The organism is Halovenus aranensis (assembly GCF_900100385.1).
In the GTDB taxonomy this organism is placed as follows: Archaea; Halobacteriota; Halobacteria; order Halobacteriales; family Haloarculaceae; genus Halovenus; species Halovenus aranensis.
The window spans coordinates 1-57,119 of sequence record NZ_FNFC01000016.1; the positions used below are offsets into that span (position 1 = coordinate 1).

Below are 57,119 nucleotides of genomic sequence, written 5' to 3' on the forward strand. Positions count from 1 at the left end.
GGCGTCAATCGCTGATAGAACCCGCCAGGAGAGAGTGTCTTGTCCGCTGTGTTGTTGTAGCTACGCCGAAAGCCAGCCAGTGTTCGGCTCTCGCCTGCGGCGAAGCCGAACACGAATGACCATACAAAGGCAGGCATCTGCAGTTTCCCATCCCGCTCGACCACGCCGAGTTCCTCGGCGTGCTCTTCGAGCAGATCAGATGGAAAAAGCGTAGTGAGTCGACGCATTATTCTCGATGAGGAGGTTTTGGTGTGCACAGCCTTTCCTCCTCATTCCTCTCAAAAAGACGCCTCGATAAGCCGCTGCTGTCTCGTTGTTTTTCGCTTAGCTAAAGACAGATGGAGTTTTGTGTTAAGACACCGCGAGACGGGCGCAAGCAGGTTCTACCGGACCACAGCCTTTTAATACATCCACCACGTCAGAACAGTTGCAATGGCAGAAGGTACGGTTGATTTCTTCAACGACACTGGCGGCTACGGTTTCATCGACACAGAAGATGCGGACGAAGACGTGTTCTTCCACATGGAAGACGTCGGCGGCCCTGACCTCGAAGAAGGTCAGGAAGTCGAATTCGAGATTGTCGAGGCCGACAAGGGCCCCCGGGCGAAGAACCTCGAGCGCCTGTAAACGCGACCAGCGGTATCGCTCTGGTTATCCAGAACCACCGCAGGTGTAGTTAGCTGCTGCCTTGCAGTAGCTTATACTCTCCTGCTTTCTCAAATCGTGACCCCTTTCCACAGCGGCGCGTAGATTCAGGTATGGACAAAACACTGGACTCGAATCTCACACGACGAGCGTGGGAACTGTTACAGCCCGGTGACATCGAACTCGACGGGCTGGTCGTTTCGACAGCACTGGCAAACGAAGAGGAGCCAGAGATGCACCAGCAGACAGTCGAAATTGGCGACGTTATCGCCGACCACGCCGGCTACGACCCGGCCGAGACGTTCGTCTACTCGGGAACCGACGACTCGGAGTTCGCATCGAACCAACACCAGGGGTTGACACTCGACGACGAGACGTTCGTCTGGGAGTGTCAGCAACTCTATCGGGACGGCTCGTTCGACATCGTCTTCTATTTCGAGGCGAGTATCGACGCCGAGGGACTGCTCGCGACGCTTCGCGAGCGCTCGTTTGAGGTAACATACGTCCACGGAGAGCCAGACGACCCGGCAGACGCCGTCGGGCTGTGACGGGAGGCGTTTTCACCTGCTGGGAGGACGCGAGATTTTTAAACCGACGCAATCCTGAGACGCGAGTAGTGACTGAGATGGCGTGCACGCGCAGTCTGTTTCGCCGCGTTTGGAAGGCTTTAGATAGCAGGAGATGGAACCACCGAAAAGTAACTGTGGTCGAAGCTCAATCAGGTGACAGGCCGTGACAGGGCGAGGGCTCATCGTCGGGTCGAGCGTGTCACACCGCGAGGCATCACTGGAGCAACTCGAGGCGGCGACCATCGAGAGTGACGCTGCCACGGTCGAGGCGCTGCTGGCCGAGCCGGGTGTCGACGAGGCGCTCGTCCTCCAGACCTGCAACCGGGTGGAGGCTTACGTCGTCGCCGCGGACGAGCAGGTCGGTCAAGAGGCACTCGACTCGTTTCGCACCACGACAAAAGCCCGTGAGATGGGACACGAGGAGAGTATCCGTCACCTGTTCCGTGTCGCCGCCGGCTTGGAGTCGCTCGTGGTCGGCGAAGACCAGATTCTCGGACAGGTCCGGGAGGCGTACGAGACTGCGCGGGCCGAGAACGCCATCGGTCCGGTACTCGACGACGCCGTCAGCAAAGCGCTCCGGGTCGGCGAGCGTGCACGCACAGAGACGGCAATCAACGACGGCGTCGTCTCGGTTGCCAGTGCCGCGGTCAAACTCGCCGAGGAGACACACGGACTGGCAGATACGACAGCGGCGGTCGTCGGCGCCGGCGAGATGGGGTCACTCGCTGCAGAACATCTCGATGGAGCGGTCGACCGACTGGTGCTCGCCAACCGCACCGTCGAACGCGCCGAGCACCTGGCCGACTCGCTGGAAGCGGCCGAAACGACCGTCGACGTGGCCGGTCTCGACGACCTCCCGACGACGCTTGCGCCCTGTGATATCGTCATCTCGGCGACCGGCAGCACGGACTGGGTGCTAGAGCCAGCGGCCTGTCGCGGCCTCGAAGAGACGTTCGTGGTCGATATTACGCGACCACGGGATATCCCGCCGGCCGCCGACGAGATGGAGCACCTCCGGGTGTACGACCTCGACAAGCTGGAGACGGTCACCGAAAAGACCAGACAGATGCGCCACGAGGCTGCCACTCGTGTCGAAGACATCATCGACGAGGAGTTCGACCGTCTGCTGACCCAGTACAAGCGCAAACGAGCCGATACAGTCATCTCCACAATGTACGAGAGTGCAGAACGCATCAAGGCAAACGAGCTCGAAACCGCGTTCAGGGAAGCCGACTTCGACGCCGAGCAACAGGCCGTCGTCGAAGCGATGGCCGACGCCATCGTCAATCAACTGCTCGCTGCGCCGACCAACAGCCTCCGAGACGCTGCAGAAGACGACGACTGGTCGACGATACACACAGCCCTGCAACTGTTCGACCCGAACCTCGAAGACGGACCTCCCGCGTTCGTCGAGGAGATGGATTTCGAGGAGATTCCCGAGGGAGTCAAACAGCAACTGCTGACCGGCCTCGAAGCCGACGATTAAACGGAGCCGAACTGTTTTGAGGGTGGCTGCCCTTGGTAGTTGGTGGAATGGCAGACCTGCTTTCAGACGATGAAATCGACGTACAGCTCCCCGAGGAGTGGGACCGCGAGGGCGAGGAAATCGTCAGAACCTACCAGTTCGATTCGTATCTCGACGGGGTCGGCTTTGCGGCTGGTGCGGGCGGCGTCGCCGAAGACGCCTGGCACCACCCGGAGATAACACTCACCTACGGTGAAGTTGAGGTCCGTTTGACGACCCACGACGCCGGCGGTATCACGGCCAACGACATCGAACTGGCCGAGCGATTCGACGACATCTACGAGTGAGTCGGTCGTGTCACGGTGACACACGACCGGGTGTGGTTTAATCGTCGTGACAGTCAATAGCAACGTATGCGAACGAAGTCTCGACGGGCTTTTCTGGCGGTAGCAGGCGCCGCCGCACTTGCAGGATGTACCGACGGACTCTCCGGCGGGAGTGAGTCGGCCGGCGAGGACGGCGCGTCCGGAAGCGAGGCGTCGACTCCCACCCACGGAGAGGAGCCACCCACCTCGGCCGGGAACAACGCACAAGACGGCGGCGGCGAGCAGTCGTCGACTGGGCCAGGAGACGTGGCGATGCCGCTGAGCGAGTCTGCAGTGTCACTCTCGTATGAGTTGCCGGCGCTGTCAGCGGACGCAGTCAGCGGCGGGCCGCCCAAAGACGGGATTCCGTCGATCGACGAGCCGAGCTTCGACGACGCGGCATGGGGTGACGAGAATATAGACCCGGCTGACCCGGTGTTCGGTGTCACATACAACGGCGTGACGAAGGCATATCCACAGTACATTCTCGTCTTCCACGAGATCGTCAACGACACGTTCGACGGAGAGAACCTCGCCGTGACCTACTGTCCGCTGACCGGTAGCGCGCTGGGTTTCGAGCGCGGCGACGTCGAGTTCGGCGTGTCGGGCCGACTGGTCAACAGCAACCTCATCATGTACGACAGGGCGACTGACTCGTGGTGGCCACAGATTCACCCCGTCAACCCGGACGGCGAACTTCAGGGCCAGAAGCTATCGGAAGTGCGGGTGACCTGGACCACCTGGGAGCGCTGGCGAGACACACATCCAGAGACGAACGTACTGACCGAGGATACGGGTTCGGTCCGGCGCTACGGCTCAGACCCGTACGGTGCGTACAACCCCCGTGGCGGCTACTACGAGCAGGATGGAACGCTGTTTGGACCGCGCCACGAGAGCGACGAGTTCCACGCCAAGGAGGTGTTTCTCGGCGCACGAACAATCGACGGAAAGGTCGCGTTCAATAAGGATACGCTCCGGCAAGAACGTCTGCTCGAAACGACGGTCGGGGAAACCCCGTATCTCGCGGCCCATCACGAGGCGCTCGATTCGGCGTGGGTCTATCGCAACACCGAGGAGGCGTCAGTAACAGCGGTCACGGACGGCTACGAGGGGCCAGACGGTGCTGTACACGCCGCCGACGAGTTACCACTGGAATCGGTCAACGCCTTCGACGTGTTCTGGTTCTCGTGGTACGGATTCTACCCGGAGACGGAGGTCGTCGCTTGATGTCGGGAAACACGCCCACACGAGCGCGCCTCAGGGCGATTCCGGCAGCGGCCAGACGCCAACTTCGAAACGTGGGGCGTGTCTCGTTCGGTCTGTTCAGGCGACGAGACTCTCGGGTGGTCTTTGCAGTCGTCACAGTCGTGTATCTCGGTACGTACCTGTACGCAATCACCGACATCGCTATCGACACCTCGGCCGGATTCAGCTACAGCATGCCGGTTGCGGACCCGCTGGCGCGGATGTTCGAGCCCGGCCCGGGACAGTTCAGTTACGAGGCTATCGCCTTCATCGAACTCGGCGTCATAACGTGGGTTTTCTCCCCGCTCAACACGGCACTGGGGCTCGGGATTGCTACCCTCGTCGGCGTGAACCTCGCCGTGACCTATCTGGCGGTCACCCAGCCCGCGGCCTGCGGTATCGGTGCCGGAAGCGGCGTCCTCGCCTCATTGCCCGCGCTGCTCGCCGGCGGTGCCTGCTGTGGGCCTGTCGTCGCTATCGCGCTCGGCATCCAGATGGGTGGTGTCCTTCTCACGGTGTACAGCTGGCTACTCCCAGCAAGCGTCGTGTTACTGCTGTCGAGTCTGGTCTACGTTAGCCAAAAAGTCGACCCGACGGCGGTTTGAGACGCGTCAGTGGGCGGAATAGTGGACCGAGCAGACACAAGGTACTTATTTTCTCCGTCACCTACAGACGAAGCCCGATGACCCGTGCCGGCTACGACTTCTGGCTGCTCGACCTGGACGGAACGCTCGTCGACATCGAGCAGCCGTACATTTACGAGGTATTCGACACGATTGGAACGCGGCTCGACGTTACCTTCACCGACCGCGAGTCGGAGCTGGTCTGGTACGGTATCGGCGAGGCGCGAAACGACCTGCTCGCCGAGAAGGGCGTCTCGCCGGAGCGGTTCTGGAACGTGTTCCACGAGGTCGAAGACCCGGACCGACGCACGGAGGCGACCTATCTCTACGACGACGCGTCGACGCTGGTTCCGTCTCTCTCCGGGCCGGTCGGAATCGTGACACATTGCCAGTCACACCTCACCGAGCCGGTGCTGTCGGCGCTGGATATCGGCGACTGGTTCGACACCGTCGTCTGCTGTACCGACGAAACGGGCTGGAAGCCCGACCCACAGCCGGTCAGAAAGGCAATGGACGACCTCGGGGTCGGGGCCGGGCAGGACGGTGTCTTGGTCGGCGACGACCCGCAGGACATCGGCGCTGCACGGAATGCTGGCCTGGAGGCAGTGCACGTCCGTCGGCGCGCCTATGACCGGCTCGCGCCGAGCCTTCGAGACGGCGGCGAATTCTCGTCGATGGGGGCCGACCGGCGCGTCGCCTCACTCGCCGAGCTCGCGAGCGCGTAATCGACACCGGGGGGTTTTTCGCTCCCGGGTCCTAACTGTCAAATATGTCAGCGCTCCGCGAGGCGTTACGGGAGCTCCCGGACGCCGTTTTCGGCGACGTACTGGAGAGCGACGACGCGTACTTGCTGGTGCTCGATTTGCCCGGCACGACGCCGGACTCAGTCGAGTTGTCCGTCGAGCGCGGGCTCCTCGAAGTCACAGCCAGCCGTGACCGGATGGCCCCCGAAGGGTTCGAGCGCGTCGTCGATGGGCGTGAGGACGAACTCTCCTTCGAACTACCCGTCCCGATGGACGCGACCGGGCGCGACGCCGAGGCGTCGATCGGCGGTGGCGTGCTCGAACTCAAACTGCCCAAACAGGCAGCGTCAACCAAGACGACCATTCCCGTGACCGAATAGCGAGGTGTGGTGTCGGTGAACCTCCGAGCCTACCGGCGGTTCGTGGTCGTTGCGTGGCAGTTCCTGCCGCTACTCGTCGCGTACGCCCGAGACCGCCGGCGGTTCCTGCTGTTTGGCAAGTCACGGAGTGTGAGCGCAGAGCAGCGACGCAAGCGCGCGACGAAGCTGCTCGACTCGCTAATCACCCTGGGGCCGACGTTTATCAAGCTCGGCCAGTTGCTCTCGACCCGGCCTGATATCCTGCCCCCGGAGTATCTGTCCGAGTTCTCCCGCCTGCAAGACGACGTTCCGCCGGCCGACTGGGCGGAGGCAGAACGCGTCATCGAGGCGGAACTCGGGCCAGTCGACGAACAGTTCGACGAGTTCGACACCGAGTCAATAAGCGGGGCGAGTCTCGGACAGGTGTACGTCGCTCGACTCGACGACGAGCCGGTCGCAGTGAAGGTCCGCCGCCCCGATGTCGAGGAGCTAGTCGAGGCAGACCTCAGGGTCATCCGCTGGTCGTTGCCGCTGTTGATGCGTTTTGTTGACGAGGCGCGGTCGTTCTCCTTAGAGACGCTCGCCGACGAGTTCGCCAAAACGATTCGCGAGGAGATGGACTACGAGCGCGAGGCCGAGATGCTGACCGAGATTCGGGAAAACTTCAGCGACGACGAGAACGTCCGCATCCCAGATACTATCGAGAGCCACTCGACTGGTCGCGTGCTCACGATGGAGTACGTCAACGGGACGAAAATCTCTGACCTCGACCAGCTCGACGACAAAGGTCTGGACCGCTCGGAGCTGGCAGAGCGGCTCCAGCGGACCTATCTGCAGATGATAATCGACGACGGCGTCTTCCACGCCGACCCCCATCCGGGGAATCTCGCCGTCGCAGACGACGGGACCCTCGTGTTCTATGACTTCGGCATGAGCGGCTACGTCGACCCATTCGTCCAGGACCGCATCGTCGACTTCTACGGCGCGGTCGCCCGCCGAGACATCGACGCTATCCTCGATTCGCTTATCGAAATCGGGACGCTCTCGCCGGAGGCCGACCGTCAGCTGATGGCCGAGGTAGCTGAAATCGCCATCCAGGACGCAAGCGGCGAAGAGGTCGAGCAGTATCGCGTCCAGCAAATCGTCCAGCAACTCGAAGACACGATTTACGAGTTCCCGCTTCGCCTACCGCCGAACCTGGCGCTCGTCTTACGGGTGGCGACCGTCGTCGAGGGAGTCTGTGTGACACTCGACCCCGAGTTCGATTTCATCTCTGTCGCGACGACGTACCTCGGCGAGCAGGGCTACATCGAGGAGGGTGTGCGCGAGTACATCAGTGACCAGGGCGAACAGCTCCGCGAGTCGACAACCGCCGCCGTCCGCATCCCGCCAAAACTGGAGTCGGCGCTCGACCGTATCGAACGCGATAGCGTCCGGGTCACGGCCGAACTCGACGACGACCGGAACTACTTCGATCTGCTCGCAAAGCGAATCGTCCTCGGGCTGTTGATGACAGCGACGGTCGTCTCGGGCACCTTGCTGTATGTCGCCGAGGCGTTCCTGTTGAGTGGCGGGTTCGGCGCAGTCACGCTCGCTGTCGGGGTGGTGCTGTACCGGTCGTTCACGAAATCGCGGACCCTGCGTGGCAAGCCGCAGTTCACGCGCCAGCGGATGCGCCAGCGCGAAGAGGAACGCGACGAGGACGCCATGGGGCCGGCGAGCCTGGGCGTGCCTTCGACAGAGTCCGAGAGCGTCGACTCGCCGATTCTGGACGGGACAGAGGAGTAACCCCCGACTCCATTCCAAACCGTTTATAGTTGCAGGTAGATAATCCCGCCACATGGCAAAACAGCAGACAGAAGTGCGAGAACTGGACGAGGGAAGTTACGTCATGATCGAGGACGTGCCGTGTAAGATAACGGGCTACAGTACCGCAAAACCCGGAAAGCACGGCAGTGCAAAGGCGCGTATCGAGGCAACTGGAGTCTACGACGGGCAGAAGCGGTCGCTCTCCCAGCCGGTCGACGCGAAAATCTGGGTGCCAATCATCAACCGCAAGCAGGGTCAGGTCCTCGACGTGCGCGACGGAGAGATTCAGGTGATGGACCTCGAAACGTACGATAACTTCGTGATGCGGGCCGAAGACACCGAGGACCTCGCACCCGACGACGAAATCGAGTTCCTCGAACACGAGGACCAGCGAAAAATCGTCTGATGTTTCCCGGTGCGGTCACGGACAGGACAGACGCAGAGTACGCTGTCGTCGGTGCACCCCTCGACGTATCGACGACGTTCCAGCCGGGGACGCGATTTGGTCCTCGGCTGCTCGAACACGTTGCAGAGGCATTTTCCGATTACGACCAACACACCGGCCAGCAGTTTACCGACTTGAACGTCTACGACCACGGCCCGATTCGGCCGGGCGACGATGCCGCCGAATTTCTCGACTTTCTCCGGGGAACGGTCTGGGATTACCGCCAAGACGGCACAGTCCCGCTGCTGGTCGGCGGCGAGCATACCGTCACTGTCGGGGCACTGCGGGGTATCGAACCGGACGTGTACGTCTGTCTCGACGCCCATCTCGACCTCCGGGAGTCCTACAACGGGAATCCACTCAGCCACGCGACAGTCACCCACCACGCCCTCGATATCGTCGACAGGGTCGTCCTGCTCGGCGCGCGCGCCGGGGGCAAAGCCGGCTGGGAGCGGGCCGAGCGCGACGAGCGGGTGACGGTCGTCCCGCCCGAAGACGTACCCTCGTGGGAGCCATCGTTCGACAGCGAAGACGCCTACCTGAGCGTCGATATCGACGCAGCAGACCCCGGGTTCGCGCCCGGAACTGGAACTCCCGAACCGTTCGGGCTCGACCCGCAGACGATGCACCGGGTCGTCAGGACAGTTGCACCCCACTGTGTTGGGTTCGACACGGTGGAGGTGAACGACCGCGACGACGGCCAGGCGGCGACGCTGGCTGCGAAACTCCTCCGCGCGTTCGTGTTCGCACACGCTGACGGCTGAGACCTGCGATTGCTTTCGTGTTCTAGTGACAGATGCACAGTGACGCGGCTCGTAACGCCGGTTTGAGGGTGACCTTTCGGTAACGGCTCGCGGTACCCACTGTGACCTGGCGCTGGGTTTTTACTGTGACGACGCGCTCTTTAGGGTATGACACATCTATCGTCGTGTTACTTCTGTGGAGACGGGCTGGAGACGCCGGTACAGACGTACGAACTCGCGGACGGCACGACAACCGTGTCGCTCTGTCGCACTTGCAGAGAGAAACTCGAAACCGTCATAGCGGCGGCCGGGGCCGTGCCACCGACGCCAGCGACCGCCCCTGAAACGGGTTCGGCAGCCGAGGACGACGTATCTGGCAGCGACAATCCAACAGAACAAGCCAACGGCAAAGAGACTGAGACCGACGAGACACCGTTCGAAGACGACCTCTCCTCGCTTGACGAGGAGACACCGGGGGGCAACGAGACCCCGAGCGGGGCGGAGACGACTATCGAAGAGGAGACGGTCGTGGCAGAGACGACTGTCGAGGAGACGGTCGACGAAACCGAAGACACAGCGGAGGCTGTCAGCGCCCAAGCGACCGAGCCTGTCGGTACAGACGATGCAGTCGACGGTGTCGAGGAGCAGTCGGCCGGGTCCGAGCCAGGGACTGCCGACGGTGACGAGATGTTCGATTTTGAAGACTCGAGCGACGACGCGCTGGCCGAGGAGACGCTCGAACCAGAGCTGGATAACGGTGCTGACCTCGACGACCCACTAGAAGGCGAGGAACTGTTCGCAGAGGAAGAGTCGCTCAAAGAAGAAGCAGACGACTCACTCGGGACAGAGATGGGCGATGACTCTCCCGAGGATAACCCGACTGCAGCCGAAACGGGCGAGGTGACCGACGACGACCCGCTGGCCGGAGACTCAGTCGAGACGGACAACGAACCAGCAAGCGACGACACGGCAGACGGACCGACCGACAGTCCTGCGCCCCGGGAGTCGGCCGAGACGCCGCCCGAGGAGTCGACCGATAGTCAGCCGGGGACCGGGGAGCCAGCGTCCGAGACCGGCAAAAACGGTGGAAATCGTGCCGGCAAAGAACACGACACTCCCGCAGAGACGACGATATCCGCACTGGAGTACAACAGGGTGATGCGAATGTTACAGAATCGTAACTTCCCGGTCGACAGAACCGAAATCGAGGTCGTAGCGGCCAACGCCTACGACCTCGCCGAATCGGAGTGTGCACAGGTCATCGACCTGGCGGTCGACCGCGGGCTGTTAGAGGAACGAGACGGGGAACTGTACCGGCCAGACGACTGAGACTGATGTTGCGGTTATGCTGACAGTACAGGGAGATAGCGACGTGTCACGCATTGGACCACGCCGAGATAGGAACACAAAAGATTCGGTAGCGCGCTACTCGCCCCAGACATCGGACAGCGGGTGGTCCTGTGTTCTGTCACTCGTCGACCGGGAGTGGTGGTGCGGGAACGACTGCCGGCTTTCGGTGTCGCCGACCGCCCGGTCGGGAGAGAATGCAGGGAGGTCGGGGCGCTCCATCCGGTCGACTTGCTCGGCAAACCAGTCGGGCATGTCGGTTCGGGCGCGCTCGAAGAGATCGAGCAGCGACGAATCACCGAGATACGTCGCGCCGAAGTCGTCGGGCGAGCGGACGACTCGGCCACAGGCCTGGATGACGGTCCGGAGTGCAGTCCGGTAGTACCAGCCCCACTGCCCGTCTTCGAGCCGACGAGCAACACGAGAGTCTCGCGTGTTCGGATACGGCGCTTTACACAGGAGTTGCCAGCGACAGAGCTCGCCCTCCAGGTCGAGGGCTTCCTCCATCTTCACCGAGAGAAAGACCGCGGGGTCGTCGCTGCGCTTCCAGGCCGCCAGCTGGCCGTCACGGTCGTCTTTATCGTGACTTCGAATCCGGGAGCCGACGCCGAACTCAGAGAGAAGTCCCTCCAGGCGCTCCTGTATCGCATACGAGTGACAGTGGACAAGCCCCTTCTCGTCGGCGTGGCGCTGCATAACTCGAAGGAGTATGCGAGCCATCGCCGGGAGCGTCTCGTCTCGTTTCTCGTAGGTCATCTTCCCCTGTGTCACGTCGTACAGCGGTCGGTTCTCGACCGGGAACGTGTGTGGAACGTCGACCAGCGCGACGTTTGCGGGGTCGAGACCGACACCCGCACAGAAGGCTTCCTTGCTGAGTATCGTCGCCGACAGCAAGACGAACGTCCGCCCCCGGTCCCAGACAGTGTGTTTGAGATAACGCTCGGGGTTCATCGGCTTGACCGTTACCCGCGTGCCGTCGCCGTCGGGCTGGTCGACGACCCACGTCGTCGAACTCTCGGGGTCTTCGTACTCCTCGATGAACCACGACAGCTCCGAGCGAAGCTCTGTCAGGCGGTCGCGCTTTGCGACTTGCTCGGGCGTTAGCTCGGCGTTGCCACGGAGCGACTCGAGGCCACGGGTACAGATAGTCGTCAGATACTGCGCGTAATCGACAGCATCGTCGAGGTCGTCGATCGTGCCGGGTTTCACGTCGCTCCAGGGCGGCACCGTCTCGGGACCCAGGTCGATAGCCGCGTACATCTCGGCCCAGTCGCCGAGTCCGTGCGCCTCGTCGATGACGACGACATCGCGCATCCCGAACACGTCCGAGCCAGCGGTCTGCATGAAATACGCGAGTGTCATCGCGGCAATAGAGCGGTTCGCGGCGATAGCGCGGTCCGAGAAGTACGGACAACGGTGTTTGACCTGGCAGTCGAACTCGCGTTCGCGGACACAGGGGGCGCGATTGACCGGTGTGTCCGTCTCCCCGGGGAGGATACAGCTGTAGTTGTTCTTGCCTCGAATCACGTTCAAGTCCTCGAGCAACGAGTCGCTCGCCACGTCATCAAGCTGTGAAACCTGTGGCGTCGTGTAGTAGGCACCAATCGGCTCCTCTGGGCCGACCTCGGCGGGCGTCGCCGCACAGCCAGCGACGGCACGGGCGAGTAGGGACTTGCCGCTGCCGGTCGGTGCCCTGACGAGGACCACATCGTTGTCGGCCGCCAGCGCATCCTGAATGTCTGCAAGCGCCTGTTGCTGCGCGCCGCGGTAGCTCGGCGCCGGAAACTCCTCGAAGATACGCGACGGGTCCACGGTGATACTGGTGGCTGGCTCGGACTTAAACCCCGGGATGACAGCCCCACAGAGCGCGAATACGGCCGATGGAACGGGACCGAAACCCCGTCGTCCGATTCCCATCCGGAGCGCTTACGGTCAGGCCCGCCGAGATATCAGCTATGACCGACTCAGCGACCCTCGCCGACCGACTCCGGTCGGGTGAGCTACGGCTCCACGAACTGGACGACCACGCAGACGCCGAGACGGCTGCCGAGGCGCGACGGCGTTTTCTCGCCACGGAGACTGATGCCGACCTCGACGCTCTCGGAGCGTTTACCTTCGACGCCGGGCAGGCCACAGACGCAAACGTCGAGAACCTCGTCGGCGGCGCACAGGTACCCATGGGCGTCGCCGGTCCCGTCACCATCGACGGCGGCTCAGCAGACGGCGAGTACTTCCTCCCGATGGCGACGACGGAGGGTGCGCTGGTCGCAAGCGTCAACCGCGGACTCTCGGCCATCGACGACGCCGGCGGAGCGACCGCACGGGTGACCGATTCAGGGATGACGCGCGCACCAGTATTCCGCGTCTCGGGCGTCGCAGAGGCCGAAACCGTCGTCGAGTGGGTCGACGACAACACCGAGCGGTTGCGTGAGGCCGCCGAATCGACGACGAGCCACGGCGAACTGCTCGCTGTCGAGCCCTACGTCGTCGGCGATAACGTCTATCTCCGCTTTGCCTACGACACCAAAGACGCGATGGGGATGAACATGGCCACTATCGCAACCGGCGAGGCAGCCGATGTCGTAGAAGCCGAGACGCCGGCGGAACTCGTCGCCATCTCGGGCAACCTCTGTAACGACAAGAAGCCGGCCGCCATCAACGCCGTCGAGGGGCGTGGACGGACCGTGACCGCAGACGTCGTCCTCGACCGCGAACTGGTCGAGGAGACGCTCAACACGACCCCCGAGGCGATAGTCGAGGGCAACACCAGAAAGAACCTGGTCGGGAGCGCGAAAGCCGGCAGTCTGGGCTTTAACGCCCACGCCGCAAACACCGTGGCAGCGATGTTTCTCGCTACGGGTCAGGACGCGGCACAGGTCGTCGAGGGTGCGAACGCAATCACGACGATGGACGCACGCGAGGACGGGCTGTACGCCAGCATCTCGCTCGCCTCGCTGGAAGTCGGCACCGTCGGCGGCGGGACCAAGCTGGCCACACAGTCGGCCGGACTGGAGATGCTTGGACTCGCCGGCAGCGGCGACCCACCCGGGTCGAACGCCGACGCGCTCGCAGAAGTGATTGCCGTCGGCGCGCTCGCCGGCGAACTCTCGCTGATTGCCGCCTTCTGCTCGCGCCACCTCGCCAGCGCACACGAGGACCTCGGGCGGTAGTTACTCGCCCGGTCGCTGGCGCTCGCGCTGGCGGTCGAGCAGGCGTTTGATTGCCCTCCCCGGGCCGCCCTCAAGTGGCCAGTCGCGCTGTCGCCAGGCCGGTGGCTCGGGCTCGAACTCGGGACAGGAGCCCGCACACTCTCGCTGTGTCTGGTGACAGTCTTTGGCCTCACAGGCCGGCCGTGCGACCGCCGGTGTGGTGTCGAAGACGAAATGCCGACAGTCAGGACGCATCGAGTCGGCGTACGACCGCCAGCCCCGCTCGTAGGCGCGCTCGGCAATTTCGAGCCGCTTGCTCGCCTTCCAGTCCGGGGCTGCGACCTCGAATTGACAGGCCGAGGCGTCGAACGTGCCTCCTTCGGGTCGGTCGACAATCCGCGTCCCGGGTTCGGTCGGGTCGAGCGCCCGCGGCTGCCAGGTCGCCTCGACGGCGCTAGCCCCCCGACTGTCACGCTCGACAGTGAGAACACCGGACTCGACGGGAATGTCTTCTAACAGGACCGGTTCGACAGCCCCTCCAGTCGCGCCCGTCGCCACCCAGACCGCATCAGCCAGTCCGAGGGCCACGTCTCGTTCGAGTTGTGGGGCGAGGTTGCGAGCGGCGCTGGCATCGAGATCGGGCTTGTTTTCGACCGCGACGATTCGCTCGACCCAGTCGGGATAGGGCCACTTCCGGCGGAGTTCGATGCGCCCGCCGTCGCCGCGGCGACGCTCGATTAGTCCCCGGTCGGCCGCCTGGTGGACGGCCTGGCGGACGTATCGCCACGGATAGCCGGGGTCTGGCAGCGCTTCCCGATACCACGCCCACGCCGCCGGCGCGTTCCTGACCACGTGTAACAGGTCCGAGTCCAGCCGCTGGGAGCCGAAGTTGGCGCGAGCCGCCAGTCCTTCGGGGTCACACTCGATGACGACCGTGTCCCACCGACGTCGTTTCGTTCCGAGCTGGCGGGCGACGACGACCGGGCTGTCTCGGGATTTCCCCGGCGGCCAGTGGTCTTCGGCCCACTGGCAGACCTGCAACTCGAAACCAAATTCCGTGCTCACGTCGGCTGTGACGAGGACTGCGCTGGCTTTGTATGTTGCGGCCGGTCAGCTCATCGCCTCAGACCGAACGTCCGGATGTTCGCGCAGAAAGTCGACGAGAGCGTCGACGTACGACGCTGCGGGCGGACACTCGATACCGGTATCGGCGAGTGCTCGTCTGGTGTTCGGGCACGCATAGCGGGTCGGGTGGTCGAGATAGTCGACTGTCGCTGGCTCGGCGGGCCAGCCGCGGTCGGCCAGTGTTGCCATTAGTCGCTTTGTCACAGATTTCGGGACGGGCAGCGAGATGACGCGGTGGCCGGTCGCCGCCTCGACTGCATCGAGGAGCGCCGGAACTGACAGCGGAGCCGGGTCACAGAGCTGGTACACCTCGTCGACGGTGTCGTCACGCCGACTGAGGGCCGCAATCGCGTCGACGACGAAATCACGGGGGACGACGTTCAGTTCACAGTCTGTCGACCCTGGCAGCGTCGTCAGGACCGAGCAGGCAGCCGGCTGGGCGAGCACGAGCCGGAGGATGTAGTACGGGCCGTCGTACTTACCGGTCTCGCCGGTTTCGCTGTCGCCGACGACGATTGCCGGCCGGTAAATCGTCGTCGGGAGGCCCTCGTCCATGCGCTGTTGGACCAGCCGTTCTGCCTCGAATTTCGTCCGCTCGTAGTGGTTGTTGAACGCCTGTCCCTCCGCTAGGTGCTGTTCGGTGAAGACGCCGTCGTAGCGGCCACTGACGTAGCAGGTACTCACGTACTGGAAGCGGTCGACGCCACAGGACTCCGCGAAATCGAGGACGTGCTCGGTCCCGCGGACGTTGACCGACTCGGCGAACTCGGCCTCGACAGCCAGGTCGTACACCGCGGCGAGATGGTACACCTCCGTTACCGACCCGAAGTCGTCGACAGCATCACCGAGGCCGAGGTCTGGCTCGGTGATGTCTCCCTCGTAGAGGCGAATCGAAGCGTCGTCGGCAATCTCGGCCGCGCGCTGCTCGGCGCGCCCGTAATAGCGCGGCTGGACGAGGCAGGCCACCGGTCCGTCGCCTCGGTCGAGCAGGCGTTCGAGGAGTGCCGACCCCAGAAAGCCGGGAAAGCCGGTCAGAAACACCCGAGGCTCGCTCACGAGAACCACCGCCCGAGCACGGGCACAGTCGAGAGGCGACGCTGGAGTCGGGCCAATCCGAGCAGTCCGCGGGCGTACCACGACGACGAGACTCCACGCGGTTCGGTCAGCGGGCCGACACGCGAACTCGCGACGGTCCGAGACTCCAGGAATCGCTCGATACCGGCGCGCCCGTGTCGCCGTCCCAGCCCGGAGTCACCGAACCCACCCATCGGCGCGTCGATGGCGGCCCACCCGGAGACGTAGCCGTCGTTGACACAGACGGTCCCGCAGTCGATTTGTCTGGGGAGCGCACGGCCGCGGTCGCGGTCTCCCGTCCAGACGCTCGCGTTCAGCCCGTACTCCGAATCGTTTGCCTTCTCGACCGCCGTTTCTGTGTCCGGGACCGATTCGACGGTCACGACGGGACCGAACGTCTCCTCACAGGCGACGGTGGTGTCTGGTGTCACGTCGGTGAGAATCGTCGGCTCGTAACAGAACGGGCCGATATCGGGGCGGTGGCGTCCCCCCGTCAGAACCGTCGCGCCGTCCTCGACGGCAGCCGAGACGTGGTCGTCGACGCGGGCGAGCTGGTCGGCGTCGATGAGCGACCCCATATCGGGGCCATACGTGAACGCCGTTCCGAGCGAGAGCCGGCGAGTCGCCCCGACAAACGCATCGAGAAAGTCATCGTACAGCGACTCGTGGACGTAGACCCGTTCGGCAGCCAGACAGAGCTGGCCGGCGTTGGTAAAGCAGGCCTGCACTGCGCCGCGGGCGGCTGTCTCGACGTCTGCGTCGTCGAGGACGAGAAGCGGGTTGTTCCCGCCCAGTTCCAGCGAGCAGCCGATGAGGTTTCGGCCGGCCTGTTCGGCGATGATTCGGCCGGTCTCGGTGCTGCCGGTGAAGGCGATGTAATCGACGCCGTCGACAAGCGGCGGTCCGACCTCGGCCCCTCGGCCGGTGACGACCTGGACGACATCCTCGGGCACGCCTGCGCGCTCCAGAAGCGCTGTGAGCGCGAGAGCGATGAATGGCGTCTTCTCGTCGGGCTTGAGAACGACGGTATTGCCGGCAATGAGTGCCGGAATAATGTCGACCATCGAGAGTGTGAGCGGGTAGTTCCACGGTGAGATAGCGCCGACGACCCCGACCGGTTCGTAGCTCACCTCGGCAGTCGTCGCCGGCGGGACTGCTGCCTGACGTGGGTCCCTGTCGAGCATCTCCGGCCCGCGGCGTGCGTAGTACGAACAGTTAAGCGGCACGTCCGCGACTTCCTCGACGGCGTGCTTGCGTGATTTACCGGTCTCAAGCTGGACGATATCGAGCAGCTCCTCTTGGTTGTCGAGAACCAGCCCGGCGAACCGGTCGAGCAGTTCTCCGCGTCGCCCGACGGAGAGGTCTGCCCAGGATGGCTGTACCGCCCGGGCGCGGTCGACAGCACGCTCGACATCAGCCTCGTCGCACGCTGGCACGCTGCCGATGGCGTCGTCAGTGGCTGGCGCTCGAACCGTGAGTTCGTCGTCGCCTGCAGCGTCGACACGCGCCACCAGTGACGCGATCCGCTCGGACGAGATGTTCGTCTCGGAAAACAGGTTTCTGCCCGTCGTCTCCTGAGTCATGTGGTCCCCTCGGTGTTGGGGTGCCAGCGTTATTACCTCACGGGACCCACAGCCCCCTCGGAGACGGTACCGGGCGAGCATTCAAATACCGGAGCGAGCCCACCCCCAGTATGGACGACTCACTCGCGGAACGCGTCGACGCTCTCGAACGGGCGGTAACCGACGGCGACCACGACCTCTCGGCACTGGCGACCGAGGCACAGGCACGCGACCGGCTCGACAGCCTCGAAACGCAGTACGAGGAACTCGAAGCGCGCGTTGCCGAACTCGAAGCGGCGACACAGGCACTTCGGGGATACGTCGGCAACGTCCGTGCAGTCAACGAGGAGGTCGAAACACAGGCCCAGCGAGCGCTCTCGAAGACAGAATCACTCGAAGCACGGCTGTCGAACCGAAACGGCAGCCAACCACCAGACGGTGGACTGGACGAGTCGGCCATCACACGGGACAGGACGGCAAGCGATGGCAGTATCGGGCAGCCATCGCCCGAACAGCCCGCAGGCCAACAACGCCGACGGGACCACGACGGGTCACACTCGGCCGACGGAGACAAGTGCTGTCAGGCGTGTGGTCGGCCCCACAGCCAGCAAAACCCCGAAGCCGACACCAGAGAGGAGTGGTCGACCGGCGAAATCGCAGACAACGACCCGCTCGTCTCTGAGGCGAGCGAGACGACAGGCGCGCTCGAACGCTTTAGACAACTCCTCTGAGCAGGTACTGCGAGTCTGGCCTCCCGGACGTTTATATGCAATTCCGAGACCAGATACCCCATGTCCGACAGCGCCACCGGAGTCATCGAGCGGGTCCAAACACTCCTCAACAGAGAGGAGGACGGCGGCTGTGGCTGTCGCTCTACGTTCGACGGAGAGACACTCGTTCTCGACGCAGCGGACTGTCCCCACGACGGCGTCCTCGAAGCCGCGCCGGCGTGTCGGGCGACGGCAATCGATGCACTGACCGAGCGCGACGCTGATGCCGTGTTGACAGAGACAAACGGCGTCGAGCGAGCGTACGAAGACGAAGCCGCCGGGCTGTTGGTCGCCGCCGGGCGGTTCGTCGAAGCGGTCGCGTTCCACGACGAGCGCCTCGCGGCACAGGCGCGCCAGGACCCACTGGGTGCCTGCCGAGAAGCGACCGGCCGGGCCGGAGCAGTGTCCGACATCGCCGCCGAGACTGGGCTGGCAGTACTCGCGTCAGCCGTCGACGGCTACGCAGAGGCCCTTGGGCCGGCCGTCGGGCCGACGCTCAGTCACTGGCGAGTCGAGCCGACACCGCCGGACTCCAGGCTCAGTGAGGTCACCGACCTCGATACCGGTGCGACGGTCAGACACTACGACCGGCCGAGAGGGCCACCTCATTATCATCTCGTCCCGCTCGAACAACAGCTCCCGCCTGAAGCGCTTGCGACCCTCGCGGAGGCATACCAGCGCCTGGCCGGTGGCAAGCTCGACGGCGGCGAGCGAGCGCCCGCCAGGGCAGTCCGAGCGGTTGCCGAAGGCGAGGCAACCGAGTGGACCGAACAGGTGAGACAGGTACTCCAGAAACACGCCAGAGGGTTCGGCCTGCTCGAAGATATCTTCGCCGACCCAGCCGTCACAGACGCGTTCGTTACCGCACCAGCACCAGAGAATCGCCTCCGTGTGACTGTCGATGGGGAGACGTTCGTCACGAACCTGTGGCTGACAGCAGCGGGAGTGGACGCTCTCGCTTCGCGATTTCGCCGCGAGAGCGGTCGCTCGTTCTCACGGGCAGACCCGACACTGGACGCGACAGCCGAGGTTGCTGACCGACGGCTCCGAGTCGCCGGAGTCACCGACCCACCGAGCGAGGGGACCGCGTTCGCGTTCCGCGCTCAAGGACGTGAGGTCTGGACACTGCCCGGACTCGTACGCAACGGTACCGTTACCGCAGCGGCGGCCGCCCTACTCTCTGTCGCTGTCGAGCGCGGGAGCGCGGTGCTCGTCGCTGGTCCGCGGGGTGCCGGGAAGACAACCACACTTGGAGCGCTTCTCTGGGAGTTGCCGCCGGCGGTCAGAACGGTCGTAATCGAGGATACGCCGGAGTTACCGGTCTCAGCGCTCCAGAACGCAAACAGAGACGTACAGCCGCTGCTAGCCAGCACCGACAGGGGACTTACCCCGACCGATGCACTCAGAACCGCACTCAGGCTCGGTGATGGAGCCCTTGCTATCGGCGAAGTCAGAGGAGAGGAAGCAGAGGTGCTGTACGAGGCGATGCGCGTGGGTGCAAATAGCGAGGCAGTGCTCGGGACGATACACGGAGACGGCGCAGAGGCAGTCTACGAGCGAGTCGTGACCGACCTCGGCGTGTCGTCGAGTTCGTTCGGCGTTACCGACCTCGTCGTTAGCCTGGAGCGGACCGCAAGCGGTGAGCGACGGGTTCGTGCCATCGAAGAGGTCGTACCGGGCAACGCAGGGACTTTCAGGACGCTCTATGAACAGACAGAAGACGGCTTACGGCCGACTGGCTGTCTCGACCGCGGAAACAGCCACGCCGTCGAGAACCTCACAAAGCCAGACGAATCGTACGCTGCTGTCCGAGAGTTACTCGCCAGCCGAGAGCGCCTCCTCGACGCACTCGCGCGGCGGGGCGCAACGTCGGGGGACGCCTTGACCGAGTCACACACTGAGCGCCAGCGATGAGCGGAGCACTGTTGTGGGTCGTGGCAGGGGTTGCACGGCTGTATCCCTGGCCTGTCGAGGCGAGTGAGCAGCTACGCGATGCGCTTGCCTTTCTCGACGGCGAGTACGATGCCAGCACCGTTGTCCAGGCGGGCTACGGGGCAGGACTGGTCGCTGTCTGCGGGACCAGTGTCGCAGTGATACTGGTCCCCGGACGGTTGCGGGCTACCACCTTCGTACTCGGGAGCATCCTCGCTCTCGCGGTGGTCCACCTCGTACACGCCACACCGAAGGTGGCTGCGACCGCTCGGCGAACCAGCGCACTCGGTGCTGCACCCGACCTCGTCGCGCGCGCTGTCCTGCGTATGCGGCTCACACCGGCACCCGAACGGGCTGGGGCCTTCGCCGCACAGACCAGCGACGGCGTCCTCGCAGACGCGCTCGGAGCACAGGTCAGACGAGGGCGACACACCGGCAAATCCGGGCTAGCGGCATTTGGAGACGCCTGGAGTGACCTGTTTCCGTCGCTCCGACGGGCGTGTTCGCTCATCATGGTCGCAGGCCGGACACCAGAAACGGACCGTCACCAACTGCTGGACCGCGCACTGGCAGTCGTCCTCGATGGAACACGCGAGACACTCCAGTCGTTCGCCGCCAGTATACGTGGTCCTGTGACGGCACTGTACGCGTTCGGGGTTTTGTTGCCGACGGCGCTGGTGGCACTGCTTCCAGCCGCTGGTACAGCGGGCGTCGTTGTCACACCGCTGGTCGTGGTTGTGCTGTACGATATCGCGTTACCGGGGGCACTTGCGACTGCCGCTGTCTGGCTTCTTACTCGCCGCCCGGTCGCGTTCCCGCCCCCAGCGGTGACACGCGCGCACCCCGACGTGGCCGACAGGCGACTCCACGGGGTAGTGGCCGGCGTCGGGATGGCGCTGGGAGCCTGGGTCGTCTGTACCCGGCTCTTGCCAGTCTGGGGGCCGCCGGTGGCGGCGGTTGGCCTCGGGTCCGGTACTGGGCTCGTCGTCGCCACCCGACCGGTCGTCGCCGTCTACAAGCGTGTCCGAGCAGTCGAGGACGGACTCTCAGATGCGCTGGAGCTAGTTGGAAGACGGGTCGCCAACGGACAGGCAGTCGAAGCCGCAATCGACCAAGTCAGCGACGACCTCGGAGGGCCGACCGGCGACCTGCTCGCCGACGGGGCGCGACAACAGCGACAGCTCCACGTCGGGGTTCACGAGGCCTTTCTCGGCCGCCACGGTGTCCTCGACAGCGTGCCGAGCCCGCGGGTGCGGGGGAGTCTCGCCCTCCTCTCGGTGGCCGCAGACGAGGGACCGCCCGCAGGGTCGGCGCTGCTCGCACTGGCAGAGCACGTCGACGACCTGCAGCGAATCGAACAGGAGGCGAGACAGCAACTCACCCCGGTTTGTCGGACTCTGACCAACACGGCGATGGTATTCGGCCCACTCGTCGCGGGAGCGACCGTCGCACTCGCCGGCGGCATCAGCGGCGGCACGGAACTTGCGGGAGGCGAGCAGACTCTGCAGTGGCTCGGTGGCCCCGTCGGAGTGTACGTGCTCGTACTGGCGGCGATTCTGACCACGCTCTCTGTCGGCCTGGTTCGTGGCGTCGACACCGAGCTAGTCGGCCACCGGGTCGGTCGTGCACTGGTCACAGCAACGGCAACGTACCTCGGGTCGTATCTAATCGTCCGGGCGATGCTGTGAGACTCGAAAGGAGTAGGGGCTTATATCTCGCCGTCTAAGGACAGGTATGCTCAGAGGGAGGTTCGAGGACGCTGGCGAGTTGTCACCCGAGGAACTTCGTGCCGCCTACGACGACCGACTCGCCACGGCGATAGATACAGTCGGGAAAACAATCGTTGCCGAAGCAGTCGATGTCGACGAGGCAGTACTCTCGGGTCTCGTCGAAGGCGAGTCACCCGAGCTAACACTCACGACGGCGGCCGAGATTCTCGCACTCGACGACGAGCTGCCAGACGCCGAGAGCATTGTGGCAGAGGCCCGGGATATCCTTCTCATGGGGATGTCGATTGCCGTCCTCGACGTGGAAGCAATCGCGTCGGGCCTCGACGACGAGATGGAGCCAAAGGAAATTCAACAAAAGACAGAGGGTCGGTTCCCGATGACCCTCGACGAGTACGCGCTCGTCCACAACTATATCGAGCGAAACAAGCAATGACAACCGTCGCCATACTCGGTTGTGGCTACGTCGGCATCGCGCTCGGAGAAACACTGTTGAGGGATGGAACGGCCGACCGCGTCGTCGGCGTGCGACGCTCGGACAGCGGGGTCGATGCGATGGAAGCTGCCGGAATCGAGGCGATACAGGGCGACGTAACTACCGACAGTACGCTCTCGGCGCTCCCAGACGTCGACGCGGTCGTCTTCGCAGCGAGCGTCGGGCGAGGCAGCGAGACGACTGCCCGTGAGCTGTACGTCGAGGGACAAGAGACGGTGCTCGACCAGTTGTGTTCCCGTGATGACCCGCCAGAACGCTACATCTACACGTCGAGTACCGGCGTCTACGGCGACCACGGCGGCGATTGGGTCGACGAGGAGACGCCACTCGACCCTGCGACGGAGCGACAGCAGGCACTCGCCGACGCTGAACGACTCCCACAGGAAAGCGACATCGATGCCACAGTCGTGCGGTTCGCGGGGCTGTATGGTCCAGACCGGCACCGTCTCGAGCGCTATCTCGACGGACCGGTTACGGAAGGAGTGTTGAACCTGACCCACCGCGACGACGCTGCCGGGGCGATTGCGTTTTTGCTCGACGAAGACGCCGCCCGAGACGACCTGTTACTCGTCGTCGACGACGAACCAGTCTCGAAGTGGGAGCTCGCTGACTGGCTTGCCACTGAGTGTAACGAACCAACACCACCCAAACAGACGAAAGCCGAGCGTCTCGCGGACGACTCGCTCTCTGCAGGTGCCAGACAGCGGCTCAGCGCCGACAAACGCTGTCGGAACCGAAAGCTCCGGTCGCTCGGGTACGACCTGCGGTATCCGACATTCAGGGAGGGGTACCGGACAGCAATCGAAGAGTACACCGGCACCGACACGCAGGACAAATAGCGCCACTGCAGCCGGACCTATCGGGAGAAATCGGCAGTCCTGTGGCAAAGCAGTACACATTTGTATCCGCGCGGACCCGTTGGGGTATGAGCATAGTCGACACGGTGAGCGATGAACTCGACGCGCTGGCGTCGACGCTCGCCGACGAGCCGCTGCTTGCGGTCGCCCTCCTCGTCTTCAGTGTCGCCGTCGTCGCCGGAATCGGCCTCCTGTACCGGTCGGTGACCCGAACACTCGGGGAGCGATTTGCGCGCGTGCTCGGCTCGTACGACGCCGTCGCCGTCCTGATGCATCCTGACCCTGATCCGGATGCGATGGCCTGTGCGCTGGCGGCCGAAGAGATTGCGACCGACAGAGAGACAGCGGTGACGCTGTACTATCCCGGACAGATTCGACACCACGAGAACCGCGCGTTCGAGACTGTCCTCGAGACGGACTTCGAGCAGATAGAGAACGCGAGTGAAATCGAGGAGTCGACAGTCGTTCTCGTCGACCACAACGAGGCCCGCGATTTTCACGGTGCCGACGACATCGACCCGGTCGCCGTCGTTGACCACCATCCCGGCGGCGGAACAGGCGGACGACACACCGACGTACGGACGGAGTACGGTTCGTGTGCCAGTATCTTTACGGAGTACTTCGAAGAACTCGGCCAGGAGCCAATATCCCCAGAGGAACTCGACGACAGCGGCGAAGACGACCCGCTTGCGGGTAGACTCTCGCCCACGACGGCAACGGGACTACTCTACGGGATACAGGCCGACACGAGCCAACTCACCAAAGGCTGTGCCGGAGCAGATTTCAGCGCGGCGTCGTTTCTATATCCTGGTATCGACGAGGAGAAACTCGACCGCATCGCCAACCCGGAGATGGACCCCGAATCGCTCGACGTGAAAGCGCGTGCAATCACCGGACGCGAAGTCCGGTCGGCGTTTGCGGTCAGCGACGTGGGCTCTGTCTCGAACAGCGATTCGATACCACAGGCCGCCGACGAACTCCGTCGGCTCGAAGGCATCAACGCCGTCGTCGTCCTCGGCGACAAAGACGAGACACTCCGGTTTGCCGGTCGGTCGAACGATGACCGCGTTCACATGGGAAAAGTGCTCGAGTCCGTCCTCGAGGACATTCCGATGTCAGGTGGCGGCGGCCACGCTCGGATGGGCGGTGGCCAATGTTCGCTCGAACACATGGAAGGACTCGGCCCGAGTGAAGGCATCTCTCGTGAGGAACTCCGCGAACGGCTGTTCGCGGCGATGAATGGAGAAATGTGAGAGGAATCGTAGCTCACTCATACGGAGTATGTAACCGACCAGATTTAGGTGGAACCCGCCTGCCTGCTGTGCGTTTTCTGGCGTGACAAGTACGTTCACTCCGGTTCGTCAGACACAGATGCCGAGGTGTATAAAAGAGTCGATTACTCTGGGTCGAGTCCGTCGCCGGTCACACGCATGACCGATTCACCGTCGGCGAGGTTCGGTGCGTCGACGAGACGGACGATGCGTTTGTCGCCTTTGGATTTGCGCAGATAGATGCGGAACGTCGAGGTGTGACCGAGGATGTTGCCACCGATGGGCTGAGTCGGGTCCCCGAAGAAGGAGTCGGGGTTGGCCGCTACCTGGTTGGTGACGATGACTGCGGTGTTGTTGAGGTCACCGACACGCATGAGATCGTGGAGATGTTTGTTGAGCTTCTGCTGGCGCTCGGCGAGTTCGCCACGACCGACGTACTCTGCACGGAAGTGGGCCGTCAGTGAGTCGACACAGAGCAGACGTACCGGGAACTCGTCGTCCTGGCTCTCGCTTGCAATCTCCTGGGCCTTCTCCGCAAGCAGAATCTGATGGTTCGAGTTGAACGCCTTGGCGACGTGAATCTTGTCGAGAACCGCCTCCAGTAGGTCATCGAGTAACGCCTCGTCAGTCGCGTCTGCCGCGTCCTCGTCGGCGACGCCGTGGAGGACCATCGTGTCCTCGATAGCCTCGTCGTCGAGCCCGCGGACCATGTCGTCGATACGTTCGGGACGGAACGTGTCTTCGGAGTCGACGAAGATGGCGCTCCCTTCGAGCCCACCGTGTTCGGCAGGCAACTGGACGTTGACTGCGAGCTGGTGTGTCACCTGAGACTTACCGGCCCCGAATTCGCCGTATACTTCAGTGATAGACTGGGTTTCGACGCCCCCGCCGAGCAGTTCGTCGACTTCTTCGACCCCCCAGGTGAGTTTGCCGATTTTCTCGCGTCGCTCTAGTACTGTTGCCCCGCTCTCGAACCCACCGATGTCGGCGGCTTCACGCGCGGCCTGGATGATATCGGCGGCGCTCGACTCGCCGATGTCTGCGGTGTTCGACAGCTCACCGGGGCTGGCGACCGCAATCCCCTGAAAGTCGTCGAATCCGTTGTCGTGAAGCTTCTCTGCTGTCGCCGGACCGACGCCCGGCAGCTCTTCGAGGTCTTGTGATGCCATACTCGGCGGTTGTGCGGCCTCATACATAAACCCCAGTTAACACCAAGGTGAAAGTGTAAGTCGGTTACTGCGTGATGCTATCGGGTTCCGCAACACGCGGTTTAATATAAGAGCAGGAGATTCAGGCGGATTCGTCGCCGGGAGGCAACCACTCTTCAGACCAGGATTCCAGCTCGCTGAAGACGGGACAGAGGGCCTGCCCTTTCTCTGTGAGACTGTAATAGGTGGCAATTGGTTTGTCCTCGACACGCCGGGCGACGAGTTCGGCCTCACCAAGGTCGTCGAGCACCCGCGAGAGCGTCCGTGAACTGGCTCCAGTCGAGCGCTTGAGTTCGTTAAACCGCTTTTCACCGTCGGCCAAGTCGTACAGCACGATGAGTCGCCACTCCGACCCGATGCGCTCGACGGCTCGAACGACCGAACACGCACCCTCGTTTTTCGATTCGACCGTCTCCGTGTCGTCGACTGTCGATGACATCTGTGTTACCTACTTACTATTATGTCGCCTAAAGTAAATATACATTCCGGTACGAACCAAGTAACGTAATGAAACTACAAGCTGTCGTCGACGGTAGGCAGAGAAGCGGACGAACCGGGAGCATCAGAGCGGGGGTGTCGGCCTGATGTCCGTGACTGGGACAGCCGCAATCGGGCTGCTAGTCGGACGCGTCGTCTTTGGGGCCACACTCGCGTTCATGGGGCTAAACCACTTCATGCAGCGCGAGGAGATGGCGGGCTATGCAGAGTTCAAGGGACTTCCAGCACCGACGCTGTCGGTAATTGCGTCGGGTGCGCTTTTGATTGCCGGCGGACTGTCTCTCATCACGGGAGTAGCCCCTGTCGTCGGTGGACTGGGGCTGGCTGGTTTTCTGCTCGTCGCCGCGGTGACGATGCATAACTTCTGGGCGGTACCCGAAGAGGACCAGCAAGACGAGATGACAGCGTTTCTGAAAAATATCGTGATGGCCGGCGGGGCAATCGCTGTTGCCTCCGTCGGGACTCTCTCCTGGGAGTACGCGCTCGATATCGGACTGTTCTGAGCGGCCCACAGTCGACAATTCCGCCACATAACGTCGCCGCCACGGTGTAGCTGTTTCACGTGTGATACACCCTTGAAACAGCGAGGGACAGACAAGGTAGCGAGCCGTGACCACTAAAGGGAGTGCCCGTCTGAGTACCAGCCATGACAGATGTAGCACAGGCGTTCGTACCGGGGCACGTGACGGGCTTTTTTACGAGTGACCCCGACCCCGATCCGACGAAAGCCGGCTCTCGGGGCTGTGGTATCGCCCTCTCTGACGGCGTCGTTGTGACGGTTCGCCCCGCGGATGCCGTCTCGATAGAGCTCAACGGCGAGCCGATAGCGATGGGCGCAGTCGAGCGCGTTCTCGATACACTCGAAGCCCCCGCCGCGGTCAGCGCCACAACAGACCTACCGCTCGGGTCTGGGTTCGGCGTCTCGGGAGCGATGGCATTTGGAACCGCTCTGGCCACGAACGCAGCGTTCGACCGGCGGCTCTCCCGGAACGAACTCGTTACAATCGCTCACGGGGCGGAGGTACAAGCAGGGACGGGGTTAGGTGACGTGGTGGCACAGGCCCACGGCGGCGTCACGATACGCCTCGAACCCGGCGGTCCACAGGACAACGTACTCGACCGGATTCCCGCCCGCCGCCGTATCGAGTACCACGTCATCGACGAACTGGCAACCGACGACGTACTCGACGGAGAGACGACAGCGCTGACGATGGCCGGCAAGAAAGCACTCTCTGAGGTGGTCCAAGAGCCTACGCTTGACCGGTTTATGCGTGCCTCCCGAACGTTCGCCCGTGAGTCTGACCTCCTTACCGCCCGCGTCCGCGATGTCGTCCTCGACGTGAGCGAGGCCGGGGGAAGCGCCACCATGGCGATGCTCGGCGAGACAGTCGTCGCTCTCGGCACTGGACTGACCGATGCTGGCTACGACCCGGGAGTCTGCCAGATACACCCTGCGGGAGCGACACTCGAACCGGACCCGAGCATGTGAGCTGTACTCGTTTCGCACTGTGGTCGCTGTAGTCATGCCACAACAGCGACCGCTCTGGTGAGGGAAATAGTGTCGAAATATAGCGTCTGGCGTCACTCGTCGTGACGCGTGTCAGTTCCTACGGGCGAACGACGTTTTTCGCGCGTGGGCCTTTGGGGGCCTGTTCGATATCGAACTCGATGTCCTGTCCTTCTTCGAGGTCCGGGCCGCCTACGTCTTCCATGTGGAAGAAAACGTCGTCGTCCGCGTCCTCAGTCGAAATGAATCCGTAACCGCCTGTGTCGTTGAAGAAATCAACCGTACCTTGCGTCATTACAAACAAACGTACACCCGGGGGACGTATACCACTTCCGAGAGTCGTGGTACCACGGCGACACCAAACGACGGGCTTTCCTCGCTGGCAAGCGAGTACACGGGTATGACCGATGTCGACGTACCCGAGAGTCATCCACGCTACGAGTCGCTGCTGACCCGCCACCGCATCGAGGAGGGAGTCGAGAAAGGCATCACGAGCAGGCAGGGACTCATCGCACAGGGCCGGGGCGAGGCCTTCGATTACCTGCTCGGCGAGGAAACGATACCGAGTGCAGACCGGGCCGAGCGTGTGGCGGCAGCGCGCCTGCTTTTGGCCGAGCGGCCGGTGCTGTCGGTCAACGGCAACGTCGCCGCACTCGTACCCGGAGAGATGGTCGAGTTGGCAACAGTGGTCGACGCAGATATCGAGGTGAATCTGTTCAACCGGACAAAACAGCGCATGGAGGCCATCGCGGCCCACCTCCGGGACCACGGCGCAGACGAGGTGAAAGGACTCACTGCCGACGCGCGCATCCCCGGACTCGACCACGAGCGCGCCAAAGTCGACGCCGACGGTATCCACGCCGCCGACGTGGTGTTGGTCCCACTGGAGGACGGTGACAGAGCCACAGCGCTGGCAGAGATGGGAAAATCTGAAATTGTCATCGATCTTAATCCGCGGTCCCGTTCTGCAGAAGCTGCGGCCGTTCCACTCGTCGACAACATCATCAGGGCTGTCCCGAATATTACTCGACACGCACGCGAGATGGCCGACGCCGATGCGGAGATACTGCGAGAACACGTCGAGCGGTTTGACCCATCAGAGGCACTTGCAGACGCAGAACAGCGAATCCGCGACGGCGACTTGGCGTAATTATTCGTCGTCGCCGGTGTGTCGCCCGGGACTCTGTGCGCCGCCGGTCGGCCCGACCGAGAAGACGAACTCGTGTTCCGCCTCGGTCTCGAACCGGCCGAGAATATCACGAAGCGGCTGTGCGTACCGCTGGAGGTCGTTGGCCCGCTCTGAGACCTCGTTGAGTTCGGCCGCCTGTTCCTCGGCGGCCCCGGCGACGTGTTCGGCCTCTGCCATTGTTTCCTCGCTCAGTTCCGCGATGTTGTTGACGTTCGTGGCGACCTCTCTGATGTTTGCCAGCGAATCCTCGATATCGACGCCCTCCTCGGCGGCTGCGGCTTCGAGCTCGTCGGTCACTTCGTCCATCGTCTCGGAGATTTCCTTGAGCCGTTCTTTCTGGTTGTAGGCGTCGTCGGAGATTTTCTGAATCGAGTCGGCAACCTGCTCACTCGCGTCCCGGACCGTCTCTGCGCTCTGTTCGACCTCTGCCCCGGCTTCCTCGACTTCGTCGACGTAGCTTTTGAGCTGGCCGGTCGTCTTCTCCAGTTCCTCGATCATCTCGTTGAACTGCTCGGCAATCTGGTCCATGGACTCCTCTTCGCCGTCTGGCTCCATGCGCTGGGTCATATCTCCCATGCCGACCTCCTGCATAATTTTCGAGTACGTCTCGGCTTTCTCTTGGAGGTACGTCGCCATCTCTTCCGCCTCGGCGCGTGCTACCTCGGCCTCCTTGCGGGCGCTCTCAGCCTCGTCTCTGGCGTCCTCGGCTTCAGTGATGCGCTCTTTGAGGTCGCTGCGCATGTCGTCGAACTCGTCGTAGAGGATGCCGATTTCGTCTTTCCTGTTCGTTTCGAGGTCGACATCGAGGTCTCCCTCGCCCATCTCCTCGGCCCGCGATGCGAGACTGTTCAGGTCCCGAATTGCGACCCAGCCACCGGCACCGATACCAACGAGCAAGAACAGGAACGCAAACCCAAGCGTCAGCCCGAAGTTCTGGGCGACGATATCCCGCACCTCGAAGGCCGCACTCTTGGGCGTCTCGGTGACGACATAGAGGCCCTCCTGTGATTGTACCTGCCGATACGCGTAGATGTTCTCGCCTGTCTCGGTGGTCGTCAGGTTCACGTCACCGTTTGGCCGAGTAATCTCCGGGTCGTTACCGATAACGAGGTCGTCACTTGCGGAGACGACACCAGTCGCTGCGCCCTCGGTAGTCTGTTCGATTTGTGGGCCGATGGCCTCCCGCGAGGTGTTTATCTCGCCGAGCAACACCGCGTTGTCGTTTTGCGGGAATCTAAGATACACCCCCACAGCCATCATTCCGTCCCCGTACTGCCCTGGGAGGACGAACTCGTCTTGTTCGAGTGTCTCCTGGTCGAAGTTCGGGCCGTCCCCTTCGTAGAAGTTCGTCCCGACGAAGCCGTTGTCCGAACTCGCCAGCACCTCACCGGACTCGGCACTCACGTAGTGCAGATTGGATATTTGGTCGCTCGTTTCGAACCGTTGGTTGTAGAGGAACTCCGATATTTGGCCCCCATCCTGGAACTGAATCCCCTCTTCAGTTATCGTGCTCTCGATGCCCCCCACCTCGTCGAGCCGGTCAGCGAACCAGTTGTCGTACGCGTTCTCTTGGAGGACTGTCGACGCCTCTACCTGTCGGTCGACCTGGTCGTTGAGTTCCTGGTCGAGCCCCTGGTAGAAATAAAAGCCGACACCCCCTGTGAGTAACATTATGATGATAACAGCAAGAGTCAGTTTGACTAAGACACTCTTCTGAACGAAGCCTGGCATGATGGTATCTATTGCGCTCATGTGTGAGTTCGGGTAGTCCGTCCGAGACAGGCTGTCTCACTGACTTGGTTTTTCCGGGACCGTTATAGTATTTTTTAACAATTAATGTACAATTTTACGAGTCACAGGGCGTCGTTACTCGCCGGTTACTCCCGGCCGTGCCGGGTCACGCAGTGCGGGAGCCCGACGAGTTCGACCGGTTCGGAGTTGTCCGGCGAGTAGACAACCATCTGTCCTTTTTCCATGTAGGGCACCTTCGATTCGAGGTTCGAGGGGATATTGACCGCAGAGATAGCGTCCTCGTCGCCCAGATTGAGGACAATCGTCGTGTTTATTTGTTTGAACACCGGGTCGGCGATGTCCTGGGGGTCCTGTGTGATGAGAAACAGCCCGAGACGCTCCTTGCGGCCCTGTTTCGCCGCGTCGGTGAACTTGCCGATGACCTTCCTAGCCTGGACCGTATCCGCGTCGGTCAGGAAATTGTGAGCCTCGTCCATCCCAACAATCAGGGGTGTCTCCTTGATGCGGTCGTAGGTTGGGTCGTTCGAGAGTTTCTGGTCGACGAGCAGCGAAGCGAGTGCGAGCACGACTGTCTCGGCGTGGCGACTCTCCGCGATGTGATAGGTCGGGACCACCGTGAGCCGTCCCGGCCGGACGAATTCGTGGACCCGGTCGGTTATCGAATGGGCGTCTTGGTCGAAGACTGGGCCGAAGCCACGCACACGCCGGCTAATCGCATCGAACGTCGCTTCGTGAACCCGGCCAGTTTCGTCGAGTTCCTCGCGGAGCGCCGGGTCGTCCATGAACGAACAGAACTGCTCGTAGGTCCCGTCTCGGCCGTACTGGTCTCGGAACCGGTTGAGCAGGACGTTCACGAGCGCGCTGTATTGGTTGTCGTTGAGTCCGCTTCCGGCGACGAGCCACGGATTATCGTGGACCATACTGAACGGAATTGTGAACTCGACTTGCTCGGCTCGGTGGTGGCTCGCGGCGTAGCTCGACGCACCTACCTTCGGCACGAACGCGACCGTGTCGTCGTGACCGCCGTGGGCGATGCCCTCGCCCTCGAGCGTGCTGGCGAACGCGCCGTCGTATTCACCGTCGTCGTGCATCTGTGCGTACTCGTCCTGTGGGTCGAACTGGACGACCGCCGGCCGGACCTCGCGGCCGCTACTCGTCTCGATTGGGTACGACCGGTCGTCGTCGAGAAGCTGCCGGAGGATGTTCTTCGCGGCATGTGTCTTGCCCGACCCGGTACCGCCGGCGATAAGCGAGTGCCGGAAGACGAGCGGGTCCCCGTCGTCGTAAGCGTCTTTCAGCCGGTAGTCGATGGTCGGCGGCTCGGCTGCCGTCTGGACTTTCTGGCCCCCCACCGAGAGGTGGCCCAGGAAGACGCCGTCTGCGGGGATGTTCAGGCCGGTCTTGAGAGCGTGTTTCTCCCGTGCCTGCTGGACGACTGTTTCTGGCTTGGGGACCCGGTCTGTCATTCGACGCGTGAGCGTCCCGTCGTCCTCTGAGAGAATCGCCACCGGCTCCAGAGTCGCCATCAGCTTGAAATCCTCCTCGTCGATAGCGTCCGAACGCATCGCCCGACGGGCGTGTATTTCGGTCGCATCGTCGGCTCGAAAGGTCTGTTCGTACTCTAGTTTGGTGACGCGACAGAACAGGCGTTCGCCGTCTGGGTATGGGGCAATGAGATACGCCCCCAGCCTGACGACCCCGCGGTTCTCTGCGGTGATGTACGCCCGCAGGTTCGTCTCGTCGCCGTCCTCTGCAATCTGCAACCCTCCGCCGGCCGAGAGCACGCCCAGCCCGCTGTCGCGACCCGAAGGCGTCACGTCGTAGGACTCGAAGTCGTCTGTCTCGGTCGGCTGGTCGTCACCGGCGCTCGTCTCGGTCGTCCCCTCCTCGGTCGCTCCGTCGCCGTCGAACTCTGTGAAGTCTTCGAGGTCAGTCATTGGTGACACATCGACGTGAAGGCACTAACACGTTTCCCCCCACAGCCAAGCAGCACAGAGTGTGCGCTAAGCCGTGAGACGGGACAAACAGCCAGACTGCGACTGGGTTAAACAGTCATTCTCCTCGAGAATCGGCCGGGCCAGGACGCGGCGTTTGACTAAAATGCGTATTTGTGCCTTGGCTGCACTATTTATTGTCCGGGGTAGAAGCAAAGATAACGAGAGATGAGCAGTATCTTTCCGATACGCGAGAAGGTGTCGCTCGACCGCGACCCGGAGCCACGGCTGGTCGACCTCGACGAGGACACCGCCGACGAGGTGTTCGAGGCGCTGGCGTCGTCGACGACTCGGGAGATATTCCTGGAGTTGCACAACCAGCCACAGACTGCGTCCGACCTGGCGGACGTGACCGATACGTCGGTACAGAACGTCCAGTACCACCTCGAAAAGCTGGAAGACGTCGACCTCGTCGAGGTGGTCGACACCTGGTACTCTGAGCGTGGCTCGGAGATGAAAGTGTACGCCCCGGAAGACGAGTCACTCGTGTTGTTCGCCGGCCGGGATAAACAGGGCGCTTTCAGGCGGTTGCTCAACCGGTTCGCAGGGGTGTTCGCGCTGTTGGTCCCGCCGAGTATCCTCGCTGGCTGGCTCGCCAATCGCGGCGGGTCTGAAGAACAGATTCGCGGCGAGTGGGCGGGCGCAGACGCGGATGGGTCGGGCGGCGCTGTCCGGACGACCACAGAGGAGGGCGAAGACGTAGCCGCAGGCACAGACGGTGGAGACGGCGATAGCGGCGGCATCGGAACACAAGACGTTTCGGGGACGGATACGCCCGCAGCGACCGAAACACCCCAACCCGAAGGTACACTGACCCCGGAGGGTACGCCAGCGCCACACGCGACACAGACGCCCGAACAATCCATACCACAGGCAACCGACGGTGGCGTTCCCGAGACGCCAGCAGACATCGACAACCAGTCAGTCGAAATCGTCGTCGATAACGCCACAGACCTCGCAGAGGTCACGACCACACAGAACGATACGGTCTATCTGGCCGTCGACAGCGCCAGTAGCTCTGATATCATGGGTATCGACCCGACCGTCGCACTCGCCTTCTTCCTGGGCGGGCTGGCGGTGTACGGAGCCCTCGTCTTGCGACGGCGAGTTATCTGACCGCGTGGCGATTATCCCCCCGATATGTCGGCAAGCCGTGGAGCTATGTCGAGAGTGTATTTATATGTTTGTTCGTTTCTCAGGGGTCTGGAACCCCAAAACCGAAGCTTTCAATCGGGCGTAGTCGTAACCCCAGATTGGAAACAATGACTGAGTTTGATATCGACCGGCGGAAGGTACTGAAAGCTGGTGGAGCGACACTGATGTTGGCGACTGCCGGCTGTATGGGTGGCGGCGACGGCGACGACGGCAGTGACGGTGAAGACGGCAGTGATGGGAGCGACGGCAGTGATGGGAGCGACGGCAGCGACGGCGGCGACGTGCCGAGCGAGGTCGCTGACCACCTTTCAGATGCCAACGGCTACGACGGTACCGTCGAGGACATGACCGGTCAGGACTCGGTCACTATCGAGAACGGGACCAACGAGCCAGACTACGCGTTCAATCCGGCAGCGGTCCGGGTCAGCACCGGAACGGAGGTCACGTGGAACTGGGTCAGCAACGGCCACTCTGTCAAAGCGACGAGTGGTGCTGACTTCGACTCGGGCATCGAAAGCGAAGGCTTCAGTCATACCGAGACCTTCGACGAGTCCGGCGTCGTGCTCTACGTGTGTACCCCACACCAGGCAGTTGGTCAGCTCGGCGCGGTGATAGTGGAATGAACGCCGGGCCGGGATTTGAAGAGCTTAATAGTTGGAGTCCGAAGCGGTGCAGGAAACCCGGAAACAAACGCGGAGGAAACAAGAAATGAGCGCGGACGATACAAACGACGAATCAAAACACCCCTACGAGACCGAGGATTCGTTCCATCCACTCGGCGCAGAGTGGGAAGACCAGATGCGCGACGAACTCGAAGACACCGAGTTCGACGCCGACCTCGGGATGGAGATGGCCCGAGACGCCCAGCGTCTCGTTGCGGGTGAACTATCAGAGGAAGAGTTCTACGCAGAGTATCACGAGGACATCGAAGACGAGTTCGAAGTCGATGAACGGCCCGTCTTCGACGACATCGACGATGTCGACCTCGACGCCGCGGAGGACGAATCGATGCTCGAATCCCTCACGGACGTGGACTTCGAGAACGAGGACACCTCGCGGCGCGAGATGATGAAGAAGATGGGCGCTGGCGCGGCGTTCCTCGGATACGGTGCGTATGCAACGTACGACCAAGACGACGAGCAGATTCCTGAAAACGTCAGCGGCATCCGGCCGGCTGACAAGGACGAGCGGGAACACCGCTGGGGGATGGTTATCGACCTCGAACGGTGTGACGGCTGTCTCTCGTGTGTGACCGGCTGTATCAACGAGAACGGGACCTCGACCGGTGCGAACTGGATGTACGTCTTCACGTACGACGACGAGGACACCGACCAGCAGAACTTCCTCGTGCGTCCGTGTCAGCACTGTTCGAACGCACCGTGTGCAAAGGTCTGTCCGGTCCGTGCACGCCACGTTCGGTCGAAAGACGGTCTGGTGCTGACGGACTACGAAATCTGTATCGGCTGTCGGTACTGTCAGGTCGCCTGCCCCTACGGTGTCAACTACTTCCAGTGGGGCGAACCCGACGTGCCGATGTCCGACCTCGAGAACCTCGAGATGCGCCCGGAAGAGGTCCGCTCCCTCGACGAGGAGGAGCGTCACAAGAAGCTTTCCGAGGCCAACGACCACGTGTACGACGAGCGCGGGCGCTGGACCGACAGCCGGCCCCCGAAAGGAGTCATGGGCAAGTGTACGATGTGTCCGTCCCGACAGGATGGGCACACGGACAACCCCAAAGGAACTGTCGCGTGTCAGGACGCCTGCGACGAGGCGGGCATGAGCGCGATTCACTTCGGCGACCTCGACGACCCCGAGAGCCGTCCGAACACGTACCTCGAACGGCGCCAGGAGGTCGAAGAGAGTCCCAAGGAGAAATCCGAGAAGTTCGAGGACGCCGAGGACTACGAGCAGCCGCCGGCCCCGCATCCGGTCTCACAGCTGCCGACGTTCAAGCTGCTCGAAGACCTCAACACCGAGCCAAACGTCACGTACATCGGTAACCAGCCAGGGGCAAACGCCACGGAGACGCCAGAAGAGCGCCCCGTTCCCTACGAGAGTCTGAGCAACGACTGGGGCGTCAAAGTCGTCGCCGAGCGGAAAGAGCACCTCGACTACGGTGCACGCGCGAACGGCGGTCTCGAAGAAGGAGAGGGTGAAGCATAATGGCAACAAAAGAGCAAAAAGAGCCGGAGCCGGCGGACATCATCCGGCCGATTCTGAACACCTCGAAGTGGTGGTACATCGGCTTCGGTGCCGCAGCGGCTGTTGCGCTGGTCTGGCTCGCGGCTTTCGGCTTCCAGCTTCAGGAAGGCCTCATCGTCACCAACCTCGCCGACTGGGGGAGCGGTGGCGGTGTCACCTGGGGGCTGTACATCGGCGCGTTCATCTGGTGGGTCGGTATCGCCCACGGCGGGATTATCCTGTCTGCTGCGGTCCGGCTGTTCGGTATGACGAAATACCAGCCTGTCGCCCGCATGGCCGAACTGCTTACGCTGTCGGCGCTTGCGATGGCTGGATTGTACATCGTCGTTCACATGGGCCGTCCCGACAGGCTCGTGACGAGCGTCGTCAACGCCTATCCGTGGACCGTCCAGACCTCACCGCTTGCATGGGACGTGACGGTGATTACGTTGTACTTCGTCATGACGGCGACGTACATCGGCCTCACGCTCCGATACGACACCTACCAGCTCCGTGACCGGCTTCCAGACATCCTCAGTCCACTGTACAGCGTCGTGCTCATCGGGTACAGCGAGAAAGAGGACGAAGTCATCGAACGGATGGTCTGGTGGCTGGCACTCGGTATCATCGTGATGGCTCCGCTGCTGCTCCACGGCGGTGTGATTCCGTGGCTGTTCTCGCTGATTCCGTCGATGCCCGGCTGGGACGGCGCAATCCAGGGACCGCAGTTCCTCTCGATTGCGCTTACCTCGGCACTCAGCGGCGTCATCATCCTCGCGTACTCCACTCGCATCGCCTACGACTGGGACCACATCTTCACCGACCGCGTCGTCCGCGGTCTGACCAACTGGCTGGGTATCTTCAGCCTGATGTTCGTCTGGCTCCAGCTCCAGCAGGTCATCAACGGCCTGTTCGCTGCCCACGTCCGCCCAGAGGTCGTGATGACCGCGAAGCTGGCGAACCCGGTCTACCAGATGGCAATCGGCATCATGGCGGTCGTGCTGGCGTACATCTTCGCGCAGGCAGTCAAGCCAAGCGTCTTCTCACAGACGCGGTCGCTCATCGCTTCCTTCGGCGTGCTGATTGCGACGCTCTCCGAGAAGATACTGTTCGTCTACGAGGGACTGGCCTACCCGCAGTTCGGCCTTTACGACCAGGTACCCGGCCACTACACACCGAGCCTGGTCGAGCTCTCCTCGCTTGCCGGGACGGTCGCACTGTGTGCGATTATCTTCATGGTCATCCTGAAGCTGTTCCCGGTCATCGAACTCCACGCAGTCGAGGGTCACGACGACCACGATGAGGAGGTGTCATCATGAATCTCATGACCGCACTCATGACAGCAGTCTGGAACGTTCCGCTCAAAGCGTACTTCGACCCCTGGGCAATTCCGCCTGGCGTCTGGGTCATCTTCGGCGTCATCGGTCTGCCGGTGTATACAGCCTTCTTGGGCTGGTTCATCGGCAAGCCGCGCGACCTCAAGACGCTCGCACTCGGGTCGACGCTGTTCTTGCTGTTCGTTAGCGCGCTCTGGGGCGGTCTGTTCGTGACGACGATGCAGATTCGCCTCCTGTTCTTCTGAGCGGTCGTCGGTGCCGTTTTCCGCGCGATTCCGAAAGGGACACACTTCTTGGGCCCTTATCTATGATATGGACGTCTCACCTGCAGACGTAGAAGACGCTCTACGAGAGGTAGAGGATCCGCGAATCGGTGACGACATCGTCTCGCTGGACCTCGTCAACAGCATCGCCATCGAGGACGACACCGCCGACGTCTCCGTCGCGTTCAATACGCCGTTTGCGCCCTCTGAGATGGAGCTGGGCAAGGAGATTCGGTCGGTTGTGAGCGACCTCGGGCTCGACCCCGAACTGCACGCCGACGTGAGCGCAGACCAGGGGTTCGACGAGGAGGTCTTCCCAAACATCCGCAACGTGGTCGCCGTTGCCTCCGGAAAGGGTGGCGTCGGCAAGACGACCGTGGCCGCAAATCTCGCGGCAGGATTCGACAAACTGGGCGCACGGGTCGGACTGCTCGACGCCGACATTCACGGTCCAAATGTCCCTCGGATTTTGCCCGTCCCCGAGGAGCCGAAGGTCACGCCTGACGAGGAGCGCCTGATTCCGCCAGAGTCAGATGGCGTGAAGGTCATGAGTATGGGCTTTCTCGTCAAGAACCAAGACGACCCCGCAGTTATGCGTGGTCCGATGGTCAACAACGTGATGACCCACTTCCTCGAAAACGTCGAATGGGGCACGCTCGACTATCTCGTCGTCGACTTGCCGCCGGGGACTGGTGACGCCTCGCTCGACCTGCTCCAGTCACTGCCGATTGCGGGAGCAGCCATCGTGACGACACCACAACAGATGTCACTCGACGACGCCCGGAAGGGACTGCGCCTGTTCGAGAAACACGACGCACCCATCATGGGTGTCGTCGAGAACATGAGTTCGTTCCACTGTCCGACCTGTGATGACACCCACGACCCGTTCGGGTCGAAAGGGGCCGAGGCAATCGCCGAGGACTACGACGTAGAGTTACTCGGTAAGCTCCCGATTCACGAGGACTTCGGTGCCGACGGGACGGAAGCGCCGGTCGTCAAAGACGAGGCCAGCGCCGCGTACGGCCCGACAATCAAGCTCGTCGAGGAGATGGCCGACCGCGTCAGCGAACTGAACCGCCGGAAAGTCGCCGGCCGAACAGAGAGCGTCAACGCAGGCTCGGCATTCGAGGACCAACCCGCCGGTACCGCGCAGGTCACGACAGACCCCGGACAGGGACCAGGCCGATAACAGGTCAGTCCACCGAAAATTTATATCCAAGGCGGCTATCCAGATGTAGAGATGTCAGCGTCCGATACGGGATACGGCCGCGGCCAGTTGATGGGTATCGTCGCAGTACTCACCTTCGGGCTCACGTCGCTCACGGCGGTACTCGGCGGCGGTGGACTCGTCCCGGCGATTTTTGTTACCGGCTTTTTCCTGATTGTGCCACTTATCGGGTTACTCGGCGACGACTTCCCGCTGGTCGAAGAAAGCGAGGAGGCACCACAGCCAGCACCACGACAAGACCCCGTCGAGACACTACGAGAGCGGTACGCCAGCGGCGAGATTACCCAGGCCGAGTTCGAGCGCCGCCTGGAGTATCTCGTCGAGACCGAAGACCTCAATTTCGACGTGGGAAACGACCTCGGTCAACTCGACACAGAGCGAACTGACACGAGAGAACTCGAACGCGAGCGCCGGTAGCACTCCATCGTCAGTCGGTCACCGGTCATACTGTCTCTCCAACCCAGTCACCCGTCTGCGGTGAGAGGTCCCGGTAAATCGACATATTCTGTGCTAGACCATGGTATGTAAAAACATACCGCTTACAGACTCAACAGCGATAATGGGCCGAGCACAGTATCAGAACTCTTTACGCAGGTCGGTGCGAACCCCCGACCGTATGACTGACGACGACTTTCGCACGGAACGGGATAGCCTCGGCGAGATGCAGGTTCCTGCCGACGCGTACTGGGGTGCCCAGACCCAGCGCGCAGTCGAGAACTTCCCGGTCAGCGACGCGACCTTCGGTCGACGGTTCATTCGGGCGCTCGGTGTCGTCAAGAAGGCTGCGGCACAGGCCAACGACGACCTCGACCTGGTAGACGAGGAGACAGCCGGACACATCGTCGCGGCCGCCGATGAGGTCATCGCCGGCGAACACGACGACCAGTTCCCGGTCGACATCTTCCAGACCGGCTCTGGCACCTCCTCGAATATGAACGCAAACGAGGTCATCGCCAACCGCGCGACCGAACTCGCAGGCGGTGAGGTCGGGAGCCGGGATATCCACCCCAACGACCACGTCAACTACGGCCAGTCGAGCAACGACGTGATTCCGACGGCGATGCACATCGCCGCACTGGAGGCCGTCGAGAACGACGTGTTGCCCGCACTGGAGACACTCAAAGAGGAACTCACGGCCAAGGAAGACGACTTCGAGGACGTCGTCAAGACCGGCCGGACCCACCTCCAAGACGCGACGCCCGTCACCCTCGGTCAGGAGTTCGGCGGCTACCGGACTCAGATAGAGAAGGGAATCCAGCGCGTCAAGGATAGTCGTGACCATCTCTCCGAGCTGGCACTGGGCGGCACCGCGACCGGCACCGGCCTCAACACACATCCCGAATTCCCGTGGCGCGCCGCCGAGTACATCTCCGAGGAGACGAATATCTCCTTCCGGGAGGCAGACAACCACTTCGAGGCCCAGGCCGCCCACGACGCCATGAGCGAGGCCCACGGTGCCCTGCGGACGGTCGCTGGCAGCCTCAACAAGATTGCGAACGACCTCCGCCTGCTCGCCTCCGGCCCCCGCAACGGACTGGGTGAAATCGAACAGCCCGAGAACCAGCCCGGCTCCTCGATTATGCCCGGCAAAATCAACCCCGTCGTCGCCGAGTCGGTCAATCAGGTTCACAAGCAGGTGGTCGGCAACGACGCGGCCATCGCCGCTGGCGCGGCCGAGGGTCAGATAGACCTCAACCTCTACAAGCCGGTGCTGGCCTACAACTTCCTCCAGTCGGCCAAGATTATCGCAAACAGCAGCGAGGTATTCGCCGAGCGGTTCGTCGCAAAGCTCGAAGCCAACCGCGAGCACTGCGCCGACAAGGTCGAACAGAGCATGGCGCTTGCGACGGCGCTCAACCCCGCAATCGGCTACGACAAGGCGAGCGAAGTCGCAAAGACTGCACTCAAAGAAGACAAGACCGTCCGCGAGGTCGCCATCGAGAAAGGCTACCTGAGCGAAGACGAGGCCGACGAGGTGCTCGACCCCGCGAAGATGACCGACCGCGTCATTCTCGGCGACGAGTAACGGGCAGGTCACCGAGTGCGGCGTTCGTCCCGGCTGCTAGTTCGTCGACGAGGTCGCCTGCGGCCTGTGTATCCTCGGTCAGTCCAACGCTCTGTCCGGCATACAGCGGCAGTTCCTCGACAGCGCCGTCCATTCCCGGGACCGCCAGCGAGTCCTCGTAGCGTCGAACCGGGTCGCAGTCGGGCGTCTGTGCGACGGTCTCGCCCGCGCCGGGCCGGTCTGATTCCGGACGGCCGGCGTCTGTCCAGCGCTCGACTGTCTCGTTTTCGAGGACGCGATGTGGAACATCGGGCCACCCCTCGTCGAACGGCGTCCCAAAGACCGTTGCCGTCTCGTCTGCCGTGAGGACGCGCTCCCGGTAGAGCCGGTGGATACGCGCCTCGTCGGTCGCCAGAAAACGCGTGCCGAGCCACGCGCCGTCGGCTCCGAGCGCGAGCGCCGCGGCGACTCCTCGCCCGTCGGCGATACCGCCGGCAGCGACGACCGGCGTCTCGGGGACGGCGTCGACGACACGAGGAACAAGCGGGAGCGTGGCGACCTCGCTCTGGACGTGTCCCCCGGCCTCCCACCCCTGCGCGACGACGATATCGACACCGGCCTCGACCGCCTCGGTCGCCTCGACACCACTGCCGACAGTCTGGAGGACCGTGCCGCCGTTGTCGTGAATCTGCTCGACGTACGGCCTGGCGTCACCGAACGAGAACGAGAACACCTCGACGCCCTCGTCGAGACAGCACTCGACCTGTCGTGCTGTCGACGTGGACTTCGCCTCCGGGTCGAGGACAATATTTACCGCGACGGTGCCCGCTGTCTGGTCGAGCATCTCGGAGACAGCGGCTCGTATCGCCTCGGGGTCACGCCAGGTGACAGCGAGCGTACCGAGCCCCCCTGCGTCGGCGACGGCACAGGCGAGGTCGGGACAGGTCGCGCTCCCTATCGGTGCCTGGACAATCGGTACATCGAGGTCGAGACGCTCGGTGAGTCGCGTCGATAGCTGAGCCATGCCATCTGCATGCAGGTGGGCTCCCTTCGTTCTTGCTGTCGTGGGTCACTCCGTTCCGACCTGCTGACAGCGGTCGATCCAGACCTCCTGGAACGTGTCGGGTTCGACGATTCGACCCCGGAGGTCGGTGACCGTCTCGACGCCTTCCTCCTCGCACCACGAGATACAGGCACGATACACCTCGAAGTCGTACTTCTCGCGGACCTTCGTGTCGCGCTCGACAGAGAGGGTCTCTTCGCCGGCGAGGTACGCCGCGAACGCACGCGTGTGTCCGTCCGAGAGATACCACTCCTCTTCGTGTTCGAAGACCGGGAGCGGCCCGTACTCGGGGTCGTCGAAATCGAACCACGCCAGCACGTCCGCGAGCTTCTCACTCGAGAGATACAGCTGGGAAGGGTGAACGTCTTCGAGGGGCAGGTCCCGTGACATCGGCGACGGATTCAGACCGAAAACGCCTAAGCGTACCGACTCGCCGGGAATTTAATTGTCGAGCTAAATATTGTGATACAATAACAACCATATAGACTGCCACCGTTGTTGGTCGTATGGAGTACTTCGACTCCAGTTTTGCAACAGTTCAGTACGACGAACGAACCGGGGCAGTGGTCGGGGAATTGCGCGAGTTCGTCAAGGGAGAGCCGTTTCAGGAGTATATGGACGCGATAATTGACGCCATCGCGGACCAGTCCACGACGAAAGTCATCGCGGACACGAGTTCGTTCGAGGGTGCCCTCACCGAAGACGACCAGGTGTGGTCGGTCCAGGACTGGGCACCGCGTGCCGAAGAAGCCGGCCTGGAGACGATGGCGCTCGTGAGGCCCGAGTCAGTCCTCGCGAAGATGAGCGTCGACAACATCATCGAGATGACCGACGACTCCATCAAGCGTGACGTGTTCAGCGACCGCGAGAAAGCAGAAGAGTGGATTCGACAACAGTGACCAACACTCGCATCGCCGGAAACGGTCTTTTTTCGGCGATTCGAAGCGAGCATCGACCACAACGGCGGTCGACCCGTCGGCTTTAGTCGGCCCGTGTCGTACTGTTTTCTGTGTGTACGCTAACCTTCGCCTGGCAGGTCTTCGAGGACGCACCGCTGCTCGTGGCGGCCAATCGCGACGAGGTGCTTGATAGACCTTCGGAGCCACCGGCACGCCGTGACTGGGAGACAGATGTCGTCGCGCCGAGAGATAGTCGAGCCGACGGGACCTGGCTCGGCTACAACGAACACGGCGTCGTCGTCGGCATCACGAACCGCTGGCTCGACGCCGATATCGAGGGCGAACGCTCGCGTGGCCTGTTGGTTCGGGACGCTCTCGGGGCCGAAACCGCAGAGGAGGCAGTCAGGACCGTCGAGCGGGAACTCGTCGAGCAGACCTACGACGGCTTCAACCTCATCGCGGCAGACACGAACGCCGCAGTACTCGTGGAGTCAGGGCACGAGCGGCGGGTGAGGGCGCTCTCGCCGGGCGTTCATGTCGTCGTCAACGTCGGCGCAGACGGCGGGTACGCTGTCCCGGCGCGCCGACAGGAGGCCGGCGAACAACAGGCCAGAAACGCCGACGCCGTCCGAGGAGCGCTCAAACCAGAACCGGGCGAGCGGCCCGCGGGCTGGCTCGACCGGGCAGCGGCAGTGCTCGGAGACCACGAGTACGGCGTCTGTGTCCACGGCGACGGGTTCGGGACGAAGAGCGCCTCCCTGCTGTGGCTGGCCGACGACAAGCGCCGCTACGAGTTCGCAGACGGGCCGCCCTGTGAGAGCGACTTCGAGCGAGTTGCTGCCGAGGTCTGACCCCGACAGACTCCGAACCGAAGCTACTATTTAAGTAGCGCAGTGACACAACGTACATATGAGCACCACATCCGCGGAGGAGGAACTCGACGAGGACGAGCGTCGAGGACTGGAACTCATCCGGGAGACGGGCGGGATTCACCAGAGTAACTTCTGGAAGGAACTCGACGTGTCGTCGCGCAAGGGGAGTCGCATCGTCGATACGCTGTCCGAGAACGACCTCATCGACCGTGACGAGACCGTCTACGAGGGTCACAACACGTACTACCTATCGCCGACAGCGAAAGACCTCGAATTCTCGCTGCTGATGGCCGGTGATATGCTCTCGCCGTTTGTCGGCGACGAGGAAGTCGACCCACAGAGCGACCTGTTCTCTCAGTGGGTCATGAACCTCGCCTACGAGGAGTAACTCACGGCTGCGGGAGCCGCGCTGACTGTTCTGACCCGTCGACAAACGGGAGCGTAACTGCGGTCGCAGCGACATCGCTGCCGTCGATGCGAACGGTCAGGGCGGCGTCGACTTCGATTTTCTCGCCGACTGCTCTGTCGACCAGCGCGAGTGCAAAGGGCACGTCTCGGAGCGGGCTCTCGGCAGTCCGAGTTATCTCGCCGACGTGTTCGTCGCCGTCGAACACTGCGGCTCCTGCCTCCGAGACCTCCTCTGTGACGAGTCCAACCAGCCGCTTTGTCGGTTCGCCGCGGTTCTCGACCCGTGAGACGACCTCCTGGCCGACGAAACAGCCCTTGTCGTAGTCGACGGCGTTGGCGAGTCCGAGATTGTTCGGCACACCGCCGTCGAGTTCTGTCTCGAACAGGGGCGTGCCCGCTTCGAGCGTGAGTGATTCCCAGGTCCGGTAGCCAAATGGGGCCGCGTTCTGTCCGCGGTTGACCAGCGTATCGAAGACGTACAGGGCATCGTCGGCCTCCGCGACGACGTGATACCCCTCCTCACCGGCCGGTCCGTCCATCCGGATGACGGTGACGCCCACGTCGGCCATCGAGCCCCGCACAAACGTCAGCGGCTCTCGGGGCGTTTCCGCCGAGATGACACTCGCTATCTTCTCTGTCGCCTTGGGGCCGTGGACACCGAAGTAGGCGAACTGGTCGGTGACGAGTTCGACCTCGACGTCCTGAATGAACGTCTTCTCGCCCCAGTCGTCGGCAACTGCGTCTCCGTTCCCCGGCGGGAGGAACACGAGGAGGCGCTCGCCGGCGTTGAAGATGTACATGTCGGTCCGAATCCGGCCCTGTGGCGTCAACAACAGCGCGTAGACCCCGTGTCCGTCGGCCTCCGGGACGGTGTTCGAAACCGCGTTGTCGACGAATTCGAGGCGGTCCTCGCCGGTCACCGACAGGATGTCGGCGGCGTACTCGATGACCCCCGATGCGTTTCGGACGGCCCGATGTGACCGTTCCGGCCGGCCGTAGTCGGTGACGACCTCGCGGCCGCCACGCGTTCCAAATGCCGCACCGTGGTCGTCGTGAACGTCTGTGAGTAGCGTCATTCCGTTATCGGGACTGTTCGTCCACCTGCTCCGTTAGTGATTCGATTTCGTCGCCGTCGACGCTGAGGAACGGGCCAGGAATCGTCTTCACGAGGACAGAACTGGCGACGGCGACACTGAGTGCGCGCGCGGCGTCTGACCCCTGGACGAGTTCGTGAAGCAGCCCACCGGTGAACGCGCTCGCGTCCCCCATTGGGTCGACTATTTCGGCGTCGATGGCGGTCCGCTCGTGGACGACGTTGGTCCCGGGCGTATCGTGAAGTGCAATTGCGCTGCCGTCAGCTCGTCTGATGACGACCATCTGGAGGTCGTATATCGCAGAGAGTGTGTTCGTCAGTTCCCGGGGTGAGCCGGTTTCGTTGAGTACCTCGCCGACCGCGTCGTCGGTCGTGATGAAGACATCGACCTCGTCAGCGAGTGTCTCGAAAGCCTGTTTGAACGACTCCGGAGACGCCAGCCCGGGTGTGTAATCGAGTTCGACCGCGGTGACCGTCCCGCTGCCCGCACTCGCTCGGAGGATCGCCTCGGCGGTGTCCGCGGCGGCCGAGGAGAGGACGGCCGAGCTCACAGCGGTATAGACGAGCGAGGCGTCTTGCATTCGCTCTATCGGGAACTCACCGGGTTGAGCAGACGAGAGTGCGGTATCTCGGCGGTCGTGCCAGTATCTGCTTTCGCGTGGTGGTGCGGCCGCCTCTCGAAACGAGATGCCCTGGCGGTAGCTGTCGTCGGTCCAGGTGACGGCCGTCTCGACGCCGGTGGCGGCAATCTGGCGGGTGACGTTGCGCCCGATAGCAGTGTCGGGTACCTTGCTCACCCAGGCCGCGTCCGTCCCGTGTGCGGCGGCTGCGACAGCCGCGTTACTCTCGGTTCCGTCGGCATACAGTTCGAGCGTCTCAGTCATCTCGATGCGTCCATTACCCGGCGGCGACAGCCGAACCGGGGTCTCCCCAAACGTTACGAGCCCGTCCATACCGGCTCATGCACACCGAGGGGCTTAACGGTCGGGGTCACGCCTGGCCGTCGCCGTCGTCGATATCGTCGACGACATCGGTGACGGTCTCCTCGACAGTCTGTTCGACGGTTTCCTCGACGCTATCTTCGACGGTCTCCTCGACGGCCTGTTCGACTGTCTCTTCGACGCTGTCCTCAACAGTCTGTTCGACGGTCTCCTCGACGCTATCTTCGACAGTCTCCTCGACGGCCTGTTCGACTGTCTCTTCGACGCTACCCCCGACCGTGTCCTCGACGGCCTGCTCGACGGTGTCTTCGACGGTTTCCTCGACGCTATCTTCGACGGTCTCCTCGACGGCCTGTTCGACGGTGGCTCCGACTGATTTTTCGACAGTATGTTGCATCTGCTCGGAGACCGTCTCCTCGACGGCCTGCTCAACCTCCTTACCGACGGCGTCCTCGACAGCGTCGTCCATCGACTGTCCGACAGACTCCTGAACGGCGTCGTCGACCTGGTCGCCGACGGCGTCTTCGACGGTCTGTTCGACCGTTTCGTCGACGCTTTTCTCGACAGTTTCTTGAACGGTCCGGGTCATCCACTCGGGGTCGAACCGCGCCATCTTCCAGACGACGTGGATGACATACGAGAGCAATACACCGATACCAAAGGCGATGCCCACCCCCTGCGGACCAAACAGCATCACGACGACTGCACCGAAAATCAACGCCCCGTAGGTGAGGTCGACGAGCGCATCGACACGCACCGGATTCACGTTCATACTGTCACTAACGATCCGGGTCTTTAATCCTCTGCTGGTCTGTCCGTTCACCCGCGGTCGTCGTAGACAGTCTCGCCGCCGACGACGGTCATCGACACGTCGATGCCGGCAATATCGTCGCTCTCCCAGGGCGACTCCTCGAGTACCACGAAATCGGCGCAGTGGCCCGCTTCGACCGTGCCGAGGCGGTCCTCGTCGAAGCCAGCGTACGCCCCGCCGGCGGTGTAGGCCCGAAGCGCCTCCGTCACTGAGAGAGACTGTGCCTGTGTCGGTGCGTCGACGGCCTGTGCAACGCCAAACAGCGGGTCCATCGGCATGCAGTCACTCCCGAATGCGAGTGTCGCTCCCGACTCGAGTAGCGTCCCGAAGCGATTCGAGTCCTCCCGGCGCTGGTCGCCGATGCGGTCGGTGTAGAGGCCACCCTCTCGTGCCCACTTCAGGAAGTTCGGCTGTGCGGAGACGACGACATCCTCGTCGGCGAGGCGGTCGATGAGGTCGTCTCTGAGTATCTCTGCGTGTTCGATACGGTGGCGCTGGCCGTCGGTTGCCTCGTAAGCGTCGAGTGTGGTCTCGATTGCGCTGTCGCCGATAGCGTGGACCGTCATCTGGAGGCCGGCATCGTCGACACGCTCGATCAGGTCCTGTACTGTCTCCGGGTCGACGACCCAGGAGCCGTCTTCCCCGGGGGCGTCGGCGTACGGCGTCGAGAGCTTCGCGGTTCTGCCGCCGATGCTCCCATCGGTAAACGTCTTGATACCGCCGACACGGACGCGGTCGGTCCCGTGGTTCGTCCGGAGACCGGTCTCGATGACCGCGTCGAAGTGGTCTCGCCAGTAGTTGATGCGGACGCGGACCGACAGCTCGTCGGCCTGGTCGAGTTCCCTGTAGACCCGCGGGGCCGGGGAGTTGCGGACCATGTCGTGGACCCCGGTAATGCCCAAGCTGTTTGCCTCTGCCTGTGCAGCGAGGAGGTACTCGCGCATTCCCTCGGGGTCGGGAGCTGTCTCCTCACGAAGCACGTCGAGTGCGTCTTCGACGACCACGCCGGTCGGCTCGCCGTCCGCTTTCCTGACATCCTCGGCGGGCATCTGGTCGACGTATGCTTCGAGGACGACGCTGTTGACCGAGGCCAGATGGAGGTCCTCGCGGTAGGCGACGACGGGCCGGTCGGTGCTGACGCTGTCGAGTTGGTCGCGCGTGAGATACTCCCCGCCCCACGCGCTCTCGTCGTAGCCAAAGCCAAGTACCCAGCCCTCACTCTCCTCACGCTGGGCTGCGAGCAAGTCGAGACAGTCTGTCGGGTCGTCTGCCTCCGAGAGGTCAGCCTCGGTCGCGTACTTGCCGACGATGTCCATGTGCGTGTGCGCGTCGATGAACCCGGGGAGGAGCGTCCGCCCCTCCAGGTCGATTACTTCTGTCTCGACGCCGTTGAGGAACTCGACTTCGTAGGCCGAGTCCACGCGGACGATACTGCCGTCTCGGACGGCGACGGCCTCGGCTGTCGGCTCGCCCGTCTCCTCGGCCGTGAGCGGATGGACGGCCGCGTTCGTGAAGATGCGGTCAGCAGCCTGTGTCATGGTACGCACACCGGCCGCGAGCGCGTTAACCGTTTGGGAACACGGTCACCTCGGACCAGAACTGTCACTCCGCGTCGCCGTGGACGGTGTCGACGACGGCTCTGACGGTTTCGTACTCCTCGTCGGCGTACGCGATGAACTGAACGTCTGTCAGCGTGTCTGGCTCGTAGCTGGCGACTGTCTCGGCGATGAGACGCGCACCCTCCCGGAGGTCGAACCCGGCGACGCCACAGCCGAGGGCCGGAACGACGAGCGACTCCGCCCCGAGGTCGTCGGCCCGTGCGAGCGCGTTCCGTGTCGCGTCGGCGATGCTCTCAGCGGTCGCCTGCCCGTCGCCGTAGTGTGGCATCGCGGCGGCGTGGATTACGTACTCGGCATCGAGGTCGTAGGCGTCGGTGACGGCGACCTCGCCGAGTTCGACCGGCCCCTTCGACATCGCTGCGTCGTTCAGTTCCTCCCCACCCGCCCGACGGAGCGCACCGGCGACACCTGACCCCATCTGAAGACTCGTTCCCGCCGCGTTGACCAGTACGTCCGCGGACTGTTGTGCGATGTCACCTTGTATCACCGCAACGTGCATACACAGTTCACCTGGACAGTTGTTCGCTACGGGTGATAAAAATAGTAGCGCCAGACGACAGCGACCGGGCGAGAGGATACAAAAAGGCTTATTCAGCACGGTGTAAGAGCACATTCCATGGGACGTATCGATGTCGAGAGAGTCCCCTATGAGGACTACTCTAACCGCCAGCTAATCGCCGTGCCACTGGCGATTCTCGCGGTTGCTATTGGGGTGTTGGCCCTCGCATATCTACTCACAGGGACGCCGGTCGCATTGGGATTTGATTTCACAGGCGGGACAACCGTCCAGTTCACCGCCGACGATGCCTCTGCCGGCGACATCCGTGACGACCTTTCCGGGTTCGAGACCGAGTCTGTCCGGTCGATTGGCTTTGGCAACGACTACGAGGTCGAGACGCAACTCGAAGAGACCGACGAACTCGAGTCGGCTATCGAAGACAGATACGGCGACGACGCCATACAGTCCGTCGAGACGCGGTCGGCGAAGTTCGGTGGCGACACACAACGGGAAGCGCTAGTGGGTGTCGTGGTTGCGTTTCTCGGCATGTCGGTTCTCGTTGCGCTCATCTTCCGGTCGCTCGTGCCGAGCGTCGCGGTTGTCGCCTCGGCGTTTTCGGATATCGTCGTGCCGCTCGCGCTGATGCGCGTGTTCGGTATCGAACTGAGTCTTGGTGCCGTGGCCGCGCTGTTGATGATTATCGGATACAGCGTGGACTCGGACATCCTGCTGAACAACCACGTCCTGAAACGCCACGGCGAGTTCTACGACAGTGCCTACCGGGCGATGCGAACAGGTGTGTCGATGACGCTTACCTCCGTCGCCGCGATGGTCACGATGGCAATCGTTTCCCGGTTACTCGGGATTCCGCTGCTCGATGACGTCGCCCTCATCCTGACTTTCGGATTAGTGACCGACCTGCTCAACACCTACATGCTCAACATAAGTCTACTTCGGTGGTACAAGTACGAAGGGGTGAAACGATGATTGACGTGCGAGACAACTGGCGAGTGTTGCTGTTGCTCGGCCTGTGTGTACTCGCTGCACTCGCGCTGTTTGGCCCGCTGGGTGCAGATTCCGGTGACACGGGACTCAACGAGAGTGAACAGCAGGTCAGCGACCCGACGAATCTCCAGTACGGGCTCGAACTCTCGGGTGGAACCCGAATCCGAGGCCTGCTAGAGGGACTCATCGCCGAGGATATGAACACCGGTGGGGAGGACCCCTCGACCGTAGCGCGAGACTTGGCAAGCGAACTGGAAACCGATGGCATCAACGTCACAGTGCGCCAGCGCGGGCCCGACCGCGCCGACATCGAGCTGTTCGACAGGAGCATCACCGCCTCTGAGTTTGCCGATGGACTCTCAGCCATCGGCATCGACGCCACGACTGACGATATCGAAGACGGGACGACCTCGGAAACACGAAGCGAAGCCGTCGACACGATTTCGGAACGTATCGACAGAACCGGGCTTGGCGGGTCCAGCGTCACGACCGTCAGCTCGGCGACCGGCGAGGACTTCATCGTCGTCGAAGTTCCCGGCGAAGACCGTGAGACGGTCGAGGAACTCATCGGAGACCCGGGACGTGTACAGGTCATCGCCGGCTACCCCGTCAGAACTGACAACGGGACTGAACTTCAGACAGAAGAAGTACTGACCGGCGAAGACTTTACTAACATCTCGCCCGCAGAGCGCCCAGGTAACCGGAATCCGTTCCCGCGAGTGCCGGTGGCGCTCACCGACCAGGCCGGCCAGCGGTACGCCAACCTGATGCAGGAGGCCGGTTTCACCGGCGAGGGTATCGGTGTCTGTGACTTCAACGCGACGGCCCACGACGGGCCACGCGAGGGACAGTGGTGTCTCTACACTGTCGTCGACGGCGAATACGTCTACGGCGCGAGCATGAGTGACGGTCTGGCGGAAGATATCAACGCCGGTGACTTCCGGACGAACCCCTCGTTCGTGCTCCAGACCCAGTCGTTCGAGGAGGCACAACAGCTCGAAGTCAACCTCCGTGCCGGCGCGCTGCCGACGAACCTGACCATCGAATCGTCGAGTTTCATCTCGCCGAGTCTGGCACAGAAGTTCAAGCCACTCGCACTGATAACGGGTATCGCCGCCTGGATATCGGTCGCACTCGTCGTCTACGTCTGGTACCGTGACGTGCGCGTCGCCGTCCCGATGTTCCTCACAGCTAGCAGCGAGGTGTTCCTGTTGCTCGGGTTTGCGGCCTCTTTCGGGATGGCGCTCGACCTGTCTCACATCGCGGGGCTGATTGCCGTCATCGGGACCGGGCTGGACGACCTCATCATCATGGCAGACGAGATATTACAACGCAAGGAGAAAGTCCAGACCGGCCGTGTGTTCCAGAGCCGGTTCCGAAAGGCCTTCTGGGTCATTGGCATGGCTGCCGCGACGACCATCATCGCGATGAGCCCGCTGGCGGTGCTGAGCCTCGGCGACCTGCAAGGATTCGCTATCATCACCATCATCGGTGTGCTCATCGGGGTGTTCATCACCCGACCGGCCTACGGTGACGTACTCCGAACGCTGATGCTCGACGACGTCGACCGGTCGTAGTCTCTCCAGACTTTAGATGGCACCTAGTAACTCGGACGTATGGACGGCCCCAACATCCTCGTCACCGGCGGTGCAGGTTTCATTGGGTCGAACGTCTCCAGTATGATCGCTGGGTCAAACGATGCCGTTGCCCTCAACGACGGTTATCTCGGCGACCAACGCAACCCCGGCGACAAAGTGACGTTTCTCGAACAGAACGTGCTGAACGCCGACCTGCCGACAGACGTGGACGTAGTCGTTCACCTCGCGGCGCAGTCTTGGTACGCGATGCACGAAGGGAAACACGGCTCACGGTGCGCGAAAACGTCGAAGGGTTCGTCAGCGTTGTTGAGCAGGCACGACACGACGGCTGTGACACCGTTGTCTACGCCTCAACATCCTCGATTTACGGCTCACAGACCGACCCTTTCCCCGAGGAGATAGAGGTGACCGTAAACACCGGCTACGAGGCCTCGAAGATGGCCCCGAACGCTACGTCGAGTACTTCTCGAACCACTACAACCTCACGGTGTGTGGACTCCGCCTCTTTTCGGTCTACCAGGGCTACGGCGGGTCGGAGGCACACAAGGACGAGTACGCGAACGTCATCGCGCAGTTCGCCGACGACATCGCCCACGGCCGCTCGCCAGAGCTCTACGGCGACGGCACGCAGACCCGCGACTTCACGCACGTTTCCGACGTCGCCCGGGCGTTCGAACTGGCCGCGACCACGAGCTGGACGGGGTGTACAACGTGGGGATGGACCGGCACGTCTCGTGCGACGAACTGGTCGGGATGCTCAACGACGAACTCGGGACGGATATCGAACCGACCTACGTCGAGAACCCGATTCCGGAGAGCGTCTACGTCCACGACACCTGTGCTGATGCGAGCAAGCTCCGGGAGGCAACGGGCTGGGAGCCGCAGGTGTCGCTGGAGGAAGGACTTCGGCAGGTCTGTTCGGCGTACGGAGAGTAGAATCTTCTCTCCGTTCGTTCAGTAGAATATTTAACTCACGAACGGGAGTCCAATCGGAACGTTCCGATCAACGGTGGCACGAAAGGGAGGGGAGATGACGAACAGCGTCAGGAAATATACAGCTGCACCGCTCGGGACCAGCAGGGCGACTACAAGCGCGTTGTTGAGGATATCTACTGTCTCGATAGCGCCAAGAGTAATCCAGACAACTCCGCCCATCACGAACGCGGAGATGACCTGCTTCGTCGGCTCGCGTATGGGGATATCGAAATCAATCAATCGGGAGAGCGCGACGTACGAGAGGAACAGTCCGACAACTGTCGAGAACACCGTGGCGACCGCCGCCCCTTCAATGCCAAACTGCGAGATGAGCGCCAGGTTAAGAATAACATTGAGGGCGACAAAAACCGCGTTGATACGAAACGTAATGTCTGGCCGATCAAGCGCGTTGAGCGCATTCAAGAACTGACTTTGGTAGGAGTAGATTAGCGTTGCGAGAATAAGAAGAGCCAGAACCGCTGCCCCTCTTCGAAACTCTGGTCCATAAAGGCGAAGGAGGTGTTCTGCGAGAATAGACCCGCCAACCAGTCCCGGTATTGCGATAAGGCCGGTGTAAGCCAATGCATCTTCAATCAACCCCACGGTAGACTGTTTTGAGGCCTGTGAAGACTTAAAACTAATTTCTGGGAAGATTGTCCTGCTAATTGACGAACCAAATAGTTCAATAAATTTGGCGATAGACCAAGCGACGGAGTAAACACCAACTGACCCCGCCGAAACGAATACCCCCAGCAAGAGGATGTCGACCTGGTTAAATGCGCGTGATTCTAACTTACCTAGCCAAGAGAACTTGGCGTAGTCGAACAGACTCGTGAAGTGTTCTCTCGTGGGTCGTGCAGGCGATACAGTAATCCATCGGAGTCCGACAACACCGACAACGATCCCACCGAGAACCCATCCGATGAGCATACCAGCCAGACTGTACCCCAAGAGAACTAATCCGACCTGAAAGAGTGTTTTACCGCCGATATTAACGATGTCCAAGAGCCCCCGAATGTGAACCATCCGTTGTGCGACCAATAGCCGGAATACTGTACGAGAAAAGAGCCTGGCGAACAAAACAGCGATGACGAACCAGATGACAGCAGTGGAGACGTAGACATCGAACTCATCAATGTATGCAGTAACCCAGGGTTCGAACAGCACGAGACCTAACGAGAGGACACCAAGAATTGATAGCGTCCAGACCACTGCGGCTACCAAAAACTTCCCCTGGTTAGGACCCTCTCCCTCACTAATCCGCTTTTTCATTGCTTCGCCTATTCCGAGGTCAGCCGATAGCATCAACCAACTCGAAAAGGTCATAACTAGCGCGTAGAGACCCATGACCTCAGTGCCAAGGGTACGGGCAAAATAGAGTGTCGAGAGGAACCCTACAGCCGACGCAATTAATTGAGAGACAAAGACAATAATTGAAGTTTGTCCAATTTTCATCGAATTCTCCTCATTTTTCGTTGTTATATTCAGGAATGGCGGTCATCATTGAGTCACAGTCACTCAACTGCCAAGAGAGGTTTCTCAGGTCAGAGTTAAAACGTCCTCGAAAGTCTAGCGCGACATTTGAACCAGCAACAGCCCTATTCATACGGGTGTTACAGCATATCCCACATCAGGATCTCGTCTGCATCGATGTCTTTTGGCGCAACTCTCCCGACTACCTCGTCAAGCATCGCGGGTTCGATTCCAGTACCAGGGCGCTTGACTGCGATGTGCTCCCGTGTTATCGTCTCGGCTTCATCGATGTCCGTCGCTGCGACAAGACTCCTGCGCGCGTAAAGACGGCTGTCCTCCTCCGGTTCAATTGGGTGCTTGACGTGCTCGCCGGTCGTCCTCGCAATGAACGCCAGGTTGTCCCGGAACTCTCGAACGTCGTCCGGATTCATGGCATGGTAGTGGTCGTTGCCCTCCAGCGTCTTGTCGAGCGTGAAGTGTTTCTCGATGACGTCTGCACCCCGAACCGTCGCGTTGACCAGCGTCAACATGGCGTCGTCCGGAGGTACGTGGTCTGAATAACCGGTGGTGTACTCCGGGAACGCGCGGTCAATGTGCTCGATCATACCCAGGTTCGCGTTCTCCGGATCGGTCGGATACTGGAGAATGCAATGCATTAGACAGAGGTTAACGTCGTCGGCCTCAGATTCGATGACTCGCACCGCCTCGTCGATCTCGCCGACCGTGCTCGCCCCGGTGGACAGGAGAATCGGCTTTCCCTTCCTCGCGATGTGTCGCAACAGTGGATAGTTCGTGATGTCCGCGCTGGCGACCTTGTAGGCTGGCACCAGATTATCGAGATAATCTACGGCCTCGTGGTCGAACGGCGTCGAGAGGAAGTCGATGTCGTAGTTGCTGGCTGACCACGCCGCAATCTCTTCGAACTCCGCCGCGCCGAATTCGTCATACTGCGAGAACAGCTCATACTGCGAGGCCGTGGACTCCTCCTCGGTATCCCAGTAGGCCGGCGAGTTCCGCGATGCCAGGCTCTCCGCGGAGTAGGACTGGAACTTCACCGCATCGACGCCTGCATCGGCCGCCTGCGCAACCATCTTCTTCGCGGCCGCGACCTTCGAGATGTCCTCCTCGTCGGCGATGTCGAAGTGATTGACCCCAATTTCGGCTATCAGGTACGGTTGCTGGCGATTGGTCACGTCGGTGTCGTTAATTCTCATGGTCTTTCTCGAAGATGATATTCTTGATCCGATCGATGCCGTTCGCGATGTCGGTGTCCTCAAGTGCCGCCCGCATCGCCTCACGTCTGTCGCTGTCGGTGATACAGTCTTCTACTGCCGTCCGGATGTTCCCCTCCGTGACGTAGTCCGCCTGTCCGAGCGCGAGAATGCCGCGCGAAACATGGGCGTAGGGGTGTTTCTGTTCGCGGTGATTCTGGGCGATAGAGATAGTCGGCAGGTTCATCGAACTGGCCTCGTATAGCGTCCGACCGTTCGACGTAATCAGGAGGTCAGCCTGTTCCATGTGCTCCGCCATCGAGTTGACGTTCTGGCTAATTTTCACATCGATCTGGGCTGGATATCCTTCGATAATTGGCCGCAAGGTCTCCTCCTGGGCATACCCTAGCCCGATCACAACGTCGAGATGTAGGTCGATATCTACGTCAGCGAGCGCGCGGAGCGTCTTGGCAGTGAGGTTGTTCTCGTCTGTCCCCCCGAACGAAATCATGATGCGCTCGACATCGGGTATCGCCTCGTGAGGGGTGGCATAGCGGAACTCGTTCCGCAGACAGAAGTACTTGAACCCGAAGTAGTGATTCTTGGGCGGGTCAGAGTACTCATATAGCGCGTTGACGACCGCATCCGCGTGTTCTGTTCCGTCGCCGAGGTCCTCGAAGTTGACCACACGACAGCCACAGTCCGTGAGCGCCCGCACGTACTCCGCGGAGGTGTCGAGCACGTCATTGACCACCACGTCGGGCGAGGACGACCGAACGTACTCGACGAATGAATCCTCGCTGTCGAAGGTGCGATAGTCATAGTTGCTCTCGTCGAGATTCTCGATGGCGAGATCGTTCCCCTCGACGGTCGCGAACTCGACGTCGTGCTCGAAGATGTGGTCCGCAATAGTGATGCCGCGATACACGTGGCCCGTCCCGGCCTGCCCATTCCCGATTACCCGATACACCACCCGCTTTCTCCGGAGGTAGTTCTCCGCAAGAAGCCAGTCGGCGTACGTGTCAATATCGATGCCCTGACGGGCGGGAACTTCGTGGAATGCCGGGTCGTCGCCGACTCGCCGGCCGTCCCGAATCAGCGAGTTGTGAGAGAGAAAAACGCCGATTTCCTCATAGATTTTGTCCATGTACTGCCGGTTCTTCCGCTCATCGGGGACTGGCGTGTACGAGTCGTCCTCAACCGCCCAGTACTGGTGAGTGCTGTCGCGAACGAAGACGACGCTGTCGCTGTGGGCGTCGAAACCGATCCGGATACCACGGTCGATAGCGTCGGTGGACAGGAGGGGGACGGTCGGCTGTAAACACAGAACGTACTCGAACGCACCGTCTAGCGCGTCGTAGGCGTGCTCCATCACGGGTGCGAGCGGAACCTCGTCAGTGGCCAACTCCACCGGGCGTTCGATGACCTCGTCTGCCCCGTACTTCCGGCCGACTTGTGCGATTTCTCGGCTATCGGTAGTGAGAACGACACTGTCGACAAGTTGTGCGTCCTTGCTCTTGGCGATCGTGTGAGCAACGAGCGGCCTGTCCCCGAGGGCCCGAACGTTCTTGCGGGGTATCCCTTTCGACCCTCCGCGAGCGGGGATGACTGCAACGACGTTACCAGACATTGTTCAAAGTATGTAGAATATTTAATCCACGGGTATATAATTAGCCGGTTCGCCCAACGGGCAACCTCTCGGTTGGTTGCGGTCACCGCCATCTGTACTCGGCGGAATCACCGATACGAGATACCCCCTGACTTATTAATTTCCAAGATAGAGGACGGTTATACAGTCAATGTTGCCAGAGCGATACTCTCTAGAGAACTTCGAGCGGGCACTCAGGGACCCAGAGCACTTCCACGAAGAGTTGCGACGAGTCAACAGAGCACTAAACAGCCGCCTGTACGCGGGACGCTACGCGGATGCGTTCGATGTGATGGAGGAGGACTGGGACAACCTGATTATTCTCGACGGGTGCCGGTACGATATATTCAAATCAGTTAGCACCAT

Annotated in this window: 55 protein-coding genes and 2 pseudogenes (1 of these 57 running past the window's edge); 37 read left to right on the top strand and 20 right to left on the bottom strand. The window is 62.1% G+C overall.

The features are described from left to right. Positions 1–227: pseudogene (locus tag BLR34_RS14310) on the bottom strand (IS4 family transposase); the annotation flags it as partial. Positions 228–432: 205 nt separating this feature from the next. Here BLR34_RS14310 and BLR34_RS14315 point away from each other — a divergent pair. The 12 genes from BLR34_RS14315 (at position 433) to BLR34_RS14370 (ending at position 10,340) form a co-directional block, all read left to right on the top strand. Next, on the top strand, positions 433–627 hold the full coding sequence (locus BLR34_RS14315; RefSeq protein ID WP_092704245.1) for a cold-shock protein: 195 nt from the start codon (positions 433–435) through the stop codon (positions 625–627). A gap of 131 nt (positions 628–758) precedes the next feature. Next, on the top strand, positions 759–1,193 hold the full coding sequence (locus tag BLR34_RS14320) for a DUF5778 family protein (protein WP_092704247.1): 435 nt from the start codon (positions 759–761) through the stop codon (positions 1,191–1,193). Positions 1,194–1,377: 184 nt separating this feature from the next. Then, positions 1,378–2,700 carry a glutamyl-tRNA reductase gene (hemA, locus tag BLR34_RS14325; protein WP_245683231.1) on the top strand — a complete coding sequence of 441 codons (1,323 nt, stop codon included), beginning with the start codon at positions 1,378–1,380 and terminating at the stop codon, positions 2,698–2,700. 47 nt (positions 2,701–2,747) lie between these two features. Next, positions 2,748–3,026, top strand: a complete 279-nt coding sequence (locus BLR34_RS14330) for a 4a-hydroxytetrahydrobiopterin dehydratase (RefSeq protein ID WP_092704249.1) — start codon at positions 2,748–2,750, stop codon at positions 3,024–3,026. A gap of 66 nt (positions 3,027–3,092) precedes the next feature. Further along, positions 3,093–4,271 carry a DUF3179 domain-containing protein gene (locus tag BLR34_RS14335; protein ID WP_092704251.1) on the top strand — a complete coding sequence of 393 codons (1,179 nt, stop codon included), beginning with the start codon at positions 3,093–3,095 and terminating at the stop codon, positions 4,269–4,271. Next, positions 4,271–4,894 (top strand): hypothetical protein, encoded by a 624-nt coding sequence (locus tag BLR34_RS14340; protein ID WP_245683232.1) that lies wholly within the window; start codon positions 4,271–4,273, stop codon positions 4,892–4,894. The genes BLR34_RS14335 and BLR34_RS14340 overlap by 1 nt, the downstream gene beginning before the upstream one ends. 77 nt (positions 4,895–4,971) lie before the next feature. After that, a complete protein-coding gene (locus BLR34_RS14345) occupies positions 4,972–5,637 on the top strand; it encodes an HAD family hydrolase (RefSeq protein ID WP_092704253.1) in 666 nt (221 codons plus the stop codon). Between the two features lie 44 nt (positions 5,638–5,681). Next, positions 5,682–6,035, top strand: a complete 354-nt coding sequence (locus BLR34_RS14350) for an Hsp20/alpha crystallin family protein (RefSeq protein ID WP_092704255.1) — start codon at positions 5,682–5,684, stop codon at positions 6,033–6,035. A 15-nt stretch (positions 6,036–6,050) separates the two neighbouring features. Then, positions 6,051–7,802, top strand: coding sequence for an ABC1 kinase family protein (locus BLR34_RS14355; protein ID WP_092704362.1), 1,752 nt, complete (start codon positions 6,051–6,053; stop codon positions 7,800–7,802). Between the two features lie 52 nt (positions 7,803–7,854). Continuing rightward, the gene (locus tag BLR34_RS14360) at positions 7,855–8,229 is read left to right on the top strand and encodes a translation initiation factor IF-5A (RefSeq protein WP_092704257.1); all 375 of its coding nucleotides are present in this window, start codon (positions 7,855–7,857) and stop codon (positions 8,227–8,229) included. Beyond that, a complete protein-coding gene (locus BLR34_RS14365) occupies positions 8,229–9,032 on the top strand; it encodes an arginase family protein (RefSeq protein WP_092704259.1) in 804 nt (267 codons plus the stop codon). Before BLR34_RS14360 ends, BLR34_RS14365 begins: the two co-directional genes overlap by 1 nt. 147 nt (positions 9,033–9,179) lie before the next feature. Then, a complete protein-coding gene (locus BLR34_RS14370; RefSeq protein ID WP_092704261.1) occupies positions 9,180–10,340 on the top strand; it encodes a midas domain-containing protein in 1,161 nt (386 codons plus the stop codon). Between the two features lie 96 nt (positions 10,341–10,436). Here BLR34_RS14370 and BLR34_RS14375 read toward each other — a convergent pair whose 3' ends face one another. Beyond that, a complete protein-coding gene (locus BLR34_RS14375) occupies positions 10,437–12,170 on the bottom strand; it encodes a helicase C-terminal domain-containing protein (protein ID WP_092704263.1) in 1,734 nt (577 codons plus the stop codon). 143 nt (positions 12,171–12,313) lie between these two features. Here BLR34_RS14375 and hmgA point away from each other — a divergent pair, with 143 nt between their 5' ends. Then, a complete protein-coding gene (hmgA, locus tag BLR34_RS14380) occupies positions 12,314–13,528 on the top strand; it encodes a hydroxymethylglutaryl-CoA reductase (NADPH) (RefSeq protein WP_092704265.1) in 1,215 nt (404 codons plus the stop codon). Here the strand turns inward: hmgA and BLR34_RS14385 are convergent, their stop codons facing one another. Genes BLR34_RS14385 through BLR34_RS14395 form a run of 3 tightly spaced genes read right to left on the bottom strand, consistent with a single transcriptional unit; the run spans position 13,529 to position 17,289 of the window. Beyond that, the gene (locus BLR34_RS14385) at positions 13,529–14,572 is read right to left on the bottom strand and encodes a DUF5787 family protein (RefSeq protein ID WP_092704267.1); all 1,044 of its coding nucleotides are present in this window, start codon (positions 14,570–14,572) and stop codon (positions 13,529–13,531) included. It lies immediately after the preceding gene. Positions 14,573–14,617: 45 nt separating this feature from the next. Further along, positions 14,618–15,697: an SDR family oxidoreductase gene (locus tag BLR34_RS14390; RefSeq protein ID WP_092704269.1), complete on the bottom strand. Its 1,080-nt coding sequence runs from the start codon at positions 15,695–15,697 to the stop codon at positions 14,618–14,620. Continuing rightward, entirely contained in the window at positions 15,685–17,289 is a 1,605-nt protein-coding gene (locus tag BLR34_RS14395; protein WP_092704271.1) for a succinic semialdehyde dehydrogenase, read from the bottom strand. Before BLR34_RS14395 ends, BLR34_RS14390 begins: the two co-directional genes overlap by 13 nt. A gap of 110 nt (positions 17,290–17,399) precedes the next feature. Here BLR34_RS14395 and BLR34_RS14400 point away from each other — a divergent pair, with 110 nt between their 5' ends. The 6 genes from BLR34_RS14400 (at position 17,400) to BLR34_RS14425 (ending at position 24,303) form a co-directional block, all read left to right on the top strand. Further along, positions 17,400–17,999 carry a DUF7310 family coiled-coil domain-containing protein gene (locus BLR34_RS14400; RefSeq protein ID WP_092704273.1) on the top strand — a complete coding sequence of 200 codons (600 nt, stop codon included), beginning with the start codon at positions 17,400–17,402 and terminating at the stop codon, positions 17,997–17,999. Between the two features lie 60 nt (positions 18,000–18,059). Further along, a complete protein-coding gene (locus BLR34_RS14405; RefSeq protein WP_092704275.1) occupies positions 18,060–19,952 on the top strand; it encodes an ATPase, T2SS/T4P/T4SS family in 1,893 nt (630 codons plus the stop codon). Further along, positions 19,949–21,658: a type II secretion system F family protein gene (locus BLR34_RS14410; protein WP_092704277.1), complete on the top strand. Its 1,710-nt coding sequence runs from the start codon at positions 19,949–19,951 to the stop codon at positions 21,656–21,658. Before BLR34_RS14405 ends, BLR34_RS14410 begins: the two co-directional genes overlap by 4 nt. 46 nt (positions 21,659–21,704) lie before the next feature. Next, the gene (locus tag BLR34_RS14415; RefSeq protein ID WP_092704279.1) at positions 21,705–22,133 is read left to right on the top strand and encodes a DUF5791 family protein; all 429 of its coding nucleotides are present in this window, start codon (positions 21,705–21,707) and stop codon (positions 22,131–22,133) included. Then, on the top strand, positions 22,130–23,032 hold the full coding sequence (locus BLR34_RS14420; protein WP_092704281.1) for an SDR family oxidoreductase: 903 nt from the start codon (positions 22,130–22,132) through the stop codon (positions 23,030–23,032). The genes BLR34_RS14415 and BLR34_RS14420 overlap by 4 nt, the downstream gene beginning before the upstream one ends. A gap of 86 nt (positions 23,033–23,118) precedes the next feature. Then, complete coding sequence (locus BLR34_RS14425) at positions 23,119–24,303, top strand: DHH family phosphoesterase (protein ID WP_092704283.1); 1,185 nt, start codon at positions 23,119–23,121, stop codon at positions 24,301–24,303. A 143-nt stretch (positions 24,304–24,446) separates the two neighbouring features. Here BLR34_RS14425 and radA read toward each other — a convergent pair whose 3' ends face one another. Continuing rightward, on the bottom strand, positions 24,447–25,490 hold the full coding sequence (radA, locus tag BLR34_RS14430) for a DNA repair and recombination protein RadA (RefSeq protein ID WP_092704285.1): 1,044 nt from the start codon (positions 25,488–25,490) through the stop codon (positions 24,447–24,449). A gap of 121 nt (positions 25,491–25,611) precedes the next feature. After that, entirely contained in the window at positions 25,612–25,968 is a 357-nt protein-coding gene (locus BLR34_RS14435) for a winged helix-turn-helix transcriptional regulator (protein WP_092704287.1), read from the bottom strand. A 145-nt stretch (positions 25,969–26,113) separates the two neighbouring features. Between BLR34_RS14435 and BLR34_RS14440 the strand changes: the two genes are divergently transcribed. Together BLR34_RS14440 and BLR34_RS14445 are read left to right on the top strand one after the other, a co-directional pair. Further along, on the top strand, positions 26,114–26,530 hold the full coding sequence (locus BLR34_RS14440; RefSeq protein ID WP_092704289.1) for a DoxX family protein: 417 nt from the start codon (positions 26,114–26,116) through the stop codon (positions 26,528–26,530). A gap of 143 nt (positions 26,531–26,673) precedes the next feature. Next, positions 26,674–27,516 (top strand): pantoate kinase, encoded by an 843-nt coding sequence (locus BLR34_RS14445; protein WP_092704291.1) that lies wholly within the window; start codon positions 26,674–26,676, stop codon positions 27,514–27,516. A gap of 118 nt (positions 27,517–27,634) precedes the next feature. Here the strand turns inward: BLR34_RS14445 and BLR34_RS14450 are convergent, their stop codons facing one another. After that, positions 27,635–27,829, bottom strand: a complete 195-nt coding sequence (locus BLR34_RS14450) for a cold-shock protein (protein ID WP_092704293.1) — start codon at positions 27,827–27,829, stop codon at positions 27,635–27,637. Between the two features lie 105 nt (positions 27,830–27,934). Between BLR34_RS14450 and BLR34_RS14455 the strand changes: the two genes are divergently transcribed. Next, entirely contained in the window at positions 27,935–28,684 is a 750-nt protein-coding gene (locus tag BLR34_RS14455) for a 4-phosphopantoate--beta-alanine ligase (protein WP_092704295.1), read from the top strand. On the opposite strand, the gene BLR34_RS14460 is transcribed toward BLR34_RS14455, so the two are convergent. Together BLR34_RS14460 and BLR34_RS14465 are read right to left on the bottom strand one after the other, a co-directional pair. Continuing rightward, the gene (locus BLR34_RS14460; protein WP_245683234.1) at positions 28,685–30,394 is read right to left on the bottom strand and encodes a HAMP domain-containing protein; all 1,710 of its coding nucleotides are present in this window, start codon (positions 30,392–30,394) and stop codon (positions 28,685–28,687) included. A gap of 206 nt (positions 30,395–30,600) precedes the next feature. Then, on the bottom strand, positions 30,601–32,412 hold the full coding sequence (locus tag BLR34_RS14465) for an ATP-binding protein (protein WP_092704298.1): 1,812 nt from the start codon (positions 32,410–32,412) through the stop codon (positions 30,601–30,603). Positions 32,413–32,637: 225 nt separating this feature from the next. On the opposite strand from BLR34_RS14465, the gene BLR34_RS14470 reads away from it, so the two are divergent. The 8 genes from BLR34_RS14470 (at position 32,638) to BLR34_RS14505 (ending at position 40,659) form a co-directional block, all read left to right on the top strand. Then, complete coding sequence (locus BLR34_RS14470) at positions 32,638–33,585, top strand: ArsR/SmtB family transcription factor (protein ID WP_092704300.1); 948 nt, start codon at positions 32,638–32,640, stop codon at positions 33,583–33,585. A 146-nt stretch (positions 33,586–33,731) separates the two neighbouring features. Continuing rightward, complete coding sequence (locus tag BLR34_RS14475; protein ID WP_092704302.1) at positions 33,732–34,247, top strand: halocyanin domain-containing protein; 516 nt, start codon at positions 33,732–33,734, stop codon at positions 34,245–34,247. A gap of 85 nt (positions 34,248–34,332) precedes the next feature. After that, on the top strand, positions 34,333–35,787 hold the full coding sequence (locus BLR34_RS14480) for a 4Fe-4S ferredoxin N-terminal domain-containing protein (protein WP_092704364.1): 1,455 nt from the start codon (positions 34,333–34,335) through the stop codon (positions 35,785–35,787). Further along, positions 35,787–37,124: an NrfD/PsrC family molybdoenzyme membrane anchor subunit gene (nrfD, locus tag BLR34_RS14485; protein ID WP_092704304.1), complete on the top strand. Its 1,338-nt coding sequence runs from the start codon at positions 35,787–35,789 to the stop codon at positions 37,122–37,124. The genes BLR34_RS14480 and nrfD overlap by 1 nt, the downstream gene beginning before the upstream one ends. Continuing rightward, positions 37,121–37,387 (top strand): hypothetical protein, encoded by a 267-nt coding sequence (locus BLR34_RS14490; protein WP_092704306.1) that lies wholly within the window; start codon positions 37,121–37,123, stop codon positions 37,385–37,387. The genes nrfD and BLR34_RS14490 overlap by 4 nt, the downstream gene beginning before the upstream one ends. A 67-nt stretch (positions 37,388–37,454) precedes the next feature. Next, positions 37,455–38,594 (top strand): Mrp/NBP35 family ATP-binding protein, encoded by a 1,140-nt coding sequence (locus tag BLR34_RS14495; protein WP_092704308.1) that lies wholly within the window; start codon positions 37,455–37,457, stop codon positions 38,592–38,594. Between the two features lie 51 nt (positions 38,595–38,645). Beyond that, on the top strand, positions 38,646–39,050 hold the full coding sequence (locus BLR34_RS14500) for an SHOCT domain-containing protein (protein WP_176765344.1): 405 nt from the start codon (positions 38,646–38,648) through the stop codon (positions 39,048–39,050). 199 nt (positions 39,051–39,249) lie between these two features. Further along, positions 39,250–40,659, top strand: coding sequence for a class II fumarate hydratase (locus tag BLR34_RS14505; RefSeq protein WP_092704310.1), 1,410 nt, complete (start codon positions 39,250–39,252; stop codon positions 40,657–40,659). Here the strand turns inward: BLR34_RS14505 and BLR34_RS14510 are convergent. Both BLR34_RS14510 and BLR34_RS14515 read right to left on the bottom strand, forming a co-directional pair. Beyond that, the gene (locus BLR34_RS14510; protein WP_092704312.1) at positions 40,640–41,662 is read right to left on the bottom strand and encodes an NAD(P)H-dependent flavin oxidoreductase; all 1,023 of its coding nucleotides are present in this window, start codon (positions 41,660–41,662) and stop codon (positions 40,640–40,642) included. The two genes, BLR34_RS14505 and BLR34_RS14510, sit on opposite strands and share 20 nt — an antisense overlap. Before the next feature lie 45 nt (positions 41,663–41,707). Beyond that, the gene (locus BLR34_RS14515; RefSeq protein ID WP_092704314.1) at positions 41,708–42,091 is read right to left on the bottom strand and encodes a histone acetyltransferase; all 384 of its coding nucleotides are present in this window, start codon (positions 42,089–42,091) and stop codon (positions 41,708–41,710) included. 116 nt (positions 42,092–42,207) lie between these two features. Between BLR34_RS14515 and BLR34_RS14520 the strand changes: the two genes are divergently transcribed. From BLR34_RS14520 to BLR34_RS14530, 3 genes are all read left to right on the top strand, one after another. After that, entirely contained in the window at positions 42,208–42,600 is a 393-nt protein-coding gene (locus tag BLR34_RS14520; protein WP_092704316.1) for a hypothetical protein, read from the top strand. 110 nt (positions 42,601–42,710) lie between these two features. Beyond that, complete coding sequence (locus BLR34_RS14525) at positions 42,711–43,451, top strand: NRDE family protein (protein ID WP_092704318.1); 741 nt, start codon at positions 42,711–42,713, stop codon at positions 43,449–43,451. A gap of 58 nt (positions 43,452–43,509) precedes the next feature. Further along, positions 43,510–43,860 (top strand): helix-turn-helix transcriptional regulator, encoded by a 351-nt coding sequence (locus BLR34_RS14530; protein ID WP_092704320.1) that lies wholly within the window; start codon positions 43,510–43,512, stop codon positions 43,858–43,860. Position 43,861: 1 nt separating this feature from the next. On the opposite strand, the gene ygfZ is transcribed toward BLR34_RS14530, so the two are convergent. From ygfZ to BLR34_RS14555, 5 genes are all read right to left on the bottom strand, one after another. Continuing rightward, positions 43,862–44,956, bottom strand: coding sequence for a CAF17-like 4Fe-4S cluster assembly/insertion protein YgfZ (gene ygfZ, locus BLR34_RS14535; RefSeq protein ID WP_092704322.1), 1,095 nt, complete (start codon positions 44,954–44,956; stop codon positions 43,862–43,864). Positions 44,957–44,960: 4 nt separating this feature from the next. Next, positions 44,961–45,926: a PfkB family carbohydrate kinase gene (locus BLR34_RS14540; protein ID WP_092704324.1), complete on the bottom strand. Its 966-nt coding sequence runs from the start codon at positions 45,924–45,926 to the stop codon at positions 44,961–44,963. 37 nt (positions 45,927–45,963) lie between these two features. Further along, a complete protein-coding gene (locus BLR34_RS14545) occupies positions 45,964–46,686 on the bottom strand; it encodes a hypothetical protein (protein ID WP_092704326.1) in 723 nt (240 codons plus the stop codon). Positions 46,687–46,733: 47 nt separating this feature from the next. Then, positions 46,734–48,263, bottom strand: coding sequence for an amidohydrolase (locus BLR34_RS14550; RefSeq protein WP_092704328.1), 1,530 nt, complete (start codon positions 48,261–48,263; stop codon positions 46,734–46,736). A gap of 64 nt (positions 48,264–48,327) precedes the next feature. Further along, complete coding sequence (locus tag BLR34_RS14555; protein ID WP_092704330.1) at positions 48,328–48,843, bottom strand: macro domain-containing protein; 516 nt, start codon at positions 48,841–48,843, stop codon at positions 48,328–48,330. A gap of 117 nt (positions 48,844–48,960) precedes the next feature. Between BLR34_RS14555 and secF the strand changes: the two genes are divergently transcribed. The 3 genes and pseudogenes from secF (at position 48,961) to BLR34_RS14570 (ending at position 52,382) form a co-directional block, all read left to right on the top strand. Next, positions 48,961–49,830, top strand: coding sequence for a protein translocase subunit SecF (secF, locus tag BLR34_RS14560; RefSeq protein WP_092704332.1), 870 nt, complete (start codon positions 48,961–48,963; stop codon positions 49,828–49,830). Beyond that, entirely contained in the window at positions 49,827–51,425 is a 1,599-nt protein-coding gene (locus tag BLR34_RS14565) for a preprotein translocase subunit SecD (protein WP_092704334.1), read from the top strand. The genes secF and BLR34_RS14565 overlap by 4 nt, the downstream gene beginning before the upstream one ends. Before the next feature lie 39 nt (positions 51,426–51,464). Further along, a pseudogene (locus BLR34_RS14570) lies at positions 51,465–52,382 on the top strand (NAD-dependent epimerase/dehydratase family protein). A 30-nt stretch (positions 52,383–52,412) separates the two neighbouring features. Here the strand turns inward: BLR34_RS14570 and BLR34_RS14575 are convergent. The 3 genes from BLR34_RS14575 to BLR34_RS14585 all read right to left on the bottom strand — a co-directional run bounded on the left by BLR34_RS14575 (position 52,413) and on the right by BLR34_RS14585 (position 56,735). Beyond that, the gene (locus BLR34_RS14575; RefSeq protein ID WP_092704336.1) at positions 52,413–53,876 is read right to left on the bottom strand and encodes an oligosaccharide flippase family protein; all 1,464 of its coding nucleotides are present in this window, start codon (positions 53,874–53,876) and stop codon (positions 52,413–52,415) included. 158 nt (positions 53,877–54,034) lie between these two features. After that, a complete protein-coding gene (locus tag BLR34_RS14580; RefSeq protein ID WP_092704338.1) occupies positions 54,035–55,108 on the bottom strand; it encodes an N-acetylneuraminate synthase family protein in 1,074 nt (357 codons plus the stop codon). Next, entirely contained in the window at positions 55,098–56,735 is a 1,638-nt protein-coding gene (locus BLR34_RS14585; protein WP_092704340.1) for a cytidylyltransferase domain-containing protein, read from the bottom strand. The genes BLR34_RS14580 and BLR34_RS14585 overlap by 11 nt, the downstream gene beginning before the upstream one ends. A 169-nt stretch (positions 56,736–56,904) precedes the next feature. Between BLR34_RS14585 and BLR34_RS14590 the strand changes: the two genes are divergently transcribed. After that, positions 56,905–57,119 carry the beginning of a hypothetical protein gene (locus BLR34_RS14590; RefSeq protein ID WP_092704342.1) on the top strand. Its footprint extends 763 nt past the window's final position, so the window shows 215 of its 978 coding nt (coding positions 1–215); the start codon lies at positions 56,905–56,907; its stop codon lies off the right edge, out of view.

Coding starts and splice junctions, on each gene's coding strand:
- BLR34_RS14315 (WP_092704245.1), top strand. CDS start 433: ATGGCAGAAGGTACGGTTGATTTCTTCAACGACACTGGCGGCTACGGT.
- BLR34_RS14320 (WP_092704247.1), top strand. CDS start 759: ATGGACAAAACACTGGACTCGAATCTCACACGACGAGCGTGGGAACTG.
- BLR34_RS14330 (WP_092704249.1), top strand. CDS start 2,748: ATGGCAGACCTGCTTTCAGACGATGAAATCGACGTACAGCTCCCCGAG.
- BLR34_RS14335 (WP_092704251.1), top strand. CDS start 3,093: ATGCGAACGAAGTCTCGACGGGCTTTTCTGGCGGTAGCAGGCGCCGCC.
- BLR34_RS14340 (WP_245683232.1), top strand. CDS start 4,271: ATGTCGGGAAACACGCCCACACGAGCGCGCCTCAGGGCGATTCCGGCA.
- BLR34_RS14345 (WP_092704253.1), top strand. CDS start 4,972: ATGACCCGTGCCGGCTACGACTTCTGGCTGCTCGACCTGGACGGAACG.
- BLR34_RS14350 (WP_092704255.1), top strand. CDS start 5,682: ATGTCAGCGCTCCGCGAGGCGTTACGGGAGCTCCCGGACGCCGTTTTC.
- BLR34_RS14360 (WP_092704257.1), top strand. CDS start 7,855: ATGGCAAAACAGCAGACAGAAGTGCGAGAACTGGACGAGGGAAGTTAC.
- BLR34_RS14365 (WP_092704259.1), top strand. CDS start 8,229: ATGTTTCCCGGTGCGGTCACGGACAGGACAGACGCAGAGTACGCTGTC.
- BLR34_RS14370 (WP_092704261.1), top strand. CDS start 9,180: ATGACACATCTATCGTCGTGTTACTTCTGTGGAGACGGGCTGGAGACG.
- hmgA (WP_092704265.1), top strand. CDS start 12,314: ATGACCGACTCAGCGACCCTCGCCGACCGACTCCGGTCGGGTGAGCTA.
- BLR34_RS14395 (WP_092704271.1), bottom strand. CDS start 17,289: ATGACTCAGGAGACGACGGGCAGAAACCTGTTTTCCGAGACGAACATC.
- BLR34_RS14400 (WP_092704273.1), top strand. CDS start 17,400: ATGGACGACTCACTCGCGGAACGCGTCGACGCTCTCGAACGGGCGGTA.
- BLR34_RS14405 (WP_092704275.1), top strand. CDS start 18,060: ATGTCCGACAGCGCCACCGGAGTCATCGAGCGGGTCCAAACACTCCTC.
- BLR34_RS14410 (WP_092704277.1), top strand. CDS start 19,949: ATGAGCGGAGCACTGTTGTGGGTCGTGGCAGGGGTTGCACGGCTGTAT.
- BLR34_RS14415 (WP_092704279.1), top strand. CDS start 21,705: ATGCTCAGAGGGAGGTTCGAGGACGCTGGCGAGTTGTCACCCGAGGAA.
- BLR34_RS14420 (WP_092704281.1), top strand. CDS start 22,130: ATGACAACCGTCGCCATACTCGGTTGTGGCTACGTCGGCATCGCGCTC.
- BLR34_RS14425 (WP_092704283.1), top strand. CDS start 23,119: ATGAGCATAGTCGACACGGTGAGCGATGAACTCGACGCGCTGGCGTCG.
- radA (WP_092704285.1), bottom strand. CDS start 25,490: ATGGCATCACAAGACCTCGAAGAGCTGCCGGGCGTCGGTCCGGCGACA.
- BLR34_RS14435 (WP_092704287.1), bottom strand. CDS start 25,968: ATGTCATCGACAGTCGACGACACGGAGACGGTCGAATCGAAAAACGAG.
- BLR34_RS14440 (WP_092704289.1), top strand. CDS start 26,114: ATGTCCGTGACTGGGACAGCCGCAATCGGGCTGCTAGTCGGACGCGTC.
- BLR34_RS14445 (WP_092704291.1), top strand. CDS start 26,674: ATGACAGATGTAGCACAGGCGTTCGTACCGGGGCACGTGACGGGCTTT.
- BLR34_RS14450 (WP_092704293.1), bottom strand. CDS start 27,829: ATGACGCAAGGTACGGTTGATTTCTTCAACGACACAGGCGGTTACGGA.
- BLR34_RS14455 (WP_092704295.1), top strand. CDS start 27,935: ATGACCGATGTCGACGTACCCGAGAGTCATCCACGCTACGAGTCGCTG.
- BLR34_RS14460 (WP_245683234.1), bottom strand. CDS start 30,394: ATGTTACTCACAGGGGGTGTCGGCTTTTATTTCTACCAGGGGCTCGAC.
- BLR34_RS14465 (WP_092704298.1), bottom strand. CDS start 32,412: ATGACTGACCTCGAAGACTTCACAGAGTTCGACGGCGACGGAGCGACC.
- BLR34_RS14470 (WP_092704300.1), top strand. CDS start 32,638: ATGAGCAGTATCTTTCCGATACGCGAGAAGGTGTCGCTCGACCGCGAC.
- BLR34_RS14475 (WP_092704302.1), top strand. CDS start 33,732: ATGACTGAGTTTGATATCGACCGGCGGAAGGTACTGAAAGCTGGTGGA.
- BLR34_RS14480 (WP_092704364.1), top strand. CDS start 34,333: ATGAGCGCGGACGATACAAACGACGAATCAAAACACCCCTACGAGACC.
- nrfD (WP_092704304.1), top strand. CDS start 35,787: ATGGCAACAAAAGAGCAAAAAGAGCCGGAGCCGGCGGACATCATCCGG.
- BLR34_RS14490 (WP_092704306.1), top strand. CDS start 37,121: ATGAATCTCATGACCGCACTCATGACAGCAGTCTGGAACGTTCCGCTC.
- BLR34_RS14495 (WP_092704308.1), top strand. CDS start 37,455: ATGGACGTCTCACCTGCAGACGTAGAAGACGCTCTACGAGAGGTAGAG.
- BLR34_RS14500 (WP_176765344.1), top strand. CDS start 38,646: ATGTCAGCGTCCGATACGGGATACGGCCGCGGCCAGTTGATGGGTATC.
- BLR34_RS14505 (WP_092704310.1), top strand. CDS start 39,250: ATGACTGACGACGACTTTCGCACGGAACGGGATAGCCTCGGCGAGATG.
- BLR34_RS14510 (WP_092704312.1), bottom strand. CDS start 41,662: ATGGCTCAGCTATCGACGCGACTCACCGAGCGTCTCGACCTCGATGTA.
- BLR34_RS14515 (WP_092704314.1), bottom strand. CDS start 42,091: ATGTCACGGGACCTGCCCCTCGAAGACGTTCACCCTTCCCAGCTGTAT.
- BLR34_RS14520 (WP_092704316.1), top strand. CDS start 42,208: ATGGAGTACTTCGACTCCAGTTTTGCAACAGTTCAGTACGACGAACGA.
- BLR34_RS14530 (WP_092704320.1), top strand. CDS start 43,510: ATGAGCACCACATCCGCGGAGGAGGAACTCGACGAGGACGAGCGTCGA.
- ygfZ (WP_092704322.1), bottom strand. CDS start 44,956: ATGACGCTACTCACAGACGTTCACGACGACCACGGTGCGGCATTTGGA.
- BLR34_RS14540 (WP_092704324.1), bottom strand. CDS start 45,926: ATGGACGGGCTCGTAACGTTTGGGGAGACCCCGGTTCGGCTGTCGCCG.
- BLR34_RS14545 (WP_092704326.1), bottom strand. CDS start 46,686: ATGAACGTGAATCCGGTGCGTGTCGATGCGCTCGTCGACCTCACCTAC.
- BLR34_RS14550 (WP_092704328.1), bottom strand. CDS start 48,263: ATGACACAGGCTGCTGACCGCATCTTCACGAACGCGGCCGTCCATCCG.
- BLR34_RS14555 (WP_092704330.1), bottom strand. CDS start 48,843: ATGCACGTTGCGGTGATACAAGGTGACATCGCACAACAGTCCGCGGAC.
- secF (WP_092704332.1), top strand. CDS start 48,961: ATGGGACGTATCGATGTCGAGAGAGTCCCCTATGAGGACTACTCTAAC.
- BLR34_RS14565 (WP_092704334.1), top strand. CDS start 49,827: ATGATTGACGTGCGAGACAACTGGCGAGTGTTGCTGTTGCTCGGCCTG.
- BLR34_RS14575 (WP_092704336.1), bottom strand. CDS start 53,876: ATGAAAATTGGACAAACTTCAATTATTGTCTTTGTCTCTCAATTAATT.
- BLR34_RS14580 (WP_092704338.1), bottom strand. CDS start 55,108: ATGAGAATTAACGACACCGACGTGACCAATCGCCAGCAACCGTACCTG.
- BLR34_RS14585 (WP_092704340.1), bottom strand. CDS start 56,735: ATGTCTGGTAACGTCGTTGCAGTCATCCCCGCTCGCGGAGGGTCGAAA.